The 55,932-nt window shown below is 63.5% G+C and carries 55 protein-coding genes and 1 pseudogene (2 of these 56 running past the window's edge); 22 read left to right on the top strand and 34 right to left on the bottom strand.

All coding sequences use genetic code 11. The features are described from left to right. Both tssF and AWB70_RS07180 read right to left on the bottom strand, forming a co-directional pair. Positions 1-565: the beginning of a type VI secretion system baseplate subunit TssF gene (tssF, locus tag AWB70_RS07185; protein ID WP_053571183.1), read on the bottom strand. 1,202 nt of this gene lie to the left of the window's left edge; the window shows 565 of its 1,767 coding nt (coding positions 1-565); the start codon lies at positions 563-565; its stop codon lies beyond the left edge, outside the window. Positions 566-599: 34 nt separating this feature from the next. Then, a pseudogene (locus AWB70_RS07180) lies at positions 600-1,850 on the bottom strand (type VI secretion system Vgr family protein); the annotation flags it as partial. A 483-nt stretch (positions 1,851-2,333) separates the two neighbouring features. Here AWB70_RS07180 and AWB70_RS07175 point away from each other — a divergent pair. From AWB70_RS07175 to AWB70_RS07130, 10 genes are read left to right on the top strand one after another with little or no spacing between them, the layout of a single operon-like run. After that, positions 2,334-3,059: an ABC transporter permease gene (locus tag AWB70_RS07175; protein ID WP_053571182.1), complete on the top strand. Its 726-nt coding sequence runs from the start codon at positions 2,334-2,336 to the stop codon at positions 3,057-3,059. Positions 3,060-3,062: 3 nt separating this feature from the next. Next, a complete protein-coding gene (locus tag AWB70_RS07170) occupies positions 3,063-4,181 on the top strand; it encodes an ABC transporter ATP-binding protein (RefSeq protein ID WP_053571181.1) in 1,119 nt (372 codons plus the stop codon). Continuing rightward, positions 4,178-4,882 carry an ABC transporter permease gene (locus AWB70_RS07165; protein ID WP_014252115.1) on the top strand — a complete coding sequence of 235 codons (705 nt, stop codon included), beginning with the start codon at positions 4,178-4,180 and terminating at the stop codon, positions 4,880-4,882. Before AWB70_RS07170 ends, AWB70_RS07165 begins: the two co-directional genes overlap by 4 nt. A gap of 22 nt (positions 4,883-4,904) precedes the next feature. Then, positions 4,905-5,789: a glycine betaine ABC transporter substrate-binding protein gene (locus tag AWB70_RS07160; protein WP_053571180.1), complete on the top strand. Its 885-nt coding sequence runs from the start codon at positions 4,905-4,907 to the stop codon at positions 5,787-5,789. 31 nt (positions 5,790-5,820) lie between these two features. Next, positions 5,821-6,639 (top strand): nitrilase-related carbon-nitrogen hydrolase, encoded by an 819-nt coding sequence (locus AWB70_RS07155; protein WP_053571179.1) that lies wholly within the window; start codon positions 5,821-5,823, stop codon positions 6,637-6,639. Positions 6,640-6,657: 18 nt separating this feature from the next. Then, positions 6,658-7,830: an acyl-CoA dehydrogenase family protein gene (locus AWB70_RS07150; RefSeq protein ID WP_045460198.1), complete on the top strand. Its 1,173-nt coding sequence runs from the start codon at positions 6,658-6,660 to the stop codon at positions 7,828-7,830. 16 nt (positions 7,831-7,846) lie between these two features. Further along, a complete protein-coding gene (locus AWB70_RS07145; RefSeq protein WP_053571178.1) occupies positions 7,847-9,421 on the top strand; it encodes a class I adenylate-forming enzyme family protein in 1,575 nt (524 codons plus the stop codon). Next, positions 9,418-10,218, top strand: coding sequence for a crotonase/enoyl-CoA hydratase family protein (locus AWB70_RS07140; protein ID WP_053571177.1), 801 nt, complete (start codon positions 9,418-9,420; stop codon positions 10,216-10,218). The genes AWB70_RS07145 and AWB70_RS07140 overlap by 4 nt, the downstream gene beginning before the upstream one ends. Before the next feature lie 3 nt (positions 10,219-10,221). Then, the gene (locus AWB70_RS07135; protein WP_053571176.1) at positions 10,222-11,565 is read left to right on the top strand and encodes an MmgE/PrpD family protein; all 1,344 of its coding nucleotides are present in this window, start codon (positions 10,222-10,224) and stop codon (positions 11,563-11,565) included. Beyond that, entirely contained in the window at positions 11,562-12,572 is a 1,011-nt protein-coding gene (locus AWB70_RS07130; protein ID WP_053571175.1) for a GlxA family transcriptional regulator, read from the top strand. Before AWB70_RS07135 ends, AWB70_RS07130 begins: the two co-directional genes overlap by 4 nt. Before the next feature lie 15 nt (positions 12,573-12,587). Here AWB70_RS07130 and AWB70_RS07125 read toward each other — a convergent pair whose 3' ends face one another. Continuing rightward, positions 12,588-13,205: a hypothetical protein gene (locus AWB70_RS07125; RefSeq protein ID WP_053571174.1), complete on the bottom strand. Its 618-nt coding sequence runs from the start codon at positions 13,203-13,205 to the stop codon at positions 12,588-12,590. Between the two features lie 268 nt (positions 13,206-13,473). On the opposite strand from AWB70_RS07125, the gene AWB70_RS07120 reads away from it, so the two are divergent. Further along, complete coding sequence (locus AWB70_RS07120; protein WP_014252106.1) at positions 13,474-14,628, top strand: porin; 1,155 nt, start codon at positions 13,474-13,476, stop codon at positions 14,626-14,628. Here the strand turns inward: AWB70_RS07120 and AWB70_RS07115 are convergent. Continuing rightward, positions 14,616-15,026 carry a DUF3331 domain-containing protein gene (locus AWB70_RS07115; protein WP_053571173.1) on the bottom strand — a complete coding sequence of 137 codons (411 nt, stop codon included), beginning with the start codon at positions 15,024-15,026 and terminating at the stop codon, positions 14,616-14,618. The two genes, AWB70_RS07120 and AWB70_RS07115, sit on opposite strands and share 13 nt — an antisense overlap. 7 nt (positions 15,027-15,033) lie before the next feature. Further along, on the bottom strand, positions 15,034-16,173 hold the full coding sequence (locus tag AWB70_RS07110) for a porin (protein WP_053571172.1): 1,140 nt from the start codon (positions 16,171-16,173) through the stop codon (positions 15,034-15,036). A 415-nt stretch (positions 16,174-16,588) separates the two neighbouring features. On the opposite strand from AWB70_RS07110, the gene AWB70_RS07105 reads away from it, so the two are divergent. Further along, on the top strand, positions 16,589-17,143 hold the full coding sequence (locus AWB70_RS07105) for a 4-hydroxylaminobenzoate lyase (protein ID WP_053571171.1): 555 nt from the start codon (positions 16,589-16,591) through the stop codon (positions 17,141-17,143). Positions 17,144-17,237: 94 nt separating this feature from the next. Here the strand turns inward: AWB70_RS07105 and AWB70_RS07100 are convergent, their stop codons facing one another. The 8 genes from AWB70_RS07100 to AWB70_RS07065 form a co-directional block, all read right to left on the bottom strand. Continuing rightward, positions 17,238-17,840 (bottom strand): ProQ/FinO family protein, encoded by a 603-nt coding sequence (locus AWB70_RS07100; RefSeq protein ID WP_053571170.1) that lies wholly within the window; start codon positions 17,838-17,840, stop codon positions 17,238-17,240. 127 nt (positions 17,841-17,967) lie between these two features. Then, positions 17,968-19,326, bottom strand: a complete 1,359-nt coding sequence (locus AWB70_RS07095; protein WP_053571169.1) for an MFS transporter — start codon at positions 19,324-19,326, stop codon at positions 17,968-17,970. A gap of 236 nt (positions 19,327-19,562) precedes the next feature. Further along, a complete protein-coding gene (locus AWB70_RS07090; RefSeq protein WP_053571168.1) occupies positions 19,563-20,537 on the bottom strand; it encodes a LysR family transcriptional regulator in 975 nt (324 codons plus the stop codon). A gap of 4 nt (positions 20,538-20,541) precedes the next feature. Then, positions 20,542-21,291 (bottom strand): gamma-glutamyl-gamma-aminobutyrate hydrolase family protein, encoded by a 750-nt coding sequence (locus AWB70_RS07085; RefSeq protein WP_053571167.1) that lies wholly within the window; start codon positions 21,289-21,291, stop codon positions 20,542-20,544. Then, positions 21,288-22,511, bottom strand: coding sequence for an NAD(P)/FAD-dependent oxidoreductase (locus AWB70_RS07080; RefSeq protein ID WP_082378188.1), 1,224 nt, complete (start codon positions 22,509-22,511; stop codon positions 21,288-21,290). The genes AWB70_RS07085 and AWB70_RS07080 overlap by 4 nt, the downstream gene beginning before the upstream one ends. 4 nt (positions 22,512-22,515) lie before the next feature. Beyond that, on the bottom strand, positions 22,516-22,839 hold the full coding sequence (locus AWB70_RS07075; RefSeq protein WP_045460168.1) for a 2Fe-2S iron-sulfur cluster-binding protein: 324 nt from the start codon (positions 22,837-22,839) through the stop codon (positions 22,516-22,518). 25 nt (positions 22,840-22,864) lie between these two features. Then, the gene (locus AWB70_RS07070; protein ID WP_053572053.1) at positions 22,865-24,301 is read right to left on the bottom strand and encodes a glutamine synthetase family protein; all 1,437 of its coding nucleotides are present in this window, start codon (positions 24,299-24,301) and stop codon (positions 22,865-22,867) included. Positions 24,302-24,363: 62 nt separating this feature from the next. Further along, the gene (locus tag AWB70_RS07065; protein ID WP_053571166.1) at positions 24,364-25,680 is read right to left on the bottom strand and encodes a Rieske 2Fe-2S domain-containing protein; all 1,317 of its coding nucleotides are present in this window, start codon (positions 25,678-25,680) and stop codon (positions 24,364-24,366) included. 340 nt (positions 25,681-26,020) lie between these two features. On the opposite strand from AWB70_RS07065, the gene AWB70_RS07060 reads away from it, so the two are divergent. After that, the gene (locus AWB70_RS07060) at positions 26,021-26,752 is read left to right on the top strand and encodes a GntR family transcriptional regulator (RefSeq protein ID WP_014252094.1); all 732 of its coding nucleotides are present in this window, start codon (positions 26,021-26,023) and stop codon (positions 26,750-26,752) included. Here AWB70_RS07060 and AWB70_RS07055 read toward each other — a convergent pair. After that, positions 26,747-27,382 carry a TetR/AcrR family transcriptional regulator gene (locus tag AWB70_RS07055; RefSeq protein ID WP_053571165.1) on the bottom strand — a complete coding sequence of 212 codons (636 nt, stop codon included), beginning with the start codon at positions 27,380-27,382 and terminating at the stop codon, positions 26,747-26,749. The genes AWB70_RS07060 and AWB70_RS07055 overlap by 6 nt on opposite strands. Before the next feature lie 89 nt (positions 27,383-27,471). Between AWB70_RS07055 and AWB70_RS07050 the strand changes: the two genes are divergently transcribed. Next, positions 27,472-28,587, top strand: coding sequence for an MBL fold metallo-hydrolase (locus AWB70_RS07050; RefSeq protein WP_053571164.1), 1,116 nt, complete (start codon positions 27,472-27,474; stop codon positions 28,585-28,587). A 16-nt stretch (positions 28,588-28,603) separates the two neighbouring features. On the opposite strand, the gene AWB70_RS07045 is transcribed toward AWB70_RS07050, so the two are convergent. Then, positions 28,604-29,233 (bottom strand): CGNR zinc finger domain-containing protein, encoded by a 630-nt coding sequence (locus tag AWB70_RS07045; protein ID WP_053571163.1) that lies wholly within the window; start codon positions 29,231-29,233, stop codon positions 28,604-28,606. A gap of 132 nt (positions 29,234-29,365) precedes the next feature. Between AWB70_RS07045 and AWB70_RS07040 the strand changes: the two genes are divergently transcribed. The 3 genes from AWB70_RS07040 to AWB70_RS07030 are packed head-to-tail and all read left to right on the top strand — an operon-like array spanning position 29,366 to position 32,021. Beyond that, entirely contained in the window at positions 29,366-30,220 is an 855-nt protein-coding gene (locus AWB70_RS07040) for an alpha/beta fold hydrolase (RefSeq protein WP_053571162.1), read from the top strand. A gap of 44 nt (positions 30,221-30,264) precedes the next feature. Beyond that, the gene (locus AWB70_RS07035) at positions 30,265-31,236 is read left to right on the top strand and encodes a zinc-binding alcohol dehydrogenase family protein (protein WP_053571161.1); all 972 of its coding nucleotides are present in this window, start codon (positions 30,265-30,267) and stop codon (positions 31,234-31,236) included. 14 nt (positions 31,237-31,250) lie between these two features. Beyond that, on the top strand, positions 31,251-32,021 hold the full coding sequence (locus tag AWB70_RS07030) for an SDR family oxidoreductase (RefSeq protein ID WP_053571160.1): 771 nt from the start codon (positions 31,251-31,253) through the stop codon (positions 32,019-32,021). A gap of 66 nt (positions 32,022-32,087) precedes the next feature. Here the strand turns inward: AWB70_RS07030 and AWB70_RS07025 are convergent, their stop codons facing one another. From AWB70_RS07025 to AWB70_RS06995, 7 genes are all read right to left on the bottom strand, one after another. Continuing rightward, positions 32,088-33,422 carry an MFS transporter gene (locus AWB70_RS07025; RefSeq protein WP_053571159.1) on the bottom strand — a complete coding sequence of 445 codons (1,335 nt, stop codon included), beginning with the start codon at positions 33,420-33,422 and terminating at the stop codon, positions 32,088-32,090. A 14-nt stretch (positions 33,423-33,436) separates the two neighbouring features. Continuing rightward, positions 33,437-34,678, bottom strand: coding sequence for an MFS transporter (locus tag AWB70_RS07020; protein WP_053571158.1), 1,242 nt, complete (start codon positions 34,676-34,678; stop codon positions 33,437-33,439). 15 nt (positions 34,679-34,693) lie between these two features. Then, the gene (locus tag AWB70_RS07015) at positions 34,694-35,845 is read right to left on the bottom strand and encodes a porin (RefSeq protein ID WP_053571157.1); all 1,152 of its coding nucleotides are present in this window, start codon (positions 35,843-35,845) and stop codon (positions 34,694-34,696) included. A gap of 44 nt (positions 35,846-35,889) precedes the next feature. Continuing rightward, on the bottom strand, positions 35,890-37,269 hold the full coding sequence (locus AWB70_RS07010; protein ID WP_045460137.1) for an MFS transporter: 1,380 nt from the start codon (positions 37,267-37,269) through the stop codon (positions 35,890-35,892). 62 nt (positions 37,270-37,331) lie between these two features. Then, on the bottom strand, positions 37,332-38,270 hold the full coding sequence (locus AWB70_RS07005) for an SMP-30/gluconolactonase/LRE family protein (RefSeq protein ID WP_053571156.1): 939 nt from the start codon (positions 38,268-38,270) through the stop codon (positions 37,332-37,334). A gap of 21 nt (positions 38,271-38,291) precedes the next feature. Continuing rightward, complete coding sequence (locus tag AWB70_RS07000; RefSeq protein WP_053571155.1) at positions 38,292-39,239, bottom strand: NAD(P)-dependent oxidoreductase; 948 nt, start codon at positions 39,237-39,239, stop codon at positions 38,292-38,294. After that, the gene (locus AWB70_RS06995) at positions 39,239-39,937 is read right to left on the bottom strand and encodes an RraA family protein (protein WP_053571154.1); all 699 of its coding nucleotides are present in this window, start codon (positions 39,935-39,937) and stop codon (positions 39,239-39,241) included. The genes AWB70_RS07000 and AWB70_RS06995 overlap by 1 nt, the downstream gene beginning before the upstream one ends. A 166-nt stretch (positions 39,938-40,103) precedes the next feature. Between AWB70_RS06995 and AWB70_RS06990 the strand changes: the two genes are divergently transcribed. Genes AWB70_RS06990 through AWB70_RS06980 form a run of 3 tightly spaced genes read left to right on the top strand, consistent with a single transcriptional unit; the run spans position 40,104 to position 42,049 of the window. Further along, a complete protein-coding gene (locus AWB70_RS06990) occupies positions 40,104-40,823 on the top strand; it encodes an IclR family transcriptional regulator (protein ID WP_053571153.1) in 720 nt (239 codons plus the stop codon). Positions 40,824-40,874: 51 nt separating this feature from the next. Continuing rightward, positions 40,875-41,585 carry an IclR family transcriptional regulator gene (locus AWB70_RS06985; RefSeq protein WP_014252079.1) on the top strand — a complete coding sequence of 237 codons (711 nt, stop codon included), beginning with the start codon at positions 40,875-40,877 and terminating at the stop codon, positions 41,583-41,585. Between the two features lie 2 nt (positions 41,586-41,587). After that, on the top strand, positions 41,588-42,049 hold the full coding sequence (locus AWB70_RS06980; protein WP_053571152.1) for an MEKHLA domain-containing protein: 462 nt from the start codon (positions 41,588-41,590) through the stop codon (positions 42,047-42,049). Here AWB70_RS06980 and AWB70_RS06975 read toward each other — a convergent pair. The 5 genes from AWB70_RS06975 to AWB70_RS06955 form a co-directional block, all read right to left on the bottom strand. Next, on the bottom strand, positions 42,046-42,906 hold the full coding sequence (locus AWB70_RS06975) for an NmrA family NAD(P)-binding protein (protein ID WP_053571151.1): 861 nt from the start codon (positions 42,904-42,906) through the stop codon (positions 42,046-42,048). The genes AWB70_RS06980 and AWB70_RS06975 overlap by 4 nt on opposite strands. Before the next feature lie 136 nt (positions 42,907-43,042). Then, on the bottom strand, positions 43,043-43,396 hold the full coding sequence (locus AWB70_RS06970) for a hypothetical protein (RefSeq protein ID WP_063786742.1): 354 nt from the start codon (positions 43,394-43,396) through the stop codon (positions 43,043-43,045). Next, positions 43,393-44,082, bottom strand: a complete 690-nt coding sequence (locus tag AWB70_RS06965; protein WP_053571149.1) for an RNA polymerase sigma factor — start codon at positions 44,080-44,082, stop codon at positions 43,393-43,395. The genes AWB70_RS06970 and AWB70_RS06965 overlap by 4 nt, the downstream gene beginning before the upstream one ends. 7 nt (positions 44,083-44,089) lie before the next feature. Further along, positions 44,090-44,440 (bottom strand): cupredoxin domain-containing protein, encoded by a 351-nt coding sequence (locus AWB70_RS06960; protein ID WP_082378187.1) that lies wholly within the window; start codon positions 44,438-44,440, stop codon positions 44,090-44,092. After that, complete coding sequence (locus AWB70_RS06955; RefSeq protein WP_053571147.1) at positions 44,397-44,930, bottom strand: DUF4142 domain-containing protein; 534 nt, start codon at positions 44,928-44,930, stop codon at positions 44,397-44,399. The genes AWB70_RS06960 and AWB70_RS06955 overlap by 44 nt, the downstream gene beginning before the upstream one ends. 143 nt (positions 44,931-45,073) lie before the next feature. Between AWB70_RS06955 and AWB70_RS06950 the strand changes: the two genes are divergently transcribed. Continuing rightward, on the top strand, positions 45,074-47,815 hold the full coding sequence (locus tag AWB70_RS06950; RefSeq protein WP_053571146.1) for an MGH1-like glycoside hydrolase domain-containing protein: 2,742 nt from the start codon (positions 45,074-45,076) through the stop codon (positions 47,813-47,815). Between the two features lie 80 nt (positions 47,816-47,895). Further along, on the top strand, positions 47,896-48,342 hold the full coding sequence (locus tag AWB70_RS06945; RefSeq protein WP_053571145.1) for a universal stress protein: 447 nt from the start codon (positions 47,896-47,898) through the stop codon (positions 48,340-48,342). A 4-nt stretch (positions 48,343-48,346) separates the two neighbouring features. Here AWB70_RS06945 and AWB70_RS06940 read toward each other — a convergent pair whose 3' ends face one another. The 7 genes from AWB70_RS06940 to AWB70_RS06910 all read right to left on the bottom strand — a co-directional run. After that, entirely contained in the window at positions 48,347-49,804 is a 1,458-nt protein-coding gene (locus AWB70_RS06940) for an NAD-dependent succinate-semialdehyde dehydrogenase (RefSeq protein WP_053571144.1), read from the bottom strand. Positions 49,805-49,967: 163 nt separating this feature from the next. Beyond that, complete coding sequence (locus tag AWB70_RS06935) at positions 49,968-51,629, bottom strand: cation acetate symporter (protein WP_045460100.1); 1,662 nt, start codon at positions 51,627-51,629, stop codon at positions 49,968-49,970. Beyond that, on the bottom strand, positions 51,626-51,931 hold the full coding sequence (locus tag AWB70_RS06930) for a DUF485 domain-containing protein (RefSeq protein WP_014252068.1): 306 nt from the start codon (positions 51,929-51,931) through the stop codon (positions 51,626-51,628). Before AWB70_RS06930 ends, AWB70_RS06935 begins: the two co-directional genes overlap by 4 nt. A gap of 251 nt (positions 51,932-52,182) precedes the next feature. Continuing rightward, positions 52,183-52,983: an ethanolamine ammonia-lyase subunit EutC gene (gene eutC, locus AWB70_RS06925; RefSeq protein ID WP_235024155.1), complete on the bottom strand. Its 801-nt coding sequence runs from the start codon at positions 52,981-52,983 to the stop codon at positions 52,183-52,185. Continuing rightward, positions 52,950-54,329, bottom strand: coding sequence for an ethanolamine ammonia-lyase subunit EutB (locus AWB70_RS06920; protein WP_053571142.1), 1,380 nt, complete (start codon positions 54,327-54,329; stop codon positions 52,950-52,952). Before AWB70_RS06920 ends, eutC begins: the two co-directional genes overlap by 34 nt. Beyond that, positions 54,326-55,477 carry a branched-chain amino acid ABC transporter substrate-binding protein gene (locus AWB70_RS06915; protein WP_045462136.1) on the bottom strand — a complete coding sequence of 384 codons (1,152 nt, stop codon included), beginning with the start codon at positions 55,475-55,477 and terminating at the stop codon, positions 54,326-54,328. Before AWB70_RS06915 ends, AWB70_RS06920 begins: the two co-directional genes overlap by 4 nt. Positions 55,478-55,488: 11 nt before the next feature. After that, positions 55,489-55,932, bottom strand: partial view of an NAD(P)/FAD-dependent oxidoreductase gene (locus AWB70_RS06910; RefSeq protein WP_053572052.1) — the final stretch only. It continues 789 nt past the right edge of the window; 444 of the gene's 1,233 nt are visible here — the last part of the coding sequence; its start codon lies off the right edge, out of view; it ends in the stop codon at positions 55,489-55,491.

Here is a 55,932-nt window from a genome sequence, read left to right as displayed (position 1 = left end):
GGTGCATCGCGAAGGCCGTCGGAAGGTCCGCGTTGAGATACAAGCGCAGGCGCGACAGATCCGTTTCCTTGCGGTTCGCGGAGTGATCGAGTTCGAAGGCCAGCCGGATCACCGAGCGGCCGTCGTGACGTACCGTGGCGCCCGCCTGGAGCAGGCGCAGCGGGTGTAACTCGACCGGCTGCGTCGTGCGATACAGGCACTGGACGGTTCGGTGCGTCGCGGTTTCGCCCTCTTTGGGCACGCCGATTGGCGCCGAGCGCACCGGGACGCCCGCGGGTACGTGTTCGGTGCGCTGGTGCTTTTCTCCGAGCGGGATCAGCTCGACCACCGAAAGCGACGGAATCATCCGCAGATAGTGCGGCCATAACAGGCTCACGAGACCTTCGGTCAGTTCCGGCAGCTCGTCATCGAGCTTTTGCTGGAGACGGCCGGTCAGGAACGCGAAGCCTTCGTACAGGCGTTCGACGTACGGATCGCGATCGCCGACACGATCGAGATTAAGCATGCGTGCGCGGTCCGGATGCGCGCGCGCGAACTCACGTCCCGACTCGCGCAGATAGCGCATTTCGGCTTCGTAGTAGCGCAGAACGGGATCGGCGTGGTGGACACTCGTCCAGATCGAACGGCATCACCGTCACGTACAAGCCTTTTTCGGTCAGGTACGAATAAGTGTATTTTCCCGGCGAATCGATTCGCGCCGGCAGGATGCCTTCGATCTTGGGTCGTGTCACCGATGTGATGCTCGTTCGCCACCGGCGATCCGCCGGAATCGCCTGGAACGCGCACCAGTACGACCTGGCCCGGCCACCACCGCAGCGAATCGATGTCACGAAGAGCCCGTGCGGTGCATCCTTCGGGTTCACATCGAGAACGACAACCTCGCCCACTTCGAGCGAGAACGGATTGCCCCGCGCCCGATAGCTGATCTGCGTAGCCAGATACTCCTCGTGACGCCGCAGCGCGATCTCCTTGCCCTCTTCGAGCGTTTCGTAATGCTCGCCCCAGTGGTTATCGATGCCGTCGGTAGTCTTGTCCGCCGGCGCGGCATTCGCCTCCACCAGCAGGTTCACGTCCGCCTGTCGATGGTTGTAGTCGTTCAGTTGAATCGCTTCCGGCACGCGCTGCGTGATCGTCCTGAGCGATCGGATCGACTCGGCGCCCGCGCTCTCGAGGCCTGAGTGGGAACGGTAAGGAACGATCCGTTGCTTTCTCGCATACGCATCCAGATCGTCGCCAAAAATGATGACCGAGCGATCGTGTTTTTGTTCGAACCTGAACCACAGGCCCTCTTCCGCACAGAGTCTCCGAATAAAATCAAACGTCGTTTCGTGATACTGAGTGATATATTCGTGCCGCTTGTAATTTCCTCGAAGTTTGAGGAAGTCGAAGTCCACGCCCAGGCGATAGCCGTAATGCCTCAAGGTGTCCGTAATAATTTCGACGGCACTTTGCTTCTGGAAGAGTCTGCTCTTCCTGACCCTTGCCAGATCCGCGACTTTGGGAACGAGCGTGACGCGATAGCGGGTCTCGTCTGCCGATGTCCCTAGAACCTCAAACTGCTGAATAATGCCGTGCGTGTCGTAGCGCTTAGGCAACTTGCTGAAGTCTTTCCACTTCTCGCCGAACATTTGTTGCAGATAGCCCGCAGCCGGGTCAACTGGCTCCACGCCAAAGGTGGCGGGTCTACCCACGACCTCGTCCATCGAAATGTCGGTAGCGCTCGTGAAGTCGATCTTATATTCGTACAACTGGCTGATAGCCGCTGTACCTGACCAGTTCAACACGACCAGCGGGGCGGGTTGTGGCTTGAGCAGTAATGTATAGGCTTGAGACGGTACCACCATCGACATCGGCTGATTCTCCCTGAGGTTGTTTCGTCGGCCCGGCCCCACGCCAGCGCACGCCAACAAGTCTTTCGATCGATCGGCATCAGCAAATCGGGTCGCAACAGAGGATTATTGCCGAAAGGACGCATTTTGTGAGTCGAGAAGCCGCAACTTCCGAAGCTGTCTGAAATTTTTCACTGCATATTCCAGCACTTAAGCATTTTCGAGTTGCCTGATTTTCGGAATTTACTTAGGGGCAGTGTTCTTGAGGCGGATGCCCCTACATGCAAACCGGTAGCCCCTCATCTAACGCAACTCCGTACATTCCCCATCCCTCCCCACCCCGTTGATTTAAAACGAAAATCCCCCATCTCCCACACGCCATGCCGTTTTTGTGACAAACAATGTCGGCTCGATGGTAGCCCTCTATCCCCGCTCCGCTTTATCGTTGAGCCCATAGCAGTTCAAACACAAACACGGCTCTCCACGAAGAGCTCAGGAGACATAGTGGAAACCCTTGCCTTCATCTGGGACAACCTGGCGAGCATTGCCAGGATGACCGGCGAGCACATCGAGATCGTCGGAGTCGGCGTCGGACTGGCGATCGTCACGGGCGTGCCGCTCGGCATCGCGATCACGATCAACGAACGCTTCGCGAAGATCGTGCTGTATGTCGCGGCGATCATCATGACGATTCCATCGGTCGCGCTCTTCGGGCTGATGATCCCCATTCTCTCGGTCATCGGTCAGGGCATCGGCTTTCTGCCGACGGTCATCGCGCTCTTCCTCTATTCGCAGTTGCCGATCGTACGCAACACGTACACGGCGATCACCAACATCGATCCCGCATTGCGCGAAGCGGCGCGCGGCATGGGCATGACCACCGGCGAGCGTCTGCGCAAGGTCGAGATTCCGATTGCGCTGCCGATCATCATGGCCGGCGTGCGCATGGCGGTGGTGATCAACGTCGGCATCGCGGCGATCGCGGCGTATATCGGCGCGGGCGGGCTGGGCAAGCTGATCAGCCGCGGCATTTCGCAGTCGGATCCGCGTCAGTTGATCGCGGGCGCGATTCTCGTCTCCGTGCTCGCAATCGCCGCCGACATCGGTCTTTCATGGGTTCAACGCTTCCTCACGCCCAAGGGTCTTCGCGCACCTTCCCGCGCGGCCAGCCTCGCGCTGCGCCTCTCCGCCATGACGGGCTTTCGCAAACAAACCGGACACGCGCAATAAATCATGATCGAGCTTTCCAACCTTACCAAGCGATATGACGGCGCGGCGAGCCCGGTCGTCGACGGCATCAACATGGAAGTGGGCGCGGGCGAGATCTGCGTGCTGCTCGGACCGTCGGGATGCGGCAAGACCACGACGCTCAAGATGATCAATCGTCTCGTGCGCCCCACGTCCGGCAAGATCTTTCTCGAAGGACGCGATACCGACGAGTTCGAAGTCGTCGAACTGCGCCGCCGCATCGGCTATGTCATTCAACAGATCGGGCTCTTTCCGAACATGACGGTCGAGGAGAACATCTGCGTGGTGCCGACGCTGCTCGGCTGGGACAAGACGAAGGCGCGCCGGCGCGCGGCCGAATTGCTGGAAATCGTCGCGCTCGATCCCGCCACGTATCTCACGCGCTATCCGAAGGATCTTTCCGGCGGCCAGGCGCAGCGCGTCGGCGTGGCACGCGCGCTCGCCACCGATCCGCCCGTCATGCTGATGGACGAGCCCTTCGGTGCAATCGATCCGATCAACCGCGAACTGATCCAGGACGAGTTTCTGCGCATTCAGAAGCAGGTCAAGAAGACGATCATGTTCGTGAGCCACGACATCGACGAAGCGGTGAAGATGGCCGACAAGATCGCGATCTTCCGCAACGGTCATCTCGAACAGTTCGATTCGCCCGACAACATTCTCGCGCGCCCCGCCACGCCTTTCATCGCAGGCTTCGTCGGCACGGATCGCGCGTTGAAGCGGCTGCGCCTGCTGCGCGCCCGCGATGCGCTTTCCGCTTGCGATTGCCTCGTGCGCGTCGGTGAAGACAGCACGCGCGCCCGGGCGATGATGGAGCGACACGGCGTCGAACAGATCGTGCTCGTCGATGCCGCGGACAAGCCGCACGGCTATCTCACGATCGATCGCCTGCTGAAGGTCGAAGGCCCGGTCACGGCGGCACACGCACTGCCGGTGCAGGCCACCGCGAGCCAGAAAGACGACCTGCGCACCGTCGTCTCGACGATGTTCGCAAGCGGCGCATCGTGGATGCCCGCCGTCGATGACGACGGCCGCTTCGTCGGCTATGTGAGCCAGGCGCGCATCGTCGATATGTTGAAGCTGCCCGTGGGAGAGCACGCATGAAACGCGGTCTGTTCTTCGCGCTCTTCGCTGCGCTGAGCACGCAGGCGCATGCGGATAGCTGGTGGGAAAGCATCGTCCAGTATCGCAGCGACATCGTCTATCAAGGCATGCACATGATGATGATGGTCGCGGTGGCGGGCGTGCTCGCGATCATCGTCGCGATTCCGGCGGGCGTCTATCTGAGCCGTCCGTCGCAAAAGCGCGGCGCGGCCATCGTGATGCAATCGCTCAATGCGGGCCAAGCCGTGCCGAAGCTCGCGCTGCTCGCCCTCGCGATGAGCGTGATGGGCATCGGCGCGGTGCCTGCGATCTTCGGCTTGTGGGTCGCGACGCTGCTGCCCATCGCGCTGAACACGTATGAAGGGCTGCGCGCGGTGCCCCCCGCGTTGATCGAAGCCGCGACGGGCATGGGCATGACGCCGTGGCAGATTCTCTGGCGCGTCGAGCTTCCCAATGCGCTCTACGTGATCTTCGCGGGCATCCGCACGGCACTGGCGATCACGGTCGGCACGGCGCCGCTCGCGTTCCTGATCGGCGGCGGCGGGCTCGGCGAGCTGATCTTCACGGGCATCGACCTGAACGATTTCGGCATGCTGCTCGCGGGCGCCGTTCCCACCGCGTTGCTCGCGATCCTGACCGATGCCTTCGTCGGGCAAATGCAGCGCCTGCTCGTGTCGCGCGGCGTGAATCCGCAAACTTGAACACTCCACCTTGAGAGAGACCATGAGAAAGTTATTCGCAGTATCGTTCGGCATCCTTATTTCAATGTTCGCCAGCGTTTCGGCGAGCGCGGCGTCGGTGGTCGTCGGCGGCAAGAACTTCACCGAGCAGCAGTTGATGGCCGAGATGACCGCGCGTTATCTCGAAGCGAAAGGCTTCACCGTGACGAAGAAAGACGGCATGGGCAGCGCCGTGCTGCGTCAGGCGCAGGAAAACGGTCAGGTCGATGTCTACTGGGAATATACCGGCACGTCGCTCATCACCTACAACAAGATCAGTGACCGCATGACGCCCGAGGAAACCTACAAGAAGGTCAAGGAACTCGACGCGGCGAAGGGCCTGGTGTGGCTGGATCCGTCGAAGGCCAACAACACCTATGCGTTCGCCATGAATCAGGACGATGCGAAGAAGCTCGGCATCGTCACGATGAGCGATCTCGCGAAGGCGATCAAGGGCGGCAAGGAACTCACGTTCGCGTGCAACTCCGAGTTCTATGCACGCCCGGACGGACTGCGTCCGCTGCAAAAGCAGTACGGTTTCGAGTTCAGCCAGGGCGACGTGAAGCGCATGGACACGGGCCTCACGTATCAGGCGCTGAAGGATCGTCAGGTGGATGTCGCGCTCGTCTTCGCCACCGACGGCCGCGTGCCCGCGTTCAATTTCGTCTTGCTGAAGGACGACAAGGGCTACTTCCCGTCGTACGCGCTGACGCCGGTGATCCGCAAGGCCACGCTCGATGCGAACCCGAAGCTCGGCCCGCTGCTCAACGCACTGTCGGCGAAGCTCGATGCAGCGACGATGGCGCGTCTGAACGCCAGCGTCGACGTGCAGAAAAAGTCCTTCTCCGATGTCGCGAACCAGTTCCTCAAAGAGTCGGGTCTGATCTGACCACGCGTAGCCACAACCAGGGACCGACCTCATGACCACGATAAAGGTGGCGGCCGCGCAGACCGAAACGGCCTACGGCGACATGCATGCGAATCTCGCGCGGCATTTCGATCACATCGGCGAGGCGAAGAAGCGCGGCTTGCATCTGCTCGTTTTTCCCGAGCTTTCCTTGCACGGCCACAGCGGCGGCAAGGACGCACTGCGTCTCGCGATGACCCGCGACGATCCCGCCATCCATCAACTCGCCGAAGCGAGCGCGGGCATGCATGTGATGTTCGGCTTCATCGAGGAAGCGCCGGGCGGGCAGTTCTACAACAGCCAGGCGACGGTCGCGAACGGCAAGCTCGTTCACGTGCATCGCAAGACGATGCTCGCCACTTACGGCAAGCTGCGCGACGGTCTTTACTTCGCCGCTGGCCCAAAGCCCGAAAGCTTTGCGATCGACGATGCCTGGCGCGTGGCGACGCCCATCTGCAACGACCTGTGGAATCCCGCGCTGGTGCACGGCCTCATGTGCGACGGCGTCACGCTGCTCGCCGCGCCCATCAGTTCGGCGCGCGAGGCCGTGGGCGAAGGCTTCGACAATCCATCGGGCTGGGACATCAATCTGCGTTTTCATGCGCTCACTTACGGCGTGCCGATCGTGATGGCGAATCGCGTCGGCACCGAGGGCATGATGACCTTCTGGGGCGGCTCGCGCATTCTCGATCCCTTCGGCAAGACGATCGCGCAAGCGGAAGGCGAAGACGAATGTCTCGTCGTCGGCGAACTCGATTACGACGCGATCCGCCGCGCGCGTTTCCTTCTGCCGACCGTGCGCGACGCGCGCATCTACGCGCAACGAACCTGAACGAAACAACTCATCACCATGCGCGATTTTCTATTGAACGATGCGGACCGCGCTTTTCGCGCCGAAGTCCGCGGCTTCCTGCAACGCGAGCTCGCACCGCGAGCCGCGGATATCGAAGACCGTCAGGACTGGGATGCGGTCAGGCATGTCGTGCGCGCCCTGGGCGCGGCGGGTTATCTGAAGCTGATGTTTCCCGATCTCTATCGCGGATCATTGAAAGAGCCGGGCCTCACGCACGCGACGATCCTCTCCGAGGAAGCGTCGTATCTCAACTACGCATTCGAAACGACCATCGCGACCGCGCTGTCATGCGCGTATCCGCTGCATCGTCATGCGAGCGCTCGGCTCCGCGATACCTATCTCACGCCGATTCTCGAAGGCACGGCAATCGGCGCGATCTGCGTGACCGAGCCGAATGTCGGCAGCGACTCGGCAGGCATGGAGACGCGTATCGATTTCGATGCAGCGCGCAACGAGTGGGTCATCAACGGATTCAAGCGCTATATCTCGAACGCGTCGGTCGCGGACGTCTATATCGTGTACGGACTGACCGGCGACGGCATGACGGCGGTCGCCGTGCCGAAGCATGCGCCCGGCATCAGCTTCCCGCGTAACTACACGTTCATGGGGCGGCGCGGCTGCATCGTCGGCGAAGTGAAGTTCGACGATTGCCGCGTCCCCGCCGATCACTTGCTCGGCGAACAAGGCGGCGGCTTTCGCATCATGCGCGGCATGTTCAATTTCGAGCGCGCGATTCTCGGCGGCTCGGGTCTCGGCGTCGCACGCAGCGCATTCGATATCGCGACGGCGCATGCGCAAACGCGCCAGTCCTTCGGGCAGGCGCTCGGCTGCAAGCAGCTCATCTGGGACAAGATCGCGCAAATGAGCTGGCGCATCGATGCATCGGAACTCATCACGTATCGCGCAACGAAGATGTATGACGCCGGCGCGGACGGCAAGGCGCTCATGAAGGAAGCGGCCATGGCCAAGCTCGTCGCGACCGAAACCGCCAACTATTGCGCCGATGAAACCGTGCAGATTCTCGGCGGCGACGGCCTCACGAAAGAGTACGGACGCGCCGAGCAACTCTATCGCGACGCGCGCGCGCTGACCATCGTCGGCGGCACGTCTGAAGTCGCCAAGTATCTGATCGCGGGCCGCGATCTTCCCGACATCCGCATCACTCTTTAAAAGAGCAACACGCATCATGCTCACGATTACGTCGCTTTTCGAAAACACGGTCGCCAAATACCCGGACCGTCCCGCGCTCACCTGCGGCCCCGTTTCACTGACGTATGCGCAATGGAGCGCGCGCGTGCGTCGTCTCGCGCAGGCGCTCTTCGATCTCGGCGTGCGGCAGATGGACCGCGTCGCGATCCTGCAGAAGACGTCCGACGCCACGCCGACCGCCTACATGGCGTGCCAGTTGCTCGGCGCGATCGCGGTGCCGATGAACTTTCGCCTTTCCGCGAACGAAGCCGCATTCATCCTGCGCGATGCCGGCGCGCGCGTGCTCTTCTACGACGAGTCGATGTCGTCGGCGGTGGCGAAGATCGAGCAGACGGTGCCGGACCTGCGCACGTATGTGTGCGTCAACGAAGGCGCGAATATTCCATCGCATCATCATTCGATGGACGCGTTGATCGAGCGTGTCGAACAACTCGACGCACCGCTGCCGCGCCTCACGCCGGACGATATCTCGGCGCTCGTCTATACGTCGGGCACGACGGGCCGTCCGAAAGGCGCGATTCATACGCACGGCAACGACGTTTCCATCGCCACGAACTGCGTGATGGAGTACAGCCTGACGAGCACCGATGCCGCGTTGCATATCGCGCCGCTCTATCACGTCGGCGGCATGCAGGCGTATTTCGTGCCGCATTTGATGGTCGGCGCGCACAACGTGATCCTGCCGCGCTACGAACCGCTTGCGACCTTGCAGGCCATCGCGCACTACGGCATCACGACGCTTTTCGCCGTGCCGACGCAGATTCAGGACATGCTGTTCCATCCCGACTTCGCGGCCATCGACACGCACAGCCTGCGCATGATCACGACAGGCGGCGCGGCGATTCCCGCGAAGACGATGCAGCGCGTGATCGACGAGTTCTGCCCGAGCATCTTCAATGGCTACGGCATGACCGAAGCGAGCCTTACGCTGCTGCTGCATCCGCGCGATGCGCTCACGTATCTCGGCTCTTGCGGCAAGCCCACGCTCATCAGCACATGCCGCGTGATTCGCAACGATCCCGAGCGCGTGGTGAGCCCGAACGAAACGGTGGCAGCGGGCGAAGTGGGCCAGTTGATCGTGAAAGGCCCGCAGCTCGCATCGGGCTACTGGAACAATCCCGTGGAGACGGACAAGAAGTTCAAGTCGGGCTGGCTCTATACCGGCGATCTCTTCAGCATCGACGAAGCGGGCTATTTTCACTTTCAGGGCCGTGCCGACGACATGATCGTATCGGGCGGCGAGAACATCTATCCGCGCGAGATCGAGGAAGTGCTGTATCACTGCCCCGGCGTGCAGGAAGCCGCGGTGATCGGTGTGCCCGACGAAAAGTGGGGGCAGGCGGTGACGGCCTTCATCGTGCGCAGCATCTCGACCTTGACGGAAGACGATGTCGTCGCGTTCTGCAAATCCGGCGACGATCTCGCGCCCTATAAGCGGCCCAAGAAAGTCTTCTTCGTGGAGAAGCTGCCGCTGAATCCGAGCGGCAAGGTGCTGCGTCACGAACTCGCCGGACCCGTTTATCAAAGCATGCTTTCAGGAGCCTCGCAATGAGCGAACCTGTGCTGTACGAACAGGACGGCCATGTCGTCGTCATGACGCTGAACCGTCCCGACACGCGCAATGCCATCACCGAAAAAGAAGTTGTCGATGCGATCATCGCGTGTCTCGATCGCGCGCAAGGCGACATGTCCGTGCGCGCCATCGTGCTGACGGGCGCGGGTCCCGCGTTCTCGTCGGGCGGCAACATCAAGCACATGCGCGATGAAGTGGGCACGTTCGCGGGCACGTCCGCGCAGATTCGCGAAAATTATCGGCGCGGCATTCAGCGCATTCCGCGCGCGTTTCACGAGCTCGACGTGCCGGTCATCGCGGCGGTCAACGGTCCCGCGCACGGCGCGGGCTGCGATCTCGCGCTGATGTGCGATATCCGCATCGCGGGCGAAAGTGCCTTGTTTGCAGAGAGTTTCGCGAAGGTCGGCATCATTCCGGGCGATGGCGGCGCCTGGCTATTGCCGCGCGCGGTCGGCCTGTCGCGCGCGAACGAAATGATCTTCACCGGCCGCGCAATCGATGCGCAGCGCGCGGAAGAATGGGGGCTCGTGTCGCGCGTCGTGCCGGATGCCGAGTTGATGAACGCCGCCCTCGCACTCGCACACGAAATCGCGGGCAATGCGCCGGATATTCTGCGCATGTCGAAGCGCCTCGTGCGCGAAGGGCAACGCATGGACTTGCCTAGCCTGCTGGAAATGTCGGCGGCGTTTCAAGGCATCGCGCATCGCACGGCGGATCATCGCGAGGCAATCGCGGCGACGTTCGAGCGCCGCACGCCGAATTACACGGGAGACTGACGGATGGGCACATCCGCCATCGGGTTCATTCACGAACTGACCTTCGATGCGTTGCCGAAGAAGGTGATCGAGCAAGCGAAGCTCTGCGTGCTCGATCTGCTCGGCGTGGCGCTCGCGGGCAGGCAGACGGCGCTGTCGCGCATCGCGGGCGATCACGCCGCCGAGTTCTTCGCGCCCGGCACGCTGCGCTCGCGCATGCTGTTCGATGGCCGCGTGGCGAGTCCTGTCGGCGCGGGTCTCGCGGGCGCGATGACCATCGATAGCTGCGACGGCCATGACGGTCACGCGCAAACCAAAGGCCACGTCGGTGTGACGGTGCTGCCCGCCTTGCTCGCACTCGCCGATGCAGGCCCCGGCATGCGCGCACGCGAGTTCATCACATGCATCGCGCTTGGCTATGAGCTTGGCACGCGTGCGGGCATTGCGCTGCATGCGAGCGCCTGCGATTATCATACGTCGGGCGCATGGAATGCCCTGGCCGCTGCGGCGCTCGCCGCGCGCATCTTGCCGCTCGATATGCGGCAGACGCGCGAGGCGCTCGGCATCGCCGAGTATCACGGGCCGCGCAGTCAGATGATGCGCTGCATCGATCATCCGACGATGGTGAAAGACGGCTCCGGCTGGGGCTGCATGGCGGGCCTCTCCGCTGCGTTTCTGGCGCAGCGCGGCTTCACGGGCGCGCCGGCGCTCACCATCGAGCAGGACTCAACCCGCAGTCTGTGGAGCGATCTGGGCGAACGCTGGCGCATCATGGAGCAATATTTCAAACCGCAACCGGTCTGCCGATGGGCGCACCCCGCGATCGACGCGGCGCTCGCGCTCAAATCGACGCATGGCTTTTCGAGCGAGCAGGTCCGCGCGGTGAACGTGCGCACGTTCCACCATGCGACGCGCCTCGCGCATGCCGCGCCCGCATCGACGGAAGAGGCGCAGTACAGCCTGCTCTTTCCCGTTGCCGTTGCGTTGAAGCATGGCGCGGTGCGCTTCGACGCGCTGCATGGCGACGCGCTCGGCGACGCCGACGTGCTGCGCCTGAGTCATCTCATTCGCACGGAAGAAGACGCGGCGTACACGTCGCGCTTTCCGAACGAGCGTATCGCCGAAATGAGCATCGAGCTATTCGATGGCCGGGTCTTCGAGTCGGGCCCGACGCAGGCGCTCGGCGATCCCGACCTGCCGCTCGCAGCCGATGCGATTCGCGCCAAGTTCCGCGCGTTCGCGCAGGCCGCATGCGGCGCGAGCGTGGCACAGCGCATCGAAAGCGCCGTCGATGCGCTCGATTCGAACGATGACGCCGTGACGCCCCTGCTCGATCTCGTGCTCGGGCCGGTTCACGCAGACGCATGAACGCGAGCGATATCCCGCCGCTCGCACGCGCCGTCAAACTCGCGCGCGAGGAAACGAAGCCTCAGCGCATGGGCTTTTTCCTCGTGCCGCATTTCTCGATGATGGCGCTCAGTTCCGTCACCGAGCCATTGCGCGCGGCCAATCGCGTGAGCGGCAAAGAACTCTATAGCTGGCATCTGATCAGCGCGGACGGCGAACCGGTCTCGTCGAGCTCGGGCTTCGCGCTGCTGCCCGACTTCGCGATCACATCATCGCCGGAATTGAGTCATGTGTTCGTGGTCGCGAGCATCGGCGTGTCGAACTATCGCAATGCGCAGGTGTTCGAGTTCCTGCGCCGCTATGCCGCGAAGGGCTCGACCCTGGGCGGCATCAGTCTCGGCACGATGATCCTCGCGCGCGCCGGACTGCTCGACAAGCGCCGTTGCACGATTCACTGGGAAGCGCTGAAGGAACTCGCCGACGAGTTTCCCACGCTCGACGTGAGCCGCGATCTCTATTGCATCGAAGGCGATCGCATGACATGCAGCGGCGGCACCGCGGCCATCGACATGATGCTGGATCTCATCGCGCGTCAGCATGGTCATCAACTGGCGGCCGAAGTCGCCGACCAGTTCATCCACACACGCATGCGGACCGCGCAGGAAAGCCAGAAAATGGCGATTCAATGGCGCTATGGCGTGGAGGACAGGCGCATTGTCCACGCGGTCACGCTGATGGAACAGAACATCGAGCGGCCGATTCCGATGAAGACCATCGCAGCGCTCGCGGGTATTTCTCCGCGCACGTTCGAACGCATGTGGATCAAGCATTTCAACGTGCGGCCGTCGCAGTTCTATCTGGAATTACGGCTCAAAGCGGCGCAAAAGCTGATTCGCGAATCGTCGCTCTCCCTGCTCGATGTCGCCATGCAGTGCGGCTTCGCGAGCGCGTCGCATCTCGGGCGCTGCTACAAGCAGTTCTTTGCGAAGACGCCGGGACAGGAGCGCGCCGCGAGCGACGCACGCTGACGCGTCTTCGCGAAGTCATCCCGCGTCGCCCGCGCTGATGATCGATTGCATGCTCGTCAATAGCTTCGTCAGATAGCGAAGCAGCCCTACCGTATCGCCGAATTCGATGAAGCCGGGTTTCACGCCGTCGCTGAAAAGCAGCGTGCCGTCCAGCGCCGGCTCGACAATGAGGCCCGCATACGCGGCGTGCGGCATGTATTCGTTAGCGGGCAGGCTGAACGTGTTGCCGTTCACGGCGGCATCGCGCAGACGCATGAGGAACTGCACTTCCGGCGCGCGCGACGCCGACAACCGGTGAATATCGAAGTACTCGGCAACGGCGAGAATCGCGTTCGTGCACGGGACGATCAGCGCGAACGCAATGCGCTTGTCGGCGGTATCGAACGATGGCCACGAGAGCGCGTCTTCTGGGGGCGGCGGCTTCATCGGCGTGCCGTCCTCGCTATGCGTGTGCGCTTCCGGGCGCGAACGCTTGCGCGCCAGAAGCGGCGCTGCCTTTGTAAAGTCGGGCGGCGGCGCGCCGCGGTCGATCCAGTCGGATAACAGGCTCGCGTAAGCGAAAAGCGTGGTCAGTTGCGCTTCGATGAACACGACGCCGATTCTGCAGGCGTCCGGATGCTGATTGCCGGCCATTTCGTCTCCTTTTCCTTGTTCGCTTTGAATGTCGCTACGCAATGATCGCACCTGTTCGAAGTGCGGTGGCGCGATTGACAGTTAGTTGCGTCAGACACGTCAAGCGTAAATCGGCCATGTGTGACAGCCATGTGGAAGAAATGATACAGATTCGCCCACGCAAATTTACCAACGCCTGACAACGCGTTATATTTCGTCCGCTATAACGCTGAGCAGCGATCGTTTGAAATTGCGCCGCATCGGGCGGCCAACCTCAAGGAAAACAAGAATGAAGAAGCACATGGTAGCGGTGGCCGTACTCGGCTCGTTCGGCGTCGCGGCGCACGCGCAAAGCAGCGTCACGCTGTACGGCATCATCGACGCCGGTATCACCTATGCGAACAAGGTCGCGACGGCCGGCGGCCACGACAGCGTCGTGAAGTACGCCGACGGCGTCGCGCAAGGCAGCCGCTGGGGCCTGCGCGGCACGGAAGATCTGGGCGGCGGCCTCAAGGCGATCTTCGTGCTCGAAAACGGCTTCAACAGCGGCGACGGCTCACTCGGTCAGGGCGGCGCAGAGTTCGGCCGTCAGGCGTACGTGGGCCTCTCAAAGAGCGAATTCGGCTCGCTGACGTTCGGCCGCCAGTACTCGTTCTCGACCGATTACCTCGGCGGCAGCTACACGATGGGCAGCCAGACGCCCGCGGGCAACTATGCATATCACATCAACGATCTGGACCAGTTGACGTCGAGCCGCATCAACAACGCGGTCAAGTTCAGCAGCGCCAGTTTCTACGGCGTCACGTTCGGCGCGATGTACGGCTTCTCGAACACGACCAACTTCGCGGGCTCGCCGACGACGACGGCCGGCGGCACGACGACGCAAGGCTCGTCGAGCGCGTATAGCTTCGGCCTGAACTACGCGCAAGGTCCGTTCGGCATCGGCGCGGCATATACCAAGATCCGCTTCCCGAACGGCGCGACGCCCGCCTTCAGCGTGAGCATCGCGAACGTGAACACGCTGGGCCTGCGCGATCTCGAAACGTTCGGCGTCGGCGCGCGTTATACGATCGCCGCGGCCGTCATCTGGGCGAACTGGACGCATACGAAGTTCCAGCCGATCACGGCAGGTTCGTCGAAGCTGAACAACTACGAAATCGGCGGCAAGTACGCCTTCACGCCGGCACTGAGCGCGGGCCTCGGCTACACGTTCTCGAAGCTCGACGACAACTTCGAAGGCAAGTGGCATCAGGTCAACGCGGTGGTCGATTACGCGCTTTCCAAGCGCACCGACGTCTATGTGATCGGCGCGTATCAGAAGGCTTCGGGCAGCAACAACGGCGTGCCGGTGCAAGCGGAAATCGGCTCGGCGTCGTCGTTCATCGGCAATGCGGGTGCGAACACGCAGCTCGTGACGCGCGTCGGCCTGCGTCACAAGTTCTGATCGATGGCGCGATGCTTCGGCATCGCGCATGGCTGCTTCTTCGCTATACACCGAAGGCTCGCCGCCGCGATCATCGCGCCGGCGTTGCCGGGCTGCACCAGACCCTTGCGCGGGCTGAACACGTCATCGCCCGCTTCGATCGGCCGCCCGGTCAGCACGCAGGTTCCCGCGTGGCGCGCGCATCTCGCTCGCCACGTCTGATAACCGTAGTGACCCGTGCTTGCGTCGCACCACGAGACGGTGAGCGTGCGCGTCGTCGGTGTGTCCAGCACACGCACGATCGGCCCGCTGCGGCCGTCACAGCATCGCGCAGGATCGCATGCGATCTGCCTTTCCTGCGCGCCCCTGCCGATCGCCTCCACGGTTCCGAGCCATGCATCGGTGTGCTTGTCCGCCATCTTTCGGTCAGAACGAATGCCTCACGCCGACGATCGCGCCGAGTTGCCCCATGCCCGGCGCGGGTGTCGTTCCGCCGCCGCCCGCGCTCACGGAGAAACGCGCGTTCGCGCTGTTCCAGAGGTACGCAACGTTGCCGTAGACCGCCGTTCGCTTGGACAGGAAATAGGTTGCACGCAGACTCGCCAGCGTGGCGCGCGTATCGTGCTGCTCGACGATCACGCGATACGCTTCGCCGTCGATCGCCAGCGCGGGCGTCACGAAGTACTGCGCGCCGAGATAGAAAAGATTCGAACGCACGCTGCCGCCCGCGCCATCCGACTCCACGCGGCGGCCGATCCATCCGCCGCCGATTTTCACGCCCATCACGTTCACATAGCCATTGGCCTGCAGGCGCGCGTCCTTGTCGCCGCTCGACGCAATGGCAAGCGGTGTCACGCCGTCGAAGAAGCTCGCGCGCGCGTTCGTGCCGCCGCGTTGCTCGTCATACGCCGTCGCGACGCCAAAGTACGTGCTGTCGTATTTGAGCATCGCGCTCCATTCGCGGCATTGGCTTGCGTCGCCGGGCACCGGTCCGAAGCACGTGCCTTGTCCCGGCGAATTGCCGGTGCCTGTGCTGTCGCGGCCGAAGGAATACGATCCGCCGACCGTCACACCGTAAAACTTGCCCTTGTAGGCGACGGTGTTGTCGCTTCGTCCGTTGGGAAGAAACGCGTCCAGCGCGCCGATGCCGTAGATGTCCGGCCCGAGGATATCCGCGTCCGACATGACCCAGTACGTCATCGTGTATTGACGCCCGAACGACAGCGTGCCCCAGGGCCCTTCCAGACCGACGAACGCCTGTCTGCCGAAGAGCCGCCCGCCCTGGCCCGAATCGCCGGCACGCACGTTGAAGCCGCTTTCGAGCACGAACACGGCCTTGAGCGCCCCGCCCAGATCCTCGACGCCGCGCATGCCCCAGCGCGACGGCACTTCGCCCGTGATGCCGGGCATGCGCACGACATGATCGCCCGCCGCGTTCGCATGCGAGACGTACTCGATGCCCGTGTCCATCACGCCATAGAGCGTGACGCTGCTTTGCGCGAACGCCGAACCACTGCACAACGCCGCTGCGATCGATACCGCAGCCCGGCCATGTTTCGTGAACATCTCTGTCTCCCTGTATTCGTTCGGATGACGAATCTTTTGTCGATGATTGAAACTATCGCGGCGAGCTTAGAGACTGGGAGAGAAACCGGCAACAGCGCGTGCGCCTCGCTTCGCGCGGTGCGAGCGCGACCGGAAGATGATGTTGCTTACGTAGACGCGTTTTTACGGGCGTTCCGTTCTTCGCAGCGGGTCATTGCGAGAAAAATCGCCGGGAAACCGTGCTCGCGCATCGTCGAGGAAATGTATTCATATCCCTCTTGAGCGAAATCGATGGATCGTCCGCGGTTCACATCGGCCTCGCTCGACTTGCAAGGCATTCAAGTTTTCCTTGCAGCAACTTCGCTTCTGTCGCGCGAGTCGATATGGCATCGTGGGCTCACGCGTGAATCGCCACGCAAGCCAAGGAGAACAAGAGATGCCCCCGACTCAGATCACATTAACCAGCAAGGAAGAACTCATCGCGCGATGCCTGCCTTTTCTCGAAGAGGTCAGGGATATGACGGCGGACACGCACATTGAGCAATGGCTCAATACGAAATATGGGGTGGATAGTGCGCTGTATCAGGATTTGGCGCGCCTCATCAGGCAAGGCGTCGAAGAAGGATGGGCCGCGGATGTCGAGATCGCCGGACCGAAATATCGGCGCGCGCGGCTAGTCGCGCCGTGCCCGGAGACCTTCTTTTTCAGCATCACGGCCGTTTTGATGGACAGCACCGGAAATCGGCAGAACAACCCCGAAGACAGTTTTCGCGGGGATTATCACGCGCATCCGTACGGCGAGTTCAACATGGTCGTGCCGCTCGACGAAGGCGCGGCGCTTGCCGGTCCGAACGGATGGTGTCATGGCGGATGGACCGCGCCCGCGCCGGGAAGCCATCACTATCCCGAGGCAAAGGGCGGCGCAGTGATCGCGCTCTTCTTCCTGCCCGCGGGACGGATTGCTTACGATATCGAGCCGCCACAGCACTGAGCACGCGGGGCGCCGTTGCACGCGTAAGCGCGCCAGACGAAAACAAAAAGCCGCGCGTCGAACAGACTGCGCGGCTATCGCATGACTCACGGACTTATTTGCCCGCTTCCTGATCAGCCTCTTTAGCGGCTTCGCTGGCCGCCTCTTTCTCCGGCTGCTTGCCCGATTCGGCAGGCTTCGGCGACGCCGCGCGCGCCGCGCGGTTCGTTTCCAGATAGACCGCACGCGCCGCATCCGCCGACGATACTTCGCCCGCGCTGCCGCCCGTCAGATCGATCCGCGGCGCGCCTTCCGCGAGACTGGTCCAATAGCGGTTGCCCCGGCACCAGACCTTGATCGCGCTGCGCAATTCCTTCTCGCTCAGACCGAGTTCTTCCGCGTGCTTCAGCAGATCCTCGAAGATGCCGACTTTCAGCGGCACCTTCGGCGCGGGATTCTTCGGAAATGCCAGCGGAAACCGCTTTTGCAGCTTGCCGATCGTATGCACGACCGGATCGACCGGTTTCGCCGGTGCCGCCGGTTTCGACGCGGCCTCCGGCCTCGGCGCGGCCGCCTGTTTCGACGCTGCGGCCGCCGGTTTCGACGCCGCCCCAGCCGGCGCCGGACGCCGCGCGCGCGGCGCCTTCTTCTTTGCTGCGTTGTTTGCAGCCTGTTTTGCGAGCTGCTTTTTCAGTCCGGCGAGTTGTTCGAAGCCCATCACATCGTGCCCGTGGAAAAACGTTGCGCAATTTTACCAGTCTCCGGTGACGGCTTCGCGAACGCGCTTCACGCTTGCGGACGGGCGCACCGATCCGCAAACAATGAACGTTCGAACGATGACGCCGTCAATGCGCGATCGGCTGCCCGTCCGCGACTTGCGCCGCGCCGCGAGGGCTCGCTACCTGCTTGAGCAGCAAGGCGATGCACGAGGCCGCGCCCGCCATCGCGACGACGGTGAAGATGCCTGAGAGGCCCATTTGCTGGCGTGACAGTTCGGCGACCAGAAACGAGCCCGCGACGCCACCGAAGCGTCCGACGCCAAGCATCCACGCAACGCCCGTGCCGCGGCCCGAAGTCGGATAGAACGCCGCGGCGAGCGAGGGCATCGACGCCTGAGCGGTGTTCACCAGCACGCCCGCGACGAAGACCGCGCATACCAGCAGGCCGACGTTGCCGACCGCCTGCCCGATCGCATACACGCTCACCGCGCCGAGCGCGTATGCGGCGGCCACGACGCCGTTGGGATTGAAGCGGTCCATCAGCACGCCGCACAACACGGTGCCCGCGCCGCCGAGCGGAAACAGCGCGGAAACGAGCGCCGCGCGTTGCGGGGTCAGTCCCGCGTCCCTGAGCAGCACCGGCATCCAGTTGATGAGGCCGTAGAAGATCACGAGGCCCATGAAGTAGCACAGCCACAACATCAGCGAGCCGAAGAGGTGCGTGCGCGACAAGACAACGCGCGCCCCGCCCTTTTGCGCGTCGCTTGCGGCGTTCTCGCGCATCACGAACGATTGCGCCGACGCGACTTCCGGCGCGATGCGCGCCAGCACCTTGCGGATGCGCTCGACGGGCTTCTTCTTCGACACCATGTATTGAATCGATTCCGGCAACGCGATCACGAGAATCACCGTCAACAGCAGCGGCACCGCGCCCCCGACATGCAGCACGGTGCGCCAGCCGAACTGCGGAATGATCCACGCCGCGAGAAATCCGCCGAATGCGGCGCCGAGCGGAAACCCGCAAAACATCATGTTCACGATGGTCGCGCGCCGGCCGTGCGGGCAGAACTCGCTCATCAGCGTGACCGCATTGGGCATCGCCGCGCCAAGCCCGACGCCGGTCACGAAGCGCAGCGCGGTCAGTTCCGTGAGATCGCGCGCATTGCCTGAAACGAGGCACGCCAGGCCGAAAATCAGCACGGCCGCGATCAGCACGCCGCGCCTGCCCCAACGGTCCGCGAGCGGCCCGGACAGCAGTGCGCCGCATGCGAGCCCGAAGAGCGCCGCGCTCAGCACCGGCGCCAGCGCCGCCTTGCTCAAATGCCATTCGCCGACGAGCGAAGGCGCGATGAAGCCGATCGCGGCCGTATCGAAGCCATCCATCAGCACGATCACGAAGCACATCGCGAAGACGAGCCATTGATAGCGTGAAAAGCGGCGCGTATCGATGAGCGCCTGAACATCGACAACCTTTGTCTCTTCCATAACATCCTCTCTTATCGACGGGCGCCCAGATTAAGAGCGCATAAACGGGCGAACAACCCGGCAAGTTACGAACGCGCGACGCGCATCGCGAGCGAACGCCTCGCGACGTCGCACGCGATGAACCTTTTTTGATTGAAAAAGCCCTTGTTTCAGGGACTTTCGATGATGTTCACGCGTACGCGCTCATAGCCGCGAACGCAGTGAATCTTTTGCATGACGATGTTGCATGCCGCGCATCAGCGGCAGCGCACCTGCCGCGATACGTCGATGAGTTGCTGCCGGAGCCATTGCAGCCCGGGATCGCCATCGTTGCGTTCGTGCCAGACGGCGCGCACGGTCACATCGGGACAGGCATAAGGCGTCGCGCGCAGGGTCAGCTCGCCATTTCGCGCAAGCTCACGTCCGAGCGACGACGGCACCAGCGCGAGCATGTCGCTATGACGCAGCAGCGCGGGAATCGCGAGCGAATGCGCGACGGCCATGCGCACGCGCGGCACGTCCGCCTGCTCGGCGAACCCGCGATTGAGCGCTTCGCGATCGAACATCTCCGATTGCCGCGCAAGCCCCCGCTCGACGATGAAGCCGCTCACCGCGCCCTCCTCCTCACCGCCTTGCGACACCGCGACGAGCGGATACGTCAGCAGGTCTTCGCGCGTAAGCGGCCGGTCCGCCGCCGGATGCTCGCGATTGAGCAGCAGCACGTCCGTCTGTTCCCAGACGTCGATCGAGCGAAAACGCCGCGGCATATCGGCGAAGATGCCGATCGCGACATCGATGCGGCCCACGTCGATCTGGCCCGCGAGATCGAGCCGCGTGGAAGGCCTCACGACGAGATCCACGAGCGGCGCTTCGGCGCGCAAACGCTGGCTGAGCCGTCCGAGCAGCAAGGCCGTGATGTAATCGTTCGCCGCCAGCACGAACGTGCGTTGCGCAACGGACGGATCGAACCTGTCGACGCCGAGCGCGGCCTTGATCTGCGCGAGCGCGCCGCGCACTTGCGTGGCCATCGCAAGCGCCCGCACGGTGGGCTCCATGCCGCGCCCCGTGCGCACGAAGAGATCGTCGCCGAGCACGTCGCGCATGCGTCCGAGCGCATGACTGATCGCCGACTGGCTGAGGTTCAGGCGCTTGCCCGCGAGCGCGAGATTGCGATCCTCGAAGATCGCGTCGAACACGCGCAGCAGGTTGAGATCGAAGCGATCGGCCGACATGGCATCAGACTCCGTCTCGCGCCGCATAGCGCCTGCAACTGGCGCCGAACGCTTCGAACAGCGCGCGCGAAAGCGCATCGCTCGTGACCATCGCTTCGGGATGCCATTGCACGCCGAGCGCGAACGCGTGACCATCGAGACGAATCGCTTCGATCAAACCATCCGGCGCGCGTGCTTCCACGGCAAGTCGCGGCGCGAGCGTGGCCACGCCCTGACGATGCAGCGAATTCACGCGCACGCGCTTTGCGCCGTCTGCGAGCACGGATAACGCGCCGTTATCGACGAGCTCGATTTCATGCCGGTAGCGATAGCGCGCGAGCAGCGCTTCGTTCAGGTCTTCGAGATGATCCTCCGAATGCCCCGACGCATGAATGTCGGCATGCAAGGTGCCGCCAAACGCGACGTTCATCTCCTGAAACCCGCGGCAGATGCCGAGAAATGGCATGTTGCGCGCCGCCGCGCCGCGCATCAGTTCCAGCGCGACATGATCGCGGTCGGGATCGACGAGCATGGCCGCGTCGGGCGCGCCGCCGTACAAGCGCGACTCGACGTTCGACGCGCCGCCGGGAAACAGCAGGCCGCTTACGCCGTCGAGATAATCCGCGACCGATTCGAGATCGCGCGATGCGGGAATCAGCACCGGGCTCACGTGCGCGCAGGACGTCAACGCGCGCACATAGCTTTGCTTGACGCTATGCAGGTCGTGCTCGCCGACAAAGAACCGGTCGCACACCACACCCACGAGCGGCTTCATGACACGACTCCTTTCAGATCGAACGCCGGATCTCCGGCTTCATGCACGGACACGCGCGCGCACTGCGCGAGCAGCTTGCGCGCGAGCATGTGTTCCTGCGGACGATTGATGCTGTCCACCGCGATCAATGCCTCGTCGCGAAAGTAGAAGACCGAGAACTTCCGCTCCTCGACGCTGCCGCGCACCACTTGATGCGTAAAGCCCATGTTGATGCCCGCCATTTGCAGCTTCAGATCGAATTGATCGGACCAGAACCACGGAATCGCGCGGTACGGTTGCGGCCGCCCGGCAATGGCGAGCGCCGCGACCCTGGCCATATCGTTTGCATTCTGCACCGACTCCACGCGGCACGCGCGCGCGTCCACGGCCCAATGCGGCACGAACGCGGCGCAATCGCCGGCGGCGACGATGGCCGGATCGCTCGTGCGCGCGTATTCATCGACGACGATGCCGCCCGCCACCGTCAGCCCGCATTCCGCCGCGAGTTCCGTATTCGGTATCACGCCGATGCCGGCCACGACGAGATCGCAGAGCAAGTGCGTATCGTCATCGAGCACGACGGATACGGCATCGTCCAGCTGCCGCAACGCCGCCACCTTGCGCCCGAACGCGAACGCGATGCCCTTGTCCGCATGCGCGCGCTGCATGAACGCCGACATCCACGGCGACGCGACACGCGCAAGCAGGCGCGGCTCCGTTTCGACGACCGTCACTTCGACGCCCTTCTGGCGCAGCGAAGCCGCCGCTTCCAGGCCGATATAACCGCCGCCGATCACCACCGCGCGCCGCGCCGCTTGTGCGCTGTGTGCGAGACGCCGCGCATCGCGCAGATCGCGCAGGTAATGCACGGCATCGAGCGTCGCACCGGGACAATCGAGCTTGCGCACGCGCGCGCCCGTCGTCAGCGCGAGATGGTCATACGCGATGCGCGTGCCGTCGTGCAGTTCGACTTCACGCCGCGCGCGATCGATGAAAGTCGCGCGCATCGACGGCATCCAGTCGATCTTCTCTTCGTCGAAGAAGGCTTGCGAACGCAAGGGCAATCGCGCTTCGGCGAAGCTGCCGGTGAGAAAGCCCTTCGACAAGGGCGGGCGCTGATAAGGCGCGTCGGGCTCATCGCCCAGCAGCACGATGCGTCCGTCAAAGCCGGATTCGCGCGCCGCCGCCGCGAGCTGGACACCCGCATACGATGCGCCGACGATCACGAGCAAGCGATTCATGGTTTCACCCTTGCCTTTGCGGAATCTGCACGACGAGGCCGCTTGTCGCGGCGCTCATCACCAGTTGGCAACTGAGACGGCTTTCAGGCCGCCGCTCGGATGCGACGCCATCGAGCAATTCGAGTTCCGAGTCATCGGGCGATGGTAAATCGGCAGTCGACGACGTATCGATATAAACATGACACGTCGCGCATGAAAGACAGCCGCCGCATTCCGCGTCGATGCCGCGCAGGTTATTGTGAATCGCGGCTTCCATGACGCTCGTGCCATCCGGCACGTCGATGTCGCGTCGCTCGCCGTCGCGCAGGATATAGGTAACGATAGGCATGACATTTCTCCTGTGTGAGCGCCCGTCAGAACACGTCGAAGTATTCGCGGTGTTCCCACTCGGTGACTTCCAGATTGAAGCGATCGATCTCCGCCTGCTTCAGCTTGCAGAAGTAATCGACGAACGCGCTGCCGAAACCTTCGCGCAGGCATTCGTCGGCGCGCAAGGCATCGAGCGCGTCGTCCAGCGTGCGCGGCAAGGCTTCGGCCTGCGTTTCATAGGGCGTATCGGCGGAAGGCGGCAGTTCGAGCTTGCGCCGCAGACCGTCGAGGCCGGAGATCACTTGCGAGGCGAAATACAGATACGGATTGGCCGTCGGTTCGCCGACGCGATTCTCGATGCGGCTCGCGGGATCGTTCACGCCGCCGAGCACGCGCAGCATCACGCCGCGGTTGTCGCGTCCCCATATCGCGCGGTCGGGCGCATTCGAATAAGGACGATAGCGGCGATAGCCATTGATGGTCGGCGTCGAAAGCGAAGTCGCGCCTTTCGCGTGCGCGAGCAGGCCGGCGAGATAGCGCTGCCCGGTTATCGACAAGGCCTGGGAATCGTTGTCGGGCATGAACGCGTTCGTGCCGTCCGACACATGCACGAGCGACTGATGCAGATGCCATCCGCTCGACACGACGTTCGGAATGCGCGGGCGGCACATGAACGTCGCGTGATAGCCGTTGCGCTGGCAGATCTGCTTGACCGCGCTGCGAAACAGCACCATGTCGTCCGCGCTCTTGATGCCCTGGGTCGGCGCGAACGTGAACTCGAACTGACTCGGGCCGTATTCGACTTCCAGCGAACGGACATCGAGGCCGAGGCCTTGCACATTGCGTCGCAGCAGTTCCATCACGGCATCGACGGCGTCGTAGCGCAACTCCGTCAGATATTGATAGCCATGCGAGAGTAATTCGACCTCGGGCGGCAGTCCGGGCTGCCCCGAATGCTCGGGCTTCATGTGCGGGTCGGCGACCTTGAACACATGAAACTCCACTTCGAGCCCCGATACGAAGGCATAGCCGTGATTCGACAGTTGATCGAGCGCGCGGCGGAACAGATGCCGCGTGCTGAACGGCACCGGCAGGCCGTTGGCGAAATGCACGTCGCACAGCACCCAGCCGGTATGCGGCGCCCACGGCAACACGCGAAACGTTTCGGGATCGGCGACCATCAACGTGTCGCACGCGCCCTGCATCTCGGGCATGCCGAAGCCGCCGCCGCTCGTGAACACCGGAAACACCGTGCGATGCGAGGTGTCCTTGGCGAAGAGCGTGGTCGTGAGCGTGACGCCGCTTTTCATCGCCTTGATCGCTTCATCGACGACGAGCGTCTTGCCGCGCAACAAGCCGTGCTGATCGGGAAACGAGAAGCGCACGACCTTGACATCGCTCTTCTTCAGGCGCTCGACGAGGCCCGCGTACGCGGCGTGCTGCGCGTCGGTCCACAAACCATGAGTTTCTACGAAAGACATGTCGGTTTTCGCGCGGCCGCATGATGCGCCGCGCGCTCCATTCAGGTTGCGGGTCGGGTCGTTCAGGCTTTCGGCGCGGGCCACGGCGCATTCACGCGGCGCTGCACGTCGGACTCTTTCCAGTACTCGTCCCAGCGGTCCGCCGGCCCGATGCCGTCGATCGACGCCGGTCCCGTCAGATGCGCGGCCTCTTCTTCGTCGATCAGCATCAGCGTCTTTTCGCCGGCCTGCGTCTTGTCGATGGCATCCACCAGCAAGCGGCGGTACGCGATGATCCCCTTGTCCGTCGTGCCGAGATGCTCGCGCGTGCGGTCCTGAATCGCGCCCTGCGATTCGACGGCCCACTGATCGTGCACGTTGATGTCGAAACCCATGCCCGTGTACGTCTCGTTCAACTGCTCGCGCGGATCGAAGCCGTAGTTGTTGCGCCTGTTCTTGCGCGACGTGTAGTCGGGCAGTTCGTACAGATCGAGCCGCTGCTCGCGCATCTGCGCCTTGTCGGTAGGCGCGCCGAAGCTCGTGAAAATCGCGTACCAGTAGCAGTTTTCATCGTCGACGGGGACGTGCCATTGCGTGATGGTCATCTCCGAACTCATCGGAATCACGAACGCTTGCGGAAACACCACGTTCGTGACACGCACATGCGTGAGTTCATCGTCGAGCGCGCGTTTGGCGATCAGACGCAGGCCGTAATCCGCCGGGCTCACGAGAATCTCCGGCGATTCGAACTCGCGCAGCACCTTGGTGATCGGCATGTTCGAATCCGCCGACGCGCCGCGAAACTGCTTGCCATAGCTTTCGCTCACGTCCTCGTCCTCGAAGAAGCGATGCAGAAACGACGCATGCGCCGGATCGATGCCCACTTCGAGCGCCTGCAGCCAGTTGCATTCGAAAAGCCCCTTGAACGCGAAGGTGTAGGCATCGGGCGCGGCGAAGCAGTCGAAGTTCGGCAACGCGGGCGGCTCTCCACGGCCGATATAGCCGAACAGAATGCCGGCCTTCTCGATGACCGGATACGCCGGCTGGCGCACCTTGTTGCACAGCGTGCTGCCCGCGGGTTCGCCCGGCGTCGAGAGGCAGCGCCCGCTGGCGTCGAACAGCCAGCCGTGAAACGCGCAGCGAATGCCGCCGCCTTCCAGACGGCCCGCCGCGAGATCCGCGCCGCGATGCGGGCAATCGCGGTCGAGCATGCCGTAGCGGCCCGCTTCGTCCTTGAAGACGACGAAGTCCTGACCCATCAGGCGCACCGCTTTCACGGGGCGTTCGGCGGGCAACTCCTCGACGAGCGCGACAGGCTGCCAGTACCGGCGTAGCAACTGGCCTGCGGGCGAGTCCTTGCCGACGCGGGTGATCTTCTCGTTTTGCTGCGAACTCATCATGGCTGTGTCTCCGGTTCCGGTGTATTCAACTGACGCGATGCTGTATGCAACGCACGGTGATCTTGAGACGGAGAATAGCCATTCGCGCGCAAATGTACAAATGATGTATGCAGCATGGTCGTGCTATCCAAGCGTCTCATCGCTGAATACTCAAGCATATCTTATTGATTTAACTAGTTTTAATTGCGTTTTAGAGGTTTACCCGCACGGGCACCATATCCATCGATTTAACCGTCTCTGCATACATTCGAAAACATTCATCCAGAAAGAGGAAGGAAAATCAGCGACAGGCAGCGCCGCCTCGCCTAGAATCACCGACAGCGGCAATCGGAGAAAAACCATGGAAACCCAGCAAGAACGCGTGCTCGTCTATCTGCGCGACCTGATCCTCAAAGGCGAGTTCGCGCCCGGCGAACGTCTGGGCGAAGTTGCGCTCGCCGAGCGGCTGAAGGCGTCGCGCACGCCGGTCCGGCTCGCGCTCACGACGCTGGAGCAGGAAGGGCTCGTCGAGCCGTCGCCGGCGGGCGGCTATGTGATGCGGCGCATCACCGCCGCCGAAATCACCGATGCGATCGCGGTGCGCGGTCATCTCGAAGGCATGGCCGCGCGTCTCGTCGCGGAGCATGGCGTGCCGCGCCAGTTATCGAACGCGCTCGCGGAATGCCTGCGCGCCGGCGACCGGCTGCTCGCGAAGTCCGAGCTCGATCTCGACGACTATGCCGGCTATACCGACATGAACAACCGCTTCCACAAGCTGATCGTCGAAGGCGCGGGCAACGCGGCGCTGATGCGCGCCATCGACATGAACAATCGCCTGCCGTTCGCCGCCGCGAGCGCGATGCTGCCGATGCAATCGGCCATCGAGGAAGGCCGGCAGTGGCTCTTCATGGCACATCAGCAGCATCACAGCCTCGTCGATGCGCTCGAACGCGGCGAAGGTACGCGCGCGCAGGCGCTTGCGACCGAGCATGTGCAGATCGCGCAGAAGAATCTCGCTTACGCGCTGGAACGTCCGGAAGATTGCATGAAGCTCGCGCCCGCGTTGCAGCTCGTGGCGGAAGCGGTGTTATGAGCGCTTCGACGCCGCGCGTTCGTAGCGCGCGAGAAACATGTCGGCGGCCGCCTCCGCCACTTTCTTCTGTTCGTTCTTCGTGAGCGGCGGCTGGCCCATCGTCACTTGCGGCCAGAAGGCGAAACCCTTCACCATGCCATGCAACTGCTGCCCGGCGAAAACCGGGTCGGGCACGGCAAGACGGCCATCGGCGGCGGCTTTTCTGATCCACGCGGTCACGTCTTCCTCGCGCTCGCCGATGCGCGCGACCATGTCCCGCGCGCGCTCGGGCGAATGAATGCCCGCGGCGATCGCCACGCGCGCCAGCGATAGAAAAGCGTCGTCGTTCATGAGGCGCAGCTTGCGCGCGAGCAAGCCGAGCAATTGCGCGCGCAGCGGTTCGTCCGCGCTATAGACGGACGTATCGCCCGTTTCGCTCGCATCCCACAAGCGATGCAGGATCGCGGCGAACAGCGCTTCCTTGCTCTCGAAATGGTTATAGACCGTGCGCTTGGACACGCCCGCGCGCGCGGCGATGCGGTCCATGCTCGTGGCGTCGTAACCCGTTGCGATGAACTCCTCCACCGCCGCGCTCACGATCGCGGCGCGTTTTCGGTCGGTCAGGCGCAAAGGCGTGTCGTTCGATTTCATGCGTCGATTTTACACCGGGCAGTTTACTTTCATCTCGAAATTAAACTACACTGCTCGGTGTACATTTTTTTGCGCAGAGTTCACGTTCCATGACTTCGATTACCGATCGCATCAGCCGTGCCTTGGGTTTCGCCGCCGCCCGGCGCGGACGCGCGTTGTCGAACGCGTCGCCGCAGCATGACGGCCAGCGTTTTCGCAACGTGAAGCCGCGTCCCGCCGAAGGCCTCTCCAAGACCTTGCGCATCATGTGGAACGTGCTGCTCAACAAGCCGCGCAATACGACGCCGCCGCAAGCGCCCGCGGTCGATACGCTCACGCGCGCGCAACTCGATGCCGCGCCGGATCGCAGTCTCTATCGCCTCGGCCATTCGACGATGCTCTTCAAGCTGCGCGGCGAATACTGGCTGACCGATCCCGTGTTCGGCGAGCGCGCCTCGCCGTTCAGGCGCATCGGGCCAAAGCGTTTTCACGCGCCGCCTATCGCGCTGCATGACCTGCCGCCCTTGCGCGGCGTGATTCTGTCGCATGATCACTACGATCATCTCGATCGCGAGACCGTGCTCGCGCTCGCCGCGACAACCGAGGTGTTTCTGACGACGCTCGGCGTCGGCGACCGATTGATCGACTGGGGCGTCGATGCCGCGAAGGTGCGTCAACTGGACTGGTGGCAGAGCGTGCAGATCGACGGTCTGTCGTTCACCGCGACGCCCGCGCAGCACTTCTCCGGCCGCAGCCTTTTCGATGGCAACAGCACGCTATGGGCGTCGTGGGTCATCGTCGACGACGGCTTGCGCGTGTTTTTCAGCGGCGACACCGGTTACTTCGACGGCTTCAGGACGATCGGCGAACGCCTCGGCCCATTCGACGTCACGCTGATCGAAACCGGCGCCTACGATGCGCAATGGCCTTACGTGCACATGCAGCCCGAAGAAACCGTGCAGGCGCATGTCGATTTGCGCGGACGCTGGCTCGTGCCGATCCACAACGGCACCTTCGATCTTGCGATGCATCCGTGGCAGGAGCCGTTCGAACGCGTGACCGGGCTCGCGCTCGCGCGCGGCGTGGCAGTCGCGACACCGCGCATGGGCGAAAGGCTCGATCTCGACGCACCGCATCGCGGCGAGCGCTGGTGGCGCGAAGTGGCCGAAGCGCCGAAACCGGGTTCGTGGCGCTTGTGCGCGTCGCGGGCGCAAGGCATGGACTAGCGCGCTCGCGCTGATCTCACCCGCCTTTTCCCTCTTTGAGCCGCGCCCTGTGCGCGGCCACCTTCGCCCGGTTGCCGCAGATCGCCATGCTGCACCATCTGCGCGCATGACCCCGCGTGTGATCCGCGAAAAGCAGCGTGCATGTCGGGCCTTCGCACGCTTTCACGTAAGTAAAGTCCTCTTCACAGACGAGCTTCGCGAGCGTTTCGACGATCGGCATCAACAGCGATTCGGCGCTCGTCCAGCGACGCTGCATGCCGAACGCCAGACCGCCCGGCGCATTCGCATCCGCGACGATCACGCCGTGCTGTTCGTCGCGCTGCAACACGCCGTTGAGCGGCGCGAGCTCGCCCAGATCCTTCGCCGATAGCGGCTTTCCCTTTCTCTTCTGCACGAACGCGCGAAACCACTCGCGCAGACCGCGCGCCTTCGCCGCGATCTCGTCGAGTTCGGCGGGGGCGGCATTCGCACGCATGTGCGCAAGCACATCCACGGGCACGAGGCCCGCCTGTTCGAGCCATGACAGCAGCCCTTCTCCGTCGCCGATCCAGTCGACGGGTTCATCGACGGGCGTCGCTATCGAATTCAGGAAGTCGAGGCCGGGCGCATCGGCCAAGAACATCGCCGGGATGGGTCGGTAGTCCATTTTCAAACCAGCCGTGTTGCTAATGATGACTCCATCGTAACCGCTAAAAAAGCACTTGACAAGTTACATACGTGATAAGTAACCTTCTCAACGTACTTTTAACGGTTACAGAATTCTCACGGAGACACACTCATGTCCACCATTGCGCACCGCCATATCGACGTCGACGGCTTCAACGTTTTCTATCGCGAGGCCGGCCCTGCCGATGCGCCGAAGCTGCTGCTATTGCACGGCTTTCCCAGTTCGAGCCACATGTTTCGCGACCTGATTCCGCTGCTGTCGCAGCGCTTTCATATCGTCGCGCCCGACCTTCCGGGATTCGGCCTCTCCGATATGCCGAGCCGCGATACGTTCGCGTACACGTTCGAGAACATCGCGAACGTCACCGACCGCTTCACCGAAGTGATCGGCTTCGATCGCTATGCGGTGTATGTCTTCGACTACGGCGCGCCGACCGGTTTTCGTCTCGCGCTGAAGCATCCCGAGCGCATCACCGCGATCGTTTCGCAAAACGGCAACGCGTATGAGGAAGGACTGAGCGACGGCTGGAATCCGATCCGCGCGTACTGGCAGGCGCCCACGCAAGCGAACCGCGATGCGCTGCGCGCCATGCTCACGAAGGACACGACGAAGTGGCAATACACGCACGGCGTGCCCGATGCCGCGGCGGTGTCGCCCGATGGCTATTCGCTCGACGACTACTACATGAACCGCCCGGGCGCGCACGACGTGCAGCTCGATCTGTTTGGCGACTATCGCAACAACGTCGCGCTGTACCCGGCGTTTCAGGCGTATTTCCGCGAGCATCGGCCGAAGCTTCTGGCCGTGTGGGGCAGGAACGATCCGTTCTTTCTGCCGCCGGGCGCGGAAGCATTCAAGCGCGATATCCCCGATGCGGACGTGCGCTTCTTCGACACGGGCCACTTCGCGCTCGAAACGCATGCGCCGCACATCGCGGCCGCCATCGTCGAATTCCTCGCTCAGTAATACGCGGATTCATCACCGCGTTCATCCACTCAAGGAGAAACCTCATGCGTGCAATCGTGCTCGAAAAGTTCGGCGGTCTCGACAGTCTCGTCTATACCGAGATTCCGGAGCCGGAACCGCTGGAAGGCCATGTCGTCATCGAGATCAAGGCGTTCGGCATCAATCATGCGGAGATGCACATGCGGCGCGGCGAATGGGCCGAAGCCGCGAGCGTCAGCGGCATCGAATGCGTGGGCATCGTGAAGTCGTGTCCGGGCGGCGAGTTTGCCGTAGGCGCGAAAGTGGCGGCGCTGATGGGCGGGCTCGGACGCACCATCAATGGAAGCTATGCGCAGTTCACGCGCGCGCCCGTTTCGAACGTGGCGCTGATCGAATCCGATCTGCCGTGGGCGCAGCTCGCCGCGATTCCCGAAACCTATGCGACCGCGTGGACGTGCCTGTTTCGCAACCTCGAAATCAAGCAAGGACAAACGGTCGTGATTCGCGGGGCGACTTCATCGTTCGGACAGGCGGCCGTCAATCTCGCGGTGAATGCGGGCGCGAACGTGATTGCGACGACGCGCAGCGAGGCGCGCTTCGCGAAGCTCGAAGCGCTGGGCGCATCGCGCGTCGAGCTCGAAGGACCGGACCTGAGCAAGCGCATCGCCGAAGCGAAAGAGATCGACGCCGTGCTCGATCTCGTCGGCAACAGCACGATACTCGATTCGCTGGCGATGCTGCGTCGCGGCGGCCGCGCCTGTCTCGCGGGCTGGCTCGGCGGACTCGCGCCGATCGCGGACTTCAATCCCCTGCTGCAAATGACGAGCGGCGTGCATCTCACCTTCTTCGGCAGCTTCGTGTTCGGCACGCCGGGCTTTCCGGTTTCCGACGTGCCGCTGCAAGCCATCGCCGCCGATATCGCCGCGGGACGCTTCGACGCCACGCCTTCGCGCGTGTTCTCGTTCGACGAGATTCACGAAGCGCATCGCGTGATGGAAGCGAACGAGGCAAACGGAAAGATGGTTGTCGTTCATTGATGCGGAGAGCAAACATGTCCACGAAAGTAGCTATCGTCACCGGTGCGAGTCAGGGCATCGGACGTTCGACCGCGATCCGTCTCGCACGCGATTTCGGTTCGCTGGTTCTCGTCGCGCGTAATCGCGCACATCTCGACGAAACGGCGCGAATCGCCGAGGAAGCCGGCGCGAAAACGCTGACAATCGATATCGACCTCGCACAGCCCGAAGCCGCGCAACGGATCGTCGATGAAACGCTCGCCACGTTCGGGCGTATCGATGCGCTATTGAACATCGCGGGTGCGGTGCCGCAAATCGATGTGTTCGACATGACCGATGCGCAATGGGATGCCGGTTTCGCGCTGAAGCTTCACGGCGCGCGACGCCTGACGGTCGCGGCATGGCCTGCGCTGAAAGAAGCATCGGGCTCGGTCGTGCTGATGTCGGGCAACTCGGCGCTGTTTCCGAAGGCGCCGTATGCGGCGGTCGGAACCATCAATGCCGCGATCGTTGCATTGGCGAAGGCGTTTTCCGATCGCGGCATCGCGGACGGCGTGCAGGTCAACAGCGTGCTGCCCGGTCCCGTGATGACAGGCCGCAGGCGCTCCTATCTGGAGCACTGGGCCGCGCTGCACGACATGACGGCCGACGAGGCGACCGCGCGCTTTCCAGCGGAAGCCGGCATCGCGCGCTATGGCACGCCGGAAGAGATCGCGGAGTTGATGGCGTTTCTCGTGTCGCCCGCCGCGAAGTGGATGACGGGCAGCACGCTGAGAATGGATGGCGGCGAAGTGAAATCGGTGTGATGTGGGGCGGCGGCGCTCAGTCGAATCGAGAGGCCGCCGCAAACGCCCCGGCCAGATTCCGCACGCTCAGATCGTCTCCGTCTTGTTGTTCGAGAACGGCCGGTTGGCCGGACGGTTGCGCGTCAGAAGCAGCAAGGTCGTCACGCTGATGAGCGTGAGAATGGCGAGCGGCATCAATGCGAGTGAGTAGCTGCCGGTCGCATCCTTCACCCAGCCATACACGTTCACCATCAGACCGCCGCCCAGCAGATTCGCAATCGCGTTGATGGTGGCGAGCCCCGCCGCCACGGCGCTGTTGGACAGCATGTCGGTCGCGAGCGCCCAGAACGGCCCCTTGAACGAGTAAGCGCCCACGAGCACCGCGCACAGCATCGCGATCGTCGGCACCAGCGAGCCGCTCAGCGACGTTGCAAACAGGCCGAGGCCGATGAGCAGCATCGGCACGACGGTGTGCCAGCGGCGCTCCTTGTGGCGGTCGGAACGGCGTCCCCAATAAACCATCAACACGGACGCGACCGCGTAGGGAATCGAATTGATCAGGCCGGTCTGCATGACCGAAAGCCCGAACGATTTCAGCAGTTGCGGCTGCCAGACCGACAACGTGCTGCCCGCCGCCGACGCGCACGTATCGACGAGCGCCAGACACAGCACATAGCGATTGCGGAAGAGCTTCGTGAGCGGCATGTCGAGGACTTTCTTCGGCGCGCGCGTTTCGCTGGCGAGCGCATCGACGAGCCATGTGCGTTCGTCGTCCTTCAGCCACTTTGCGTCTTCCGGCTTGTTCGTCAGCATGCCGAGACACGCAATGCCGAGCAGCACCGTCGGAATGCCTTCGAGGAGGAAGAGCCAGTGCCAGCCGCGCAGGCCGCCGATACCGTCCATCTGAAGCAGCAGCGCCGAAATGGGTGAACCGATGAAGCTCGCCGCCGGAATCGCCACCATGAAGGTCGCCACGATCCGTGCGCGATACGATGCCGGAATCCAGTACGAGAGATACAGCAGCACGCCAGGAAAGAAGCCCGCTTCCGCGGCGCCCAGCAGGAAGCGCAGGATGTAGAACGTCGTCGCGTTATGAACCAGCGCGGTCGCGGCCGAGACGATGCCCCACGTGATCATGATGCGGGCAATCCACACGCGCGCGCCGTACTTCTGGAGCGCGAGGTTGCTCGGCACTTCGCAGAAAAAATACGAGATGAAAAAGAGACTGCTGCCGAAGCCGAAAACCTTGGCCGACATGCCGAGATCGTGATTCATCTGCAGCGAAGCCATGCCGACATTGCCGCGGTCGATGAAGGCGAGCAAATAGCACACCATCAGGAACGGCACGAGCCGCCATACGACCTTTCGTATGGTCTGTCGTTCGATCGCCGATTTTTCGGTGTAAGCGATACTGCTTTGCATAAACGTCTCCCAGACTAGTGCGCGTCGCCGCGCCGTCTTCTAATGAGTTGTAAACCGATGATGGCGATAACGCCAGCCGCCAATACCATGGCCATCGCGCCGAACGTATGGCGCACGCCGAGCGCCTCGGACGCGGTGCCGACGAGCAGATAGCCGAAAGGCATCGTGCCGGTGTAGGCCATCGTGTACATGCCGACGAGTCCGCCGCGCACATGCTCCGGGCACTGCCGCTGGATGGTCGCGTTCGTGGACGTCGCGGCGAACGTGAGGCTGAAGCCCAGGGTGACGAAGGCCGGCGCCGAGGCCAGCACTTCGGTCGTGGCCGCCAGCACGGCCAGACTGAGCACGGCCGCCCAGGGCGCCCACGCGATGAAGCGCTGCGTGGCGCGCGGCCCGAGCGCCGACGACAGCAGGATCGCCGCGGCCATCGACCCCGCACCGGCGCATCCGAAGAACACGCCGGTGAAATGCGCCGCGTCGTGATACGCCTTGTCCGCCAGCAGCGGCACGAGCGTCTGGTAACTGCCGGCGAAGAGCCCGAGGCACGCGAGAATCGGCAGATAGCGCGCCGAAAACGCGTCGGCCATCACGTATCCCACCGCGTCTCTCAATCCGCTCTCCGGCCGTGCCGGCCGCGCGGTTTCGGTCAGGCGAATCGAGCGCACGCACGCCGCCATCAGACACAGCGCAAGCACGTAGATCGAAAACGATGCGCGCGGCCCGAGCGTCGGATAGACGATGCCCGCGACCGTCGGACCCACCATGCGTCCGACGTTGTAGACCATCGTGTTCATCGCCACCGCATTGGACGTGAGGCCGGGATCGCGCAGACTCGTGAGCAGCAGCACTTGCCGCGCCGGAATCTCCACGGCACTCGAAATACCGATCACGAGCGCATGCGCGAGGATCAACTGCACGCTGAGCACACCGAGAAACGACAGCGTGATCAGACTGCACGTCAGCAGCAGCGAGGCAGTGAGCACGCACAGCGTCACGCGCCGCGCGTTCTCCGAGCGGATTCTCGATCCGGCGATCGGCGTCACGATGAGCTGCGGTCCATACAGCAGGAAGTTCAGCAGCGCGAGAATCGACGCCGAACCGGACAGGTGATAGACGAGCAGGTTGAGCGTGACGTTCTGCGTCCAGCTACCCAGGACCGACGCGGCCTGTCCGCCGAGATAGCGCCGCATCGACGCTTCCGAGAGCGCTGGAAACAGGCGGCTGACGAGTCCGGCGGGCCGGGAAAGCGTGGTCATGACAAGGTCTTCCCGTCAGAACTTCTGGCGCAGGCCGATGGTCACGCCGGTCTGGTTATGCCCGGCCGCCACCGTGCCGTAACCGTTCACGCCGAGCGCGGAGTTGTCCTTGTTGTGCGCATAGCCAACCGTCGCGTACAGGTCCGTGCGCTTCGACAGGAAGTAATCGGCGTTGAGCACGGCGAGCCACGGGTCCGCGCCGGTCGAATGCACATCCTGGTAGTAGCCGACCGCGGTGATCTGGAACGACGGCGTAATCAGGTATTGAGCGCCGGCCCAATAGAGATTCGCCGCGTTGGCCTCGGAGCCGTTCGCCACCGCGATGGGATTGGCCGGCAGAAACGCATTCGACGCCCGCAGGTAGCGATAACCCGCATACGCCGTCACCGGCCCGAAGTTGTAATTCGCCGCCGCCAGGACGCGACGCTCGGTGCTCGTATTGGTCGCGACCGTATTGCTGTTGCGCTGTTCGTAGACCGCGGTCGCCGCAATCGGACCGCTTGCATAGGTCAGCGCGCCGCTGAAGAAACGGCCGGTGAGTTCCGCGCCCGGCACTTCCGTGCCGTAGCCCGTGTCGTAGCGCGTGCTGTACTGCGCCTGCGCCGTGAAGGGGCCGAACTTGCCCGTGTATTTCGCCGAGTTGTCGACGCGAGCGGCGAGCGCGTAATCGACGGACAACGCCGAATACCGGGAAGAAACGCCCATCGGATCGAACGTGACGGACTGGTCGTAGATCAGTGCGTTCTGACGGCCCAGCGTCAACTGCTGCCCGTTGTAATTGAGGCCCACCCACGCCTGGCGGCCGAAAAGCCGCGTGGTCGTGGCCGGATTCGGGCCGAGGCCGCGTGTGGATTGCGCGCTCGTGCCGTCGTTGATATTGAAGCCGCTCTCAAGGACGAAGATCGCCTTCAGGCCGCCGCCCAAGTCCTCGACGCCTTTCATGCCCCAGCGCGAGCCGGACAGGTTTCCGGACACTTCGCGAACCTGCGAGCCGCCCGCGGCCGTATTGTTGAGATACTCGATACCGACGTCCGCGATGCCGTAGAGCGTGACGCTGCTCTGAGCATGCGAAACGCCCGATACGAGCGTCATGCTGGCAACCGCGACCGTTCCAAACATGAATGCAGGGTTGAAACTGGCTTTCTCGTGAGCCTTCGTCAAGAACATTACGTCTCCAAACAGGTGGTTACAGGTGTGTTGAGGCGGCACGGTCACGCTTTATGTGCGGCGGGCGCTTCGCCGGCGTCCGCACCCGGATCGCCGAGCCATGCGACCGTGAGCGCGCCGAGCAGCAGGACGGCGGACACCGCGAGCAGCGGCGCCGTGAATCCGCCGGAAAATTGCTTGAGCGCGCCGATCATCGAAGGGCCGACGAAGCCGCCGAGATTGCCCACCGACACGATCAGCGCGAGCCCGCCGGCCGCGGCGCGTCCGGTCAGGAAGCCCGAAGGAATGGCCCAATACGTCGCCTGGAAAGCCAGGATGCCGCTCACGGTGATGGAGAGCGCAATCAGCTTGAGCACGGGTCCGTCGATGAGCGTGCTGCAGCCGAGCGCCACGGCCGCCACGACCAACGCGCCCGCGACATAGGGAATACGGTTCGACGCGCGGTTGGCGACACGCGCCCACCAGAGCATCGCGACCGCGCCGATGGCATACGGAATGGCCGCGAGCCAGCCGACCACCGCGTGCTCCACGCCGAATTGCTTGATGATCTGCGGCATCCACAGTCCGACGCCGAGCGAACCCACGATGCCGCAGAAGTTGATGAACGCGAGCACGAACACGCGCCAGTTCGTCATCGCATCGCGAAGGTTGGTGCCGTGCTTCGCGCCGATGTCGCGCTGCTCCATCGCGAGACGTCGCGCCAGCGAGGACTTTTCTTCGTCCGTCAGCCACTTGGCCTTTTCCGGACGGTCCGCCAGCACGAACAGGCATGCAATGCCGAGCAGCACCGCCGGAACGCCCTCGATCAGCAGCAGCCATTGCCAGCTGCGCAGGCCATGCAGCCCGCCGAGTTCGAGCAGCGCGCCGGAAATCGGCGAGCCGATCATGTTCGCGACCGGAATGCCGACGAGAAACGCGGCGGTCACTTTGGCGCGCCACTTGCCGGGAAACCAGTGTGTGAAATAGAGGTAGATGCCCGGCGTGAATCCGGCTTCGGCGAGTCCCAAAAGGAAGCGCGCGGCGGCGAAACTCTTCGGGCCGACGACGAACGCCGTGGCCATCGAGAACACGCCCCACGTGATCATGATGCGCGCGATCCAGATGCGCGCCCCCACCTTCTGCATGATGAGGTTGCTCGGAATCTCGAACAGGAAATAGCCGACGAAGAAGAGCCCCGCGCCGAATCCGAACTGCTCGGCCGTCAGTCCGAGGTCCTTGTTCATCGTCAGAGCGGCGAATCCGACGTTCGTCCGGTCGAGATAGCTGATGACGTAGCAGATGAAGATAAACGGCAGAATGCGGCGGAACGCTTTCGCGAGCGTGCGCTCGCTTGCGGCGAAATCGTCGGTCCCGATGTTTCTGGCGTCCACGGTATGAGCGATGCGCTCGGGCTCGGCGGCGCTCGGGGCGTGCGAGTAGTTCATGTTTGCTCCTCCATCGCGCTGCTTTGGGCGCGAAGTCTTGATAGGTCGGTCAGCGCTTCGGCTTACCGGGTCACGTCGCTTTGCTTCGCTCGGTGCGGAAGCGGACCGGCTGTCTTCATCTCGGCCCGCAAGACGGTTCCGGAGACGGACTCGGTCATGTAGAGCGTCTTCATGTCCGCGCCGCCGAAACAGAGATTCGTGAGCGACGCGCCCGCGGGGCTGGTCAGAATCTCCACCGGCTCCGCGCGATGATCGAGCACCCACACGCGTCCGAGTCCGGGATTCGCGACGAGCACGCGACCCTCGACATCGACGGTCAGTCCGTCCGGTCCGCTCGGTCCATACGACGTGAAGAACTGGCCCACTTTGCTGACTGAGCCGTCGGCCTGAAGCGGCACGCGCCAGACGCAATTGCCCCGCGTCATGCCGACGAAGAGCACCTTCTCGTCGGGCGACAGAACGAGACCGTTCGGGCTGGGACAGTTGCCGAGCAGCACGTCGAGCTTGCCGTCCACCGAAAGCCGATAGACCCGGCCAGTGGGATCGTGCAGGCCCGTCTGTCCCTGATCGGTGAAGTAGAGATTGCCCTTCGAGTCAAACGTGAGATCGTTGACGCCCTTAAAGCGCTCCGTGTTACGGCGCTCCAGATAAGGACGCACTTCGCCGCGCTCGATATCCAGCAACATCAGTCCGTTGCGGTAATCGGTGATGAGCAGATGGGCGTCGTCGAAACGCTTCATGCCGTTCGGCTCGCCGTCGTACTGCGCGACCAGATCCCACTCGCCCGAAGGCGCGATCCGAAAAATGCGTCCGTGCGGAATGTCGGTGACAAAGAGGCACCCGGCGGGGTCCCATACGGGGCCTTCGAGAAACGAGTCCGTCGGCAGCCCGCCGCGATTGGCGTGCGCCCATTCCGTCCGGACTTCCGGCTTGCGAAACTTCTCGGGCATGCGCGTGAACACTTCGGCTTCGCGCACCTCGGGCGATGTGAGATAGAACATGCTCAACCTCTGCTGTGCACTTCAGGCCGCGTTGCGGGCATGGTCCTCGAGCACCGCGAGAACATTCGCGGCCGCGCCCTTGCCCATGTTCACGTAAGCGGCATCGCTCACTCCGCCGATGTGCGGCGACAGAATCACGTTAGGCAGGCTCTGGAACGGATGCGGGGAGGTCATCGGCTCGACGGCGAAGCTGTCGAGGCCTGCCGAATGGAGTTGACCGCTGGCGAGCGCATCGGCGAGCGCGGCTTCATCGATCAGTCCGCCGCGCGCCGTGTTGACGAGAATCGCGCCGCGCTTGAAGCGGTCGAACACGTCGGCGTTGAACATGTTGCGGTTTTCATCGGTCAGCGGGCAGTGCAGGGAGACGATATCCGCCGATGCGTACAGCGCGTCGAGCGACACCCGTTGCACGCCTTGCGGCGCATCCTTGGCGTACGGGTCATGAGCCACGACCTTCATGCCGAACGCGATTCCGACCGACGCGACACGGCGGCCGATGGCACCCAGTCCGACCAGTCCGAGCGTGCGGCCTTCGAGCTCGATGGACTTGTGCGTGGGCTTGTCCCAATGGCCCTCGCGCATGCGCACGTCGAGCTGCGGCACACGCTTGGCACACGCGAGAATGAGCGCCCAGGCATGCTCCGCGACGGCGGCGGCGTTGGCCCCGGCCGCGGCGCGCACCCCGATGCCCCGCTCGGCAGCCGCGGCCTGATCGATGACATCGATGCCCGAACCGTGCTTCGAGATGACTTGAAGGTTTGCCGCGGCATCCATGATGCGCGCGTTCACCTTGCCGTAGCGCACGATGATCGCGACCGGCTTGTGCTGCGCGCAGAGCGCGGCCACATCGTCTTCCGTCGGCTGCTTGCCCGCGAAAACGACGTCGAAACCGCCGAGCATGTCGAGGGCTTGCGGCGCGAGATCCGCGGCGGTCACGAGAACGACCGGCTTTTGCGAGGAGGTCTGCATTACAGTGCCTCGCCTTCGGCCAGCATGCCCACCGCGCGCAGTTCCTTCTCGACCCACGCCGGGCGAAGCTGCTCGCCCTTCAGAATGCCGGCGATACGCGCCGTTTCGACGTCCAGCTTCTTCTGCGCCAGATCGATGATGCGTGCGACGTCCTCGCGCGGAATCACCACCACGCCGTCCGCGTCGCCGACGACGAGATCGCCGGGATTCACCGCCGTGCCGCCCAGCGAGATCGGCGAATTCACGAGGCCGGCCACGCTCTTCGTGGGGCCGCAAGGATTCAGGCCAGCCGAGAAAATCGGATAGTCGCCATGGGCGAGCTCGTGCGCGTCGCGAACCGCGGCGTCGATGACGATGCCCGCGATGCCGCTGACCTTCGCCTGCGTCGCCATGATTTCGCCGAGCAGCGCGCAGCTGATGTCGCCCTTCCCGTCGACCACGATGACGTCGCCCGGCTTCGCGATGGCGAGCGCGGCGTGGATGGCCAGGTTGTCGCCCTGACGAACCTCGACGGTGATGGCGGGACCGGCGACCTTCATCTTCGGCGACAAGGGCTTCACGCGGCCGTGGACGGTGCCGCGCCGGCCCGCGACGTCCGCGAGGATGGCGGCCTGATATCTGGCGGCGGCTTCGACCAGTTCGGGCGACACGCGCTCGATATTTCGATTGATGGAGGAACCTGCGGGAGTCGTGCTCATGATTTTCGCCTTGGTTAGATCGTTGTATCTGTTACAACATGAGTGTACTAAGTGAAATCACTATAAACAGATGGGCCACGTCGGACCAGTATCGTTAACCCTTTTACTGTGCGCATCGATGTTGTACTGTGTACACTCCCCCGAAACGGTACTGGAGGGCGGACGAATGGGAAACGAGGGTGTCGCGGCCGTGGAAAAGGCGCTATCGCTGCTGGATTGCTTCAAGCCCGGCTCTGAGTCGCAGTCTCTGGCGACGCTGGCGCACGGTTCCGGCATGCACAAAACGACGGTTTATCGACTCATGAACTCGCTGGAGCGCATGGGTTACGTCGTGCGTTCGCAAGCCGGCCATTACTCGCTCGGCCACCGTGTGCTGTATCTGGGGAAACTGTTCGAGCAGTCGTTCCAGCTTTCCGCGGTCGTGGAGCCCGCGCTGTATGAACTTGCCGCGGCCACGAAGGAAAGCGCGTCCTATTACGTGCACGACAACGGACGCCGGCTGTGCCTGTTTCGCGCGGAGCCGTCGGAAGGACTGCGGGAAACGCGGCTTGCCGGCACCACGCTTCCGCTGGACGAAACCGCCATCAGTCATGTCATCCGCTACTGGGGACTGGGCGAGCCGATTTACGACGAACCGCCCGCGCTGCCGCTCTTCACCGCGGGCGCGCGCGACGTGCATACCGCCGCCTTCGCGACGCCGGTCTTCGGCGCCGCCGACCGGTTCATGGCCGCGCTCACGCTCTCCGGACCGGCGTCACGCTTGAGCGCGGCACACGCGTCGGGCGAACTGAATCTCCCGCAGTTGAACGCGGCGTGGGATCTTTCCCGACGACTCGGCGCGAGCGTCGGTTTCTGCGAGCGCCTGTACGGGGGCGCGGCCCGATAGGCCCGCGTTGTACTGTGTAAAATCCCGGTTACGTCGATTCGGGGGATACACATGAGCAACGACGGCGTGGCCGCCGTGGAGAAGGCGCTTTCGCTTCTGGACTGCTTCAAACCCGGTGCGGAGTCACAGTCCCTCGCGGCCTTGTCTCAGGCATCCGGCATGCACAAAACAACGGTGTACCGGCTCATGAATTCGCTCGAGCGCATGGGCTACGTCGTGCGTTCCCAGGCCGGCAACTACTCGCTCGGGCATCGTGTGCTGTATCTCGGGAAGCTCTTCGAGCAGTCCTTCCAGCTATCCGCCGTGGTCGAGCCGGTGCTGTACGAGCTTGCGGCCGCCACGCGGGAAAGCGCGTCTTACTACGTCCTCGACAACGGACAGCGCCTGTGCCTCTTCCGCGCGGAGCCGTCCGAAGGCTTGCGGGAAACGCGGCTTGCCGGCACCACGCTTCCGCTCGACGATACCGCTGTCAGCCATGTCATTCGCGTGTGGGGCCTTGGCGAGCAGCTCTACGACAAGCCGCCCAAATTGCCGCTCTTCACCGCGGGCATGCGCGACGTCCACATTGCAGCGTTCGCGACGCCGATCTTCGGCGCCGGGGACAAATTCATGGCCGCGCTCGTCCTCTCGGGGCCCGCGTCGCGTCTGAGCGCGGCTCACGCGTCTGGCGAACTGGACGCCCCGCAGCTTCGCGCGGCCGCCGACCTGTCGCGCAGGCTCGGCGCGAGTGTCCGATTTTGCGAAAGTTTCTACGCCCAGTAAACATGCAGCCGACCGATACCGACTTCTTCGCGCTTCTCAGCGAAAGCTATGCACGCCTGCTGAAAGCGCCGCTCACGCCCGACTCCATGACGCCCGCCGAAGCCGCCCGCTGGCTTTACGAAGACGCTCCTTTCGGCGTTCTCGCGCACGACACGCAGCCCGATCCCGTGTTCGTCTACGGCAATCTGCGTGTGCAACGGCTCTTCGGTTATACGTGGAACGAACTGACCGCATTGCCTTCGCGTCTTTCCGCCGAAGCGCCCGAACGCAGCGAGCGTCAGGCCTTCCTCGAACAGGTCACGCGCGAAGGATACGTGACCGGCTATCGCGGCATACGCGTGAAGAAGACGGGCGAGCGCTTCTGGATCGAGCGCGCGACCGTCTGGCAATTGTTCGACCGCGACGGCGTGTATCGCGGACAGGCGGCGATGATTCCGCACGTCAGCGATATCGCCGGCGCCTAGCGCGCGACCAGCCTGCGGATCACGTCGACGAGCGGCGTCGCGCCCTTGACGATCGTTTCCCGGCTGCCTTCGAAATCGATCCAGCCTTCGTTGAAGCCGTCGAGCATGCGGATGCGCGGCATCGGATGCTGCATGCCCTGGCTCACGAACAACGCCTCCCAGGAATCGCGCGGCACGGCCTGCGCGCGCACCGGCCGGCCGAGCACTTGCGAGAATGCGGCGGCAATATCGTCGGGGCTCGTGCGCCGCGGCCCTTCCAGTTCGACGACGCGCGCGCCCGTCCATTCTTCCTGCAGGAGCTTCGCCGCGAGCCTGCCGATATCCTCGGTGGCGATCATCGGAATCGCGCGATCGAGCGGCTGCAAAAACGACCGGACGATGCCTTCGCTGCGCGCGGACTCGACGTCCCATGCGCAGTTTTCCATGAACCAGCCGGGCCGAAGAAACGTCACGGGGATCGGCTGATCGCGCAGCGCGTCTTCCAGCAGCGTGCGCTGCGTCAGAAGATTGCTGTGCGCCGCCTGCGCGCCGATGGTCGAGAGGCACACGATCTTGCGCGGCTTCGCGCGCTTCACGGCCGCGACGATCGCATCGATCACGGCGCGCGCTTCGGGAAAACCGGGCGCCGGATCGAATTCCGGCGGCGGCAAAATGAACACGCCCTGCGCGCCTTCGAATGCGCTCGCGAGCGCATCGGCATCGGCCATGTCGGCGAGCGCCATGTCGCAACCGCGCGCCGCCCACGCCGCGCCTTTCTTCTCGTCGCGCACGACCGCGCGCACGGGCCTGCCTTGCTGCAAGAGCGCCTCCGCGAGCGCGCCGCCGACCTGTCCGGTGATTCCAGTGATGACGTACATGTCCGACTCCTTATGCAATTCGTTTGACTGCGACGGATTGCATGGTAGAGCGCGGACCGACGCGTAAAAATGGCTTCCCGGTTATGTGATTGATGACGCGATGTCATCGATGGCGGCGCAATGATGCCAAGACGGCTCAATGCCCCGGCCCGTTCTGTTCGATGCAGCTCAGCACCAGCGTGCTGTTGGCGCCGGCTTCGGGGCTGAGCATCGCGGTGTGGAATTCGCTGTCGGTGCAGCGCCAGTCGGCCTGCAGGTCTTTCCTGCAAACGCGCGCCGTGTCGCCGATGCGCGCCCGGTCCGGCACGTACTCGCATGTGTCGAGGCCGTTGCATTGACGTATCAGATCACGCGTTGCGTTGCCGCCGGGCGCGCCGCAATTCGCGCCATACGTGGCGGATACGGCCGTGATCGTCCTTGCGCCAACAGCCGAAACACTCGCCAGCACGACCACGCCCGTCATCGCGCAAACTTGCCTGAAGCCATTCATGGCGTCCTCGCGGCGTCGCCGGATAGTTTCGACAGTACGCCCGCGACGATACGGTCGCACCGCGCGCCGCCGAATTCGAATACATCGCGCTCGGCGAGATCGAATGCCTGCGCAAGCGATTCGCGCAACAGGCTGCGCGCGCGAAAGTGACGGCTGCGCACGGTGGCCTCGGGAATCCGCAGGCACTGCGCGGTCTCCTCGACGCTCATCTCTTCGATCGAGCGCAACACGAACACCATGCGAAAGAGTTCGGGCAGTTCGTCGAGCTTGCGTTCGAGCAGCGCGCGAACCTGAGCGCGCGCGAGCGCTTCATCGGGTGCATCGTCGTGCGCGGTCATTGCATCGGCATGTTCGGCATAGTCGGGCGCGTCCACGATCGGAATCACGTTCTGACGCCGCGCGCTGCGCCGCAGGCGCGCGAAGCATTCGTTGAGCACGAGCCGCGACAGCCACGTGGACAGCCGCGCATCGCCGCGAAACTGGCTCATCGATCTGTACGCATGCAGATAGGCGTCCTGCAACGCGTCTTCGGCTTCGGCATCGTTGCGCAAGGTCGCGCGCGCGAGCCGATAAAGACGCCGGTTGTGCCGCCGCATCATCAGCTCGATCGCACTGCGATCGCCCGCGGCGATGCGGCGTGCGAGGCTCATGTCGTCATCGGTCAGGTCGGTTGCGAGTTCGCTCATCGTCGGCTCATCGAACGTTCAGGACCGCCTGCATCGTCGGATGCAGCGTGCACGAATACGCATAACTTCCTATTTCATGCGCGACATAGCTCCATGAGGCATCCGGCGCGATGTCGCGCGAATCGAATGCCTTCTTGTCGGCGGTCGCGGTATGGGGAAACAGATCCTTGTTCACCCAGACGACGCGATCGCCGCGCGCAATCGTCAAAGCCGGCGGCTCGAAGCGCATCTGCTCGATCACCACGACGAAGGTCGCGCCCGCCGCTTCGGACGACAACGCAAGCATGCCCGCAAAGGCAAGGAGCCAGCGCGCGTCACGCACCGCTCTTTCCCAGTTCCGCCTGCACATGCCGCGCATGTTCGAGATGCGCGACGAACGCGGGCCGCACCTTCACCAATAGCGCTTTCAGCTCTTCGTTCTTCGCGCCCGGAATCAGCGTCTTGTCGAGCGCATCGAGCACGCTTTCATGATAGGCGACCTCATGATCGATATACGACTTGTCGAAGCTACTGCCCGACAGCGTCTTCAGCTTCGAGAGATTCGCGTCTCCGCCTTGCTTGAGGCTCTGGCTCGTCGGGTTGTCTTCCGGCGTCACGGCGAGCTTCTTCACGAGATCGGCCGCGGCCTTGTTGACGCCGCTATGATCGGCGACCATTTGCTGCGCGAATGCCTTGACGTCCTTCGATTTCGTTTTCGATTCGGCGAGCTTGCCCGCGTCGATATCGACCTGATTCGCCGTGACGACGATCGCCGCGATCTGCGGATCGGTAGGCCCCGCGCTCTGGGCGTACGGCGCGAGGCTCGTGAGCGCGAGCGCCGCCGCGCATGCGATATGAACAGGTTTCATCGTGATGTCTCCGGGCACGCCGTTGTGGATACCGGCTTGGATGTCACGACGAAAATCCGCGTTCCCGAATCGGTGCAATGGCGCTTATCATCGGGAATTCGCGCATCGAACGTATTGGATGGTCATCCCGGACCGGAGGTCGCATGCCACCGCTACGCGCAATCCATCTGCTGCAAACGAAAGAAGGCGCCCGCCTGCACGGCGCCGATCTCGACCGCTGGCGCCGCTGGGGGCCGTATCTGAGCGAACGGCAATGGGGCACTGTGCGCGAGGATTACAGCGAATACGGCACCGCCTGGGATTACTTTCCGCACGACCATGCGCGCAGCCGCATGTACCGCTGGGGCGAGGACGGCATCGCGGGCTATGGCAACGATCCGCTCGACTGGTGCGTCTCGCTCGCGCTCTGGAACGGGCGCGATCCGATCATCAAGGAACGGCTTTTCGGGCTGACGAACGAGCAAGGCAATCACGGCGAGGACGTGAAGGAACTGTACTTCTACCTCGACGGCACGCCCACGCATTCGTACATGAAGATGCTGTACAAGTACCCGCACGATGCGTATCCGTACCAGCAGCTCATCGACGAAAACCGGCGGCGCGGCCCCGCCTTGCCCGAGTACGAAATTCTCGACACGGGCGTGTTCGATGCGGATCGCTACTTCGATGTCTGCGTCGAATACGCGAAGCACACGCCCGACGATATCGTGATGCGCGTCACCGTCGAGAATCGCGCGAACGAAAGCGCGACGCTCGATCTGCTGCAGCAGTTCTGGGCGCGCAACCGGTGGTCGTGGTCGAGCAAATGGGGCAAGCCTTCGTTGACGCTCGAACACGACGCGCAGGAAGGCGCGCGCGTGGTCGCGCACAATCCGTCTTCGGGCACGATGTTTGTCACGGCCACGGCGCAAGCGCCGATCGAATGGCTCTTCTGCGAGAACGAAACGAACGTTCGTCGCATCTTCGGCATGGAAGGCGCGGGACCGTTCAAGGACGGTTTCAACGACTTTCTTGTCGAAGGCGACGAGCAGGCCATTCGCCGCGATCGCGGCACGCGCACCGCGGCGCGCGTGCATCTGCAACTCGCGCCGCATGAACGCGCAGCCGTCTATTTGCGCTGGCGTCCCGCGTCCGTTTCGAACGATCCGCCGCTCGACCTCGAACAGCTTTTCGCGCGCCGCGTGGCGGAAGCCGACGAGTTCTATTCGACGCTGCAACACGATATCGTCGATGACGATGCGCGCCTCGTACAGCGCCAGGCGCTCGCCGGCATGTTATGGACCAAGCAGTACTACCAGTTCGACGTCACGCGCTGGCACGACGGCGATCCGGGCCAGCCCAAGCCGCCGAAGGGCCGCCGCCACGGGCGCAACGCGGACTGGCGGCACATGTGCAACGGCGACATCGTCTCGATGCCGGACAAGTGGGAATACCCGTGGTACGCCTCGTGGGATCTCGCGTTTCATGCGGTGGCGTTCGCGACCATCGATCCCGACTTCGCGAAGAAGCAGTTGATGCTGCTCGTCAAAGAGCGCTACATGCATCCGAACGGGCAGTTGCCGGCCTACGAATGGGCATTCGGCGACGCCAATCCGCCCGTGCATGCGTGGGCGACATGGCGCGTGTACGAGCTCGATCGCGAGATGACGGGCATCGGCGATCACGCGTTTCTCGAAGTGATGTTCCACAAGCTGCTGCTCAACTTCGCGTGGTGGGTCAACCGCAAGGACGCCGACGACCGCAACATCTTTCAGGGCGGCTTTCTCGGGCTCGACAACATCGGCATCTTCGACCGCTCGCAGCCGCTGCCCACGGGCGGCCGCATCGATCAGGCCGACGGCACCGCGTGGATGGCGTCGTATGCGCTCGACCTCATGCAGATCGGCCTCGAACTCGCGATGACGAACGAATCGTATGTCGAGATCGCGGTGAAGTTCTTCGAGCACTTTCTGTATATCGCCGAAGCGGTAAGTTGCGGCGAAGGCTGCAACACGGGCCTGTGGGACGGCCGCGACGAGTTCTTCTACGACTCGCTGCATCTGCCGAACGGCTCGCGCGTGCCGCTGCGCATTCGCTCCATCGTCGGGCTGATTCCGCTTTTCGCCGTGCATGTGCTGGAAGAGCGCGTCTATGGCGATCTGCCGGGACTGCGCGAGCGGCTCGCATGGTTTCTGGATCACCGGCCGAATCTCGCGAAGCTCGTGTCGCGCTGGACCGAGCCTGGCAAGGGCAATACCACGCTGCTGTCGCTGCTGCGCGGGCATCGCATGAAGGCGCTGTTGCGCCGCACGCTCGATCAGTGCGAATTCCTCTCCGACTACGGCGTGCGCGCGCTGTCTCGCGTGCATTGCGGCACGCCCTATGTCTTCGATCACGATGGCCTGAACGTCTGCATCCGCTATCTGCCGGCGGAATCCGATTCGCGCGTGTTCGGCGGCAATTCGAACTGGCGCGGGCCGATATGGATGCCCGTGAATTACTTGCTGATCGAATCGCTGTACGAGTTTCATCGCTATTACGGCGACGATTTCCGCGTCGAGTATCCGACGGGTTCGGGCAAGACGCTTTCGCTGAGCGAGATCGCCGACGACTTGTCCAGACGCATCAGCATGCTCTTCATGAAAGACGCCGAGGGCAAGCGTCCCGTGATGGCGGCGTATCCGCAATTGCAGGCCGATCCGCGCTCGCGGGACCTGATACTCTTTCACGAGTACTTTCATGGCGACAACGGACGCGGCGTCGGCGCCTCGCATCAGACGGGCTGGAGCGGGCTTGTCGCGCTGCTGCTGCAGCCGAGATTGATGAAGCTGTCGCACGTCGGACCGGAAGCGCCCGTGATGGCCGTGCGCCTGCATGAAGAAGCTGTCGCGGCGATGGGGCGCTGAAGCTTTCGATTCCGTTTCGGTCGCTCGACGCCTCGCCTATACTGAACCATGAACGCCCCAGAGAACCGGAGGACGTCATCATGTTCAGGCATCTGCTCGTTCCGACGGATGGCTCCGCGCTATCCGAAGCGGCCGCGCGCATGGCGGTTGCGCTGGCGAAGGAAAACGGCGCGCGCATCACCGCGCTTTATATGGTGCGGCCGTTTCATATGACCGTTTATAGCGCCGAGATGGTGGGCGCGCCGCAGGATGACTTCGAGTCGGTCGACCGGGAGCGCGCCGGGCAATATCTGGAGACCGTGCGTGCGATCGCCACCGAGGGCGGTGTGGATTGCGATACCGAAGCGCCCACCGGCGCGCATCCTTACGAAGCGATTCTCAAGGCCGCGAAAGCGCGGCATTGCGATCTCATCGTGATGGCGTCACACGGGCATGGCGGGATTCGCGGGCTTTTGCTCGGCAGCGAGACGCAAAAGGTGCTGACGCATAGTCATTTGCCGATTCTGGTGGTGCGGCCGCCGGAGTGAAGGCCTACCCCTCCAGATTCCCAAAACACACATACTTCGCCTCCAGATACTCCTCGACGCCGGACGACGCGCCTTCCCTCCCCATCCCCGATTCCTTGATCCCGCCGAACGGCGCGACCTCGTTGAACACGAGGCTGTCGTTCACGCCGACGACGCCGCATTCCAGCGCCTCCATCACCCTGAACGCGCGGCTGATATCTGCTGTATAGAAGTAAGCCGCAAGCCCCGTGCGCGTGTCGTTCGCGAGCGTGATGACGTCGTCCTCGTCCCTGAAGCGGAGCACGCTCGCGACCGGGCCGAGCACTTCGTCGCCGCACACGCTCATCGACGGATCGACGTCCGTCAGCACCGTCGGCCTGAAAAAATGCGAGCCGGGCGCGACGCGCGCGCCGCCCGCCGCGACCGTCGCGCCGAGTTTCACCGCTTCATCGACGAGGTTTTCCATGTGCGTCACCGCCGCCTCGCTGATGAGCGGCCCGATCTGCGCGCCTTCGTCCAGCCCGTCGCTTACCTTGAGCAACGCGACGCGCGAGACCAATTTCGCGACGAAGATTTCATACACGTCCTCATGCACGAAGAAGCGGTTCGCGCACATCGCTGCCTGGCCGGAGTGACGAAAACGCGCATCGAGCGCGCCTTTGACGGCGAGATCGATATCGGCGTCGCCGAACACGATGAAAGGACAGTTCGCGCCCAGTTCGAGCGACATCTTCTTGACCGTGGGCGCGCACAAGGTCATGAGCCGCTTGCCTTCGTCGATGGAGCCGGTGAACGACACCTTCCGCACCTCGGGACTCGCGAGCAGCGTGCTTCTGACCGGCTCGTCCGCGCCCGTCAGCACGGAGAGCACGCCGCGCGGCAAACCGGCGTTTTCGCCGAGCACGCACAGCGCGAGCGCCGAAAAAGGCGTCTGCGGATCGGGATGATGAATGACCGTGCAGCCCGCCGCGAGCGCCGCGCCGACGCGCCGCGCGACCATCGACGAGGGAAAGGTCCATGACGTGATCGCGCCGCACACGCCGATGGGCTGATGCAGCACGCGAATACGTTGATTGCGCCGTGGCGCGGGAATGTTGTCGCCGTAGATGCGCCGCGCTTCTTCGGCGAACCAGTCGAGGTAATTCGCGGCCTGCGTGATTTCGGAGCGCGCTTCGTGAAGCGGCTTGCCTTGTTCGCAGCAAAGAATGATGGCGAGATCGTCGCGATGAAGTTCGACGAGCCGCCCCCACTCCCGCAGCACCGAAGCCCGCTCGCGGCTGCTCCAGCTTCGCCAGTCCTGCAGGGCCGCGTTCGCGCATTCGATCGCTTCGCTCACCTGCTCCGGCGTCACCTGCGGTACGGTGCCGAGCGTCTCGCCCGTCGAAGGATTCGTGACGGGCACGCGCGGCAGCGACGTGTTATCCACCCACGCGCCGCCGATATACGCCGATTGCTCGAAAAGACTCGGGCACTGCAGTTTCATGGCTCGCTCCGTGCGTTTGATGCTCCGTGCATTCCGTTTGCATCGAGCTTAACGCATTTTCCGGGCCATTCGATAACGCAGGGCTGCGCTGTCGTATCAGTGCTGCGGCATGTCGTATCGGCGATGATTCCGGCGGCGCATCGGGCGCGCCGCCGCCATCACATCAATGGCTCGCGCCCTCCACCGCGCCGATGCCCGTTTCGGAGCGCACCGTCTGCGCCTCGAAGCCGGCCTGATCGATACGCGCGCGCGCCGACCGGTCCGTCACCGAGAAGAGCCAGATGCCGATGAAGCCGATCGCCATCGAGAAGAGCGCGGGCGAGGCATACGGGAACGGCGCACTCGCGTAGTGGAACACGTCCACCCACACGGCCTTCGACAGCACCGTCATCACGACCGCGGAAAGCAGGCCGAGGAAACCGCCGACCGCCGCGCCGCGCGTCGTGCAGCCGCGCCACAACACGGACATGAAGAGCACCGGGAAGTTGGCCGACGCCGCCACCGCGAACGCGAGCGACACCATGAACGCGATGTTCTGCTTCTCGAACACGATGCCGAGCACGACCGCGACGATGCCGAGCACGATCGTCGTCACGCGCGAGACTTTCAGTTCGCTCTTGCTCGATGCCTTGCCCTTCTTGAACACGGTGGCGTACAGATCGTGCGACACCGCCGACGCACCCGCGAGCGTAAGACCCGCAACGACCGCGAGAATCGTGGCGAACGCGACCGCCGAGATGAAGCCGAGGAACACGTTGCCGCCAACCGCGCTCGCAAGATGCACCGCCGCCATGTTGGTGCCGCCGAGCAGCTTGCCACCCGCGTCCTTGAAGACCGGGTTCGTGCTCACCAGCACGATCGCGCCGAAGCCGATGATGAACGTGAGGATGTAGAAGTAGCCGATCCACGTCGTCGCCCAGAACACCGACTTGCGCGCTTCCTTCGCGTTGGGCACGGTAAAGAAGCGCATCAGGATGTGCGGCAGGCCCGCCGTGCCGAACATCAGCGCGATGCCGAAGGAGATCGCCGAGATCGGGTCCTTGATGAAGTTGCCCGGGCCCATGATCGATTCTTTCTTCTCGTGCACGTCCACGGCCTTCGCGAACAGCGCCTCGGGGCTGAAGTTGAACTGCCACATCACCATGAAGGCCATGAACGACGCGCCGGCGAGCAACAGGCACGCCTTGATGATCTGCACCCACGTCGTCGCCGTCATGCCGCCGAAGAGCACGTACACCATCATCAGCGCGCCGACGATGACCACCGCGATCCAGTATTCGAGGCCGAACAGCAGCTTGATGAGCTGTCCCGCGCCGACCATCTGCGCGATGAGATAGAACGCCACCACGACGAGCGTGCCCGAGGCCGCGAAGGCGCGGATCGGCGTCTGCTTGAAGCGGTACGCGGCGACGTCCGCGAAGGTGAAGCGGCCGAGATTGCGCAGGCGCTCCGCCATCAGGAACGTGATGATCGGCCAGCCGACGAGAAAGCCGATCGAATAGATCAGGCCGTCATAGCCATTGCTGTAGACCGCCGCCGAGATGCCGAGAAACGACGCCGCCGACATGAAATCGCCCGCGATCGCGAGCCCGTTCTGAAAGCCGGTGATGCCGCCGCCCGCCGTGTAGAAGTCCGCCGCCGAGCGCGTTTTCTTCGCCGCCCATTTGGTGATGAAGAGCGTAGCGATGACGAACGCGATAAACATGCAGATCGCCGTCCAGTTGGTCGCCTGCTTGACGGCCTGACCGAGATCGCCGCCCGCTGCAAAAGCACTGGCGGACGCCGCGAAAAGCGCGCCCGCCGCGAGATGACGTTGTGCCTTCATGCGGCCTCCCGCTTGATCTTGTCGGTGAGTTCGTCGTACGTGCTGTTAGCATGCCGCACGTAAAGCCCGGTGATGACGACCGTGAAGACGATCACGAACAGGCCGATCGGCATGCCCCAGGTCATCACGCCCGAACCGATTTTCGAGGCGAGCAGATCCTTGTCGAACGCGATCAGCAGCACGTAGCCGTAGTACACGATCAGCACGAGCGCCGTCAGCGTCCAGCCGAGCTTCGAGCGTTTTCGCACCAGTTCGCCATACGTGGCGCTCGACTTGATTTTTTCCACGATCCTGAGATCCATTTCCGTCTCCTGCATGAAGGTCTTTTCTCTGCGTGCGAAGGCGCGCGTTCCCGCCCGATGCGCGAACGTTCGGCGAACCATAAGAAGTAAGGAATCCCCCAAGCGGGGAGATCACGCGATGCTCTCGCGCATGCGTTTCGAGGCGAGTTTTGCTTTCGATGCGCTGGAGACTAAGGTAAAAGCGTCCGCTTACCCTTTTCTTACGTGCGCCAGTTTATTGGGGCGGGGTTTACGCCAAGCATCGAGGCAGACTATTCACCCGATAGACGATCGACCGTTCGCTGCGACAGCGCAACCGTGCTGTCATCCTTGAGACTGACGCCCGTCAGCTTTCGCGTGCGCGCTTCGCCCAGCAGCCAGGCGAGCTTGAACGCCGCGGCATCGTAAGCAAGTCCTTCAGGCCGCACGTTCGATATGCAGTTGCGCTCTGCATCGCTGCGGCCTGGCACGGGATGGTATGTGACATAGACGCCGAGATTCGCGGGCGAGCTCAGTCCCGGTCTTTCGCCGATCAGCATCGCGACGAGATGCGCCTTCAATATCGCGCCGATGCCATCGCCGAGCGCAACGCGCGCCTGCGTCGCCACGACGACGGGACCGATGCGCCATCCGTCGAGCCGTGCGATCGTCCTTTCGATGAGCGGTATCGCATGCGTTGCCGCCGCACTGGACGACAGTCCATCGGCGATGACGAACACGAGGTCCGCGTTTTTCGCATGCGCTTCGAGGCGCGTTGCGCTGTCCTCGCTCAAGCTGCGCCCGAGATCGGGACGCCGCAGATAGACATCGCGCGCGGGCGCGGCGCTATGCACCGCGACGCTTGCATATCCCTTCGATCGCAGTTCGTCCTGCAACGCATCGGCATCGAGCGGACGATGCACCGCGTCGCGCGCCTGCGCATGCGCGAGCGTGAACGCGAGCAACGGTCCGGTCGGCACGCTGCTGCCCGCGCGCCCCAGTGCGATGCGCGCATCCGTGAAGCGGCGCAGCGCTTCCCATCGATTCGGGTTCACGCTCATCACGCCCTCATCCAGTCGATGAGCGCGGGCCATTGCGTCTGTTCTCGAAGCATGCCTTGCGCATTCGTGATCTGAATCGCGCGCAACCATGCTTCGAACTCCGGTGCGCGCTTGAGCCCCAGCACGTCGCGCACATACAGCGCGTCATGAAACGACGTGCTCTGATAGTTCAGCATCACATCGTCTGCGCCGGGCACGCCCATGATGAAGTTCACGTTCGCCGCGCCGAGCAGGGTCAGCAGGGTGTCCATGTCGTCCTGATCGGCTTCGGCGTGGTTCGTATAGCAGACGTCGCAACCCATCGGCACGCCGAGCAGCTTCGCGCAAAAATGATCTTCGAGCCCGGCGCGAATGATCTGCTTGCCATCGTAGAGATATTCCGGGCCGATGAAACCCACCACCGTGTTCACGAGAAACGGATCGAACTTGCGCGCCACCGCATACGCGCGCGCCTCGCAAGTCTGCTGATCGACGCCATGATGCGCATTCGCCGACAACGCGCTGCCCTGCCCCGTTTCGAAGTACATCAGGTTATGGCCGATGGTCCCGCGCCCGAGCGACAAGCCCGCGTCATACGCTTCCTGCAACAGCGCGAGCGATATGCCGAACGACGCATTCGCGCGCTCCGTGCCCGCGATCGACTGAAACACGAGATCGACGGGCGCGCCCTGCTCGATCGCCGCGAGCGTGTTCGTCACGTGCGTGAGCACGCAGGTTTGCGTCGGCACGTCGTAGCGTTCGCGGAATGCGTCCATCATCGCGAGCAGCTTGCCGATGGCCTGCGGCGAGTCCGATGCGGGATTGATGCCGATCATCGCGTCGCCGCAGCCGTACATGAGGCCGTCGATCATCGACGCGGCAATGCCCTGCACATCGTCCGTGGGATGGTTCGGTTGCAGGCGCACCGACAGATGTCCCGGCAAGCCCACGGTATTCCGAAAGCGCGTGACCACCGGCCGCTTCTTCGCGGCGAGGATGAGATCCTGATTGCGCATCAGCTTGGACACGGCCGCGGCCATCTCGGGCGTCAATCCTTCCGATACCGCGACGAGCGCGGCGGTATCGGTCGAATCGGCGAGCAGCCATTCGCGGAACTCGCCGACCGTGAGATGCGACACGGCGGCGAATGCGTCCTGCGAATGCTCGTCGATGATGAGGCGTGTGACTTCATCGTCTTCATACGGAATCAACGCTTCATCGAGAAAGGCGCGCAGCGGCACGGCGGCCAGCGCCATCTTCGCCACCGCGCGCTCTTCTTCGGTTTCAGCGGCGACGCCCGCGAGTTCGTCGCCCGAACGCTTCGGACTGGCTTTTGCAAGCAGCGTCTTCAGATCGTCGAAGCGGTACGTGCGAACGCCGGCGCTTTCCCTGTAACTCATACGCCGCTTCCGCCCACCGTTTTCAGGCTCTTCCATTGTCCCTGCTCGACCTGAAAGAGCGTATAGGGCGGCTTGATCAGATCGCCGTACGGATCGAACGATATCCGGCCCGTCACGCCCGTCACGTCGACCTTCGCGAGCGCCTCCACGATCTTGCCGCGATCGAGCGAGTTCGCGTCGTGGATCGCCTTGATCATCGCGAGCGTGGCATCGTAGGCGAACGGCGCATATAGTTCGACATCCTGATTGAATCGCGCCTTGTAGCGCTTGCCGAACGCTTGCGCGGAAGGCAGCTTGTCGAGCGCGGGGCCGGGTTCGAGATCCTGCGTGCCGTTGCCCGAGGTGCCCGCGATTGTCAGGAACGCATTGCTCTTCAGCGCGCCCGCGCCAAAAAGCTGCGTCGTCATGCCGAGCGAACGCATCTGCTTGACGAGCATCGCGCCCTGTTCATCGAGGCCGCCGAAGAAGAGCAGATCGACGTTCTGGCTCTTCATCGTCGTGAGGATCGCGCGGAAATCGACCGCCTTGTCGTTCGTGTACTCGCGCGCGACGACCTTGCCGTTCGCTTCCTTCACGCCCTTTTCGAACGCATCGGCGAGGCCTTGCCCGAAGGCCGTGCGATCGTCGATGATGCCGATGCGCTTGGGCTTCATCTGCTCGACCACGAAGCGCCCCGCGACCACGCCGCCCACACCGTCGTGGCCCATCGTGCGGAACACGTTCTTGAAGCCCTGCTTCGTGAGTTGCGGATTGGTCGAGCCGGGCGTGATCATCGCGACATTCGCCTGGTGATACACGGCGGACGCCGGAATGCTGCATCCCGAGTTGTAATGCCCGATCACGCCGACGACGCCGCTGTCCACGGCCTTTTGCGCGACCTGGATCGCCGTGCGCGGATCGGCCTGATCGTCGTAGACCTCCAGCTCGAACTTGACGGGCTTGCCGCCGACGGTCGGATGCTTCGCGTTCTCTTCATCGATCGCGAGTTGCGCGCCGTACTGCAAGTCCTTGCCGACGCGCGCGACCGGTCCCGTCAACGGTCCAACGAACGCGATCTTGACGGTTTCGGGTTCCGCGGCCCACGACATCGGCACGTACGCGGCCAGCATGCTCGCGGCGATGCCTGAAAGAAAGATGCGACGGTTCATGTTCATGCTCCTCAGTGAAAACGCGACGCGCGATAACTCGCGAGATCGACCGGCGGTGCGCGCCGTGCGACCAGATCGGCCACGATGCGCCCGCTCACGCCCGCGAGCGTCAAACCCAGATGCTGATGTCCAAACGCGTAAATCACGCGCTCGCTCGTCTTCGCCGCGCCGATCACCGGCACGCCATCGGGCAGCGTGGGGCGAAAGCCGAGCCATTCGCGATCCGGCGTGCCGAGCGCGGGCAACGCGCGCTTCGACGACACCGTGACGAGATCGAGCAGCGCGCGATTGCGCGCTTCCGTAAAGCCGGCGAGCTCGACGGTGCCCGCGACGCGAATGCCGTCGCTCATCGGCGTCATGTAGAAGCCGCGTTCCGCCCAGCCGCATGGCCGCGATATCAAACCCGATGCCGAGGCATAGCGCACGTGATAGCCGCGTTCGGTATCGAGCGGCAC

Origin of the sequence: Caballeronia cordobensis (assembly GCF_001544575.2) — a bacterium.
Classification (GTDB): domain Bacteria; phylum Pseudomonadota; class Gammaproteobacteria; order Burkholderiales; family Burkholderiaceae; genus Caballeronia; species Caballeronia cordobensis.
This window is presented reverse-complemented; position numbering and strand designations above follow the sequence as displayed.

What these genes read in the sequence shown, in the direction of transcription:
- AWB70_RS07170 (WP_053571181.1), top strand. Translation starts at nt 3,063, where the DNA reads ATGATCGAGCTTTCCAACCTTACCAAGCGATATGACGGCGCGGCGAGC.
- AWB70_RS07165 (WP_014252115.1), top strand. Translation starts at nt 4,178, where the DNA reads ATGAAACGCGGTCTGTTCTTCGCGCTCTTCGCTGCGCTGAGCACGCAG.
- AWB70_RS07160 (WP_053571180.1), top strand. Translation starts at nt 4,905, where the DNA reads ATGAGAAAGTTATTCGCAGTATCGTTCGGCATCCTTATTTCAATGTTC.
- AWB70_RS07155 (WP_053571179.1), top strand. Translation starts at nt 5,821, where the DNA reads ATGACCACGATAAAGGTGGCGGCCGCGCAGACCGAAACGGCCTACGGC.
- AWB70_RS07150 (WP_045460198.1), top strand. Translation starts at nt 6,658, where the DNA reads ATGCGCGATTTTCTATTGAACGATGCGGACCGCGCTTTTCGCGCCGAA.
- AWB70_RS07145 (WP_053571178.1), top strand. Translation starts at nt 7,847, where the DNA reads ATGCTCACGATTACGTCGCTTTTCGAAAACACGGTCGCCAAATACCCG.
- AWB70_RS07140 (WP_053571177.1), top strand. Translation starts at nt 9,418, where the DNA reads ATGAGCGAACCTGTGCTGTACGAACAGGACGGCCATGTCGTCGTCATG.
- AWB70_RS07135 (WP_053571176.1), top strand. Translation starts at nt 10,222, where the DNA reads ATGGGCACATCCGCCATCGGGTTCATTCACGAACTGACCTTCGATGCG.
- AWB70_RS07130 (WP_053571175.1), top strand. Translation starts at nt 11,562, where the DNA reads ATGAACGCGAGCGATATCCCGCCGCTCGCACGCGCCGTCAAACTCGCG.
- AWB70_RS07125 (WP_053571174.1), bottom strand. Translation starts at nt 13,205, where the DNA reads ATGGCCGGCAATCAGCATCCGGACGCCTGCAGAATCGGCGTCGTGTTC.
- AWB70_RS07120 (WP_014252106.1), top strand. Translation starts at nt 13,474, where the DNA reads ATGAAGAAGCACATGGTAGCGGTGGCCGTACTCGGCTCGTTCGGCGTC.
- AWB70_RS07115 (WP_053571173.1), bottom strand. Translation starts at nt 15,026, where the DNA reads ATGGCGGACAAGCACACCGATGCATGGCTCGGAACCGTGGAGGCGATC.
- AWB70_RS07110 (WP_053571172.1), bottom strand. Translation starts at nt 16,173, where the DNA reads ATGTTCACGAAACATGGCCGGGCTGCGGTATCGATCGCAGCGGCGTTG.
- AWB70_RS07105 (WP_053571171.1), top strand. Translation starts at nt 16,589, where the DNA reads ATGCCCCCGACTCAGATCACATTAACCAGCAAGGAAGAACTCATCGCG.
- AWB70_RS07100 (WP_053571170.1), bottom strand. Translation starts at nt 17,840, where the DNA reads ATGGGCTTCGAACAACTCGCCGGACTGAAAAAGCAGCTCGCAAAACAG.
- AWB70_RS07095 (WP_053571169.1), bottom strand. Translation starts at nt 19,326, where the DNA reads ATGGAAGAGACAAAGGTTGTCGATGTTCAGGCGCTCATCGATACGCGC.
- AWB70_RS07090 (WP_053571168.1), bottom strand. Translation starts at nt 20,537, where the DNA reads ATGTCGGCCGATCGCTTCGATCTCAACCTGCTGCGCGTGTTCGACGCG.
- AWB70_RS07085 (WP_053571167.1), bottom strand. Translation starts at nt 21,291, where the DNA reads ATGAAGCCGCTCGTGGGTGTGGTGTGCGACCGGTTCTTTGTCGGCGAG.
- AWB70_RS07080 (WP_082378188.1), bottom strand. Translation starts at nt 22,511, where the DNA reads ATGAATCGCTTGCTCGTGATCGTCGGCGCATCGTATGCGGGTGTCCAG.
- AWB70_RS07075 (WP_045460168.1), bottom strand. Translation starts at nt 22,839, where the DNA reads ATGCCTATCGTTACCTATATCCTGCGCGACGGCGAGCGACGCGACATC.
- AWB70_RS07070 (WP_053572053.1), bottom strand. Translation starts at nt 24,301, where the DNA reads ATGTCTTTCGTAGAAACTCATGGTTTGTGGACCGACGCGCAGCACGCC.
- AWB70_RS07065 (WP_053571166.1), bottom strand. Translation starts at nt 25,680, where the DNA reads ATGATGAGTTCGCAGCAAAACGAGAAGATCACCCGCGTCGGCAAGGAC.
- AWB70_RS07060 (WP_014252094.1), top strand. Translation starts at nt 26,021, where the DNA reads ATGGAAACCCAGCAAGAACGCGTGCTCGTCTATCTGCGCGACCTGATC.
- AWB70_RS07055 (WP_053571165.1), bottom strand. Translation starts at nt 27,382, where the DNA reads ATGAAATCGAACGACACGCCTTTGCGCCTGACCGACCGAAAACGCGCC.
- AWB70_RS07050 (WP_053571164.1), top strand. Translation starts at nt 27,472, where the DNA reads ATGACTTCGATTACCGATCGCATCAGCCGTGCCTTGGGTTTCGCCGCC.
- AWB70_RS07045 (WP_053571163.1), bottom strand. Translation starts at nt 29,233, where the DNA reads ATGGACTACCGACCCATCCCGGCGATGTTCTTGGCCGATGCGCCCGGC.
- AWB70_RS07040 (WP_053571162.1), top strand. Translation starts at nt 29,366, where the DNA reads ATGTCCACCATTGCGCACCGCCATATCGACGTCGACGGCTTCAACGTT.
- AWB70_RS07035 (WP_053571161.1), top strand. Translation starts at nt 30,265, where the DNA reads ATGCGTGCAATCGTGCTCGAAAAGTTCGGCGGTCTCGACAGTCTCGTC.
- AWB70_RS07030 (WP_053571160.1), top strand. Translation starts at nt 31,251, where the DNA reads ATGTCCACGAAAGTAGCTATCGTCACCGGTGCGAGTCAGGGCATCGGA.
- AWB70_RS07025 (WP_053571159.1), bottom strand. Translation starts at nt 33,422, where the DNA reads ATGCAAAGCAGTATCGCTTACACCGAAAAATCGGCGATCGAACGACAG.
- AWB70_RS07020 (WP_053571158.1), bottom strand. Translation starts at nt 34,678, where the DNA reads ATGACCACGCTTTCCCGGCCCGCCGGACTCGTCAGCCGCCTGTTTCCA.
- AWB70_RS07015 (WP_053571157.1), bottom strand. Translation starts at nt 35,845, where the DNA reads ATGTTCTTGACGAAGGCTCACGAGAAAGCCAGTTTCAACCCTGCATTC.
- AWB70_RS07010 (WP_045460137.1), bottom strand. Translation starts at nt 37,269, where the DNA reads ATGAACTACTCGCACGCCCCGAGCGCCGCCGAGCCCGAGCGCATCGCT.
- AWB70_RS07005 (WP_053571156.1), bottom strand. Translation starts at nt 38,270, where the DNA reads ATGTTCTATCTCACATCGCCCGAGGTGCGCGAAGCCGAAGTGTTCACG.
- AWB70_RS07000 (WP_053571155.1), bottom strand. Translation starts at nt 39,239, where the DNA reads ATGCAGACCTCCTCGCAAAAGCCGGTCGTTCTCGTGACCGCCGCGGAT.
- AWB70_RS06995 (WP_053571154.1), bottom strand. Translation starts at nt 39,937, where the DNA reads ATGAGCACGACTCCCGCAGGTTCCTCCATCAATCGAAATATCGAGCGC.
- AWB70_RS06990 (WP_053571153.1), top strand. Translation starts at nt 40,104, where the DNA reads ATGGGAAACGAGGGTGTCGCGGCCGTGGAAAAGGCGCTATCGCTGCTG.
- AWB70_RS06985 (WP_014252079.1), top strand. Translation starts at nt 40,875, where the DNA reads ATGAGCAACGACGGCGTGGCCGCCGTGGAGAAGGCGCTTTCGCTTCTG.
- AWB70_RS06980 (WP_053571152.1), top strand. Translation starts at nt 41,588, where the DNA reads ATGCAGCCGACCGATACCGACTTCTTCGCGCTTCTCAGCGAAAGCTAT.
- AWB70_RS06975 (WP_053571151.1), bottom strand. Translation starts at nt 42,906, where the DNA reads ATGTACGTCATCACTGGAATCACCGGACAGGTCGGCGGCGCGCTCGCG.
- AWB70_RS06970 (WP_063786742.1), bottom strand. Translation starts at nt 43,396, where the DNA reads ATGAATGGCTTCAGGCAAGTTTGCGCGATGACGGGCGTGGTCGTGCTG.
- AWB70_RS06965 (WP_053571149.1), bottom strand. Translation starts at nt 44,082, where the DNA reads ATGAGCGAACTCGCAACCGACCTGACCGATGACGACATGAGCCTCGCA.
- AWB70_RS06960 (WP_082378187.1), bottom strand. Translation starts at nt 44,440, where the DNA reads ATGCGCGGCATGTGCAGGCGGAACTGGGAAAGAGCGGTGCGTGACGCG.
- AWB70_RS06955 (WP_053571147.1), bottom strand. Translation starts at nt 44,930, where the DNA reads ATGAAACCTGTTCATATCGCATGCGCGGCGGCGCTCGCGCTCACGAGC.
- AWB70_RS06950 (WP_053571146.1), top strand. Translation starts at nt 45,074, where the DNA reads ATGCCACCGCTACGCGCAATCCATCTGCTGCAAACGAAAGAAGGCGCC.
- AWB70_RS06945 (WP_053571145.1), top strand. Translation starts at nt 47,896, where the DNA reads ATGTTCAGGCATCTGCTCGTTCCGACGGATGGCTCCGCGCTATCCGAA.
- AWB70_RS06940 (WP_053571144.1), bottom strand. Translation starts at nt 49,804, where the DNA reads ATGAAACTGCAGTGCCCGAGTCTTTTCGAGCAATCGGCGTATATCGGC.
- AWB70_RS06935 (WP_045460100.1), bottom strand. Translation starts at nt 51,629, where the DNA reads ATGAAGGCACAACGTCATCTCGCGGCGGGCGCGCTTTTCGCGGCGTCC.
- AWB70_RS06930 (WP_014252068.1), bottom strand. Translation starts at nt 51,931, where the DNA reads ATGGATCTCAGGATCGTGGAAAAAATCAAGTCGAGCGCCACGTATGGC.
- eutC (WP_235024155.1), bottom strand. Translation starts at nt 52,983, where the DNA reads ATGGCCCGCGCTCATCGACTGGATGAGGGCGTGATGAGCGTGAACCCG.
- AWB70_RS06920 (WP_053571142.1), bottom strand. Translation starts at nt 54,329, where the DNA reads ATGAGTTACAGGGAAAGCGCCGGCGTTCGCACGTACCGCTTCGACGAT.
- AWB70_RS06915 (WP_045462136.1), bottom strand. Translation starts at nt 55,477, where the DNA reads ATGAACCGTCGCATCTTTCTTTCAGGCATCGCCGCGAGCATGCTGGCC.